This is a genomic window from Micromonospora sp. PLK6-60, assembly GCF_019890675.1.
Taxonomy (GTDB): Bacteria; Actinomycetota; Actinomycetes; order Mycobacteriales; family Micromonosporaceae; genus Micromonospora.
Genome location: NZ_JAIOAA010000006.1, coordinates 115,344 through 173,014, shown reverse-complemented (window position 1 = coordinate 173,014; position 57,671 = coordinate 115,344). Strand labels below are relative to the sequence as shown.

Annotated in this window: 50 protein-coding genes and 1 pseudogene (2 of these 51 cut by a window edge); 31 read left to right on the top strand and 20 right to left on the bottom strand. The window is 73.8% G+C overall.

The genetic code is table 11. The features are described 5' to 3' along the window. The 10 genes from K7640_RS14175 to K7640_RS14130 all read left to right on the top strand — a co-directional run. Positions 1–196, top strand: partial view of an alpha/beta fold hydrolase gene (locus tag K7640_RS14175; RefSeq protein WP_222955271.1) — the end only. The gene continues 593 nt to the left of window position 1, outside the view; only the last 196 of its 789 coding nucleotides appear in the window; its start codon lies off the left edge, out of view; the stop codon is at positions 194–196. Next, positions 189–758: a TetR/AcrR family transcriptional regulator gene (locus K7640_RS14170; protein ID WP_222955270.1), complete on the top strand. Its 570-nt coding sequence runs from the start codon at positions 189–191 to the stop codon at positions 756–758. Before K7640_RS14175 ends, K7640_RS14170 begins: the two co-directional genes overlap by 8 nt. Next, complete coding sequence (locus tag K7640_RS14165) at positions 755–1,090, top strand: YrdB family protein (protein WP_222955269.1); 336 nt, start codon at positions 755–757, stop codon at positions 1,088–1,090. The genes K7640_RS14170 and K7640_RS14165 overlap by 4 nt, the downstream gene beginning before the upstream one ends. 38 nt (positions 1,091–1,128) lie before the next feature. Then, a complete protein-coding gene (locus K7640_RS14160) occupies positions 1,129–2,517 on the top strand; it encodes an efflux RND transporter periplasmic adaptor subunit (RefSeq protein ID WP_222955268.1) in 1,389 nt (462 codons plus the stop codon). A gap of 16 nt (positions 2,518–2,533) precedes the next feature. Beyond that, positions 2,534–3,301, top strand: coding sequence for an ABC transporter ATP-binding protein (locus K7640_RS14155; RefSeq protein WP_308042554.1), 768 nt, complete (start codon positions 2,534–2,536; stop codon positions 3,299–3,301). After that, a complete protein-coding gene (locus K7640_RS14150; protein WP_222955267.1) occupies positions 3,298–4,482 on the top strand; it encodes an ABC transporter permease in 1,185 nt (394 codons plus the stop codon). The genes K7640_RS14155 and K7640_RS14150 overlap by 4 nt, the downstream gene beginning before the upstream one ends. Positions 4,483–4,697: 215 nt before the next feature. Further along, positions 4,698–4,907 carry a helix-turn-helix domain-containing protein gene (locus K7640_RS14145; RefSeq protein WP_089005106.1) on the top strand — a complete coding sequence of 70 codons (210 nt, stop codon included), beginning with the start codon at positions 4,698–4,700 and terminating at the stop codon, positions 4,905–4,907. Between the two features lie 223 nt (positions 4,908–5,130). After that, positions 5,131–5,232 carry a 30S ribosomal protein bS22 gene (locus K7640_RS14140; protein ID WP_007465623.1) on the top strand — a complete coding sequence of 34 codons (102 nt, stop codon included), beginning with the start codon at positions 5,131–5,133 and terminating at the stop codon, positions 5,230–5,232. 118 nt (positions 5,233–5,350) lie between these two features. Next, positions 5,351–6,424 carry an NAD-dependent epimerase/dehydratase family protein gene (locus K7640_RS14135; RefSeq protein WP_222955266.1) on the top strand — a complete coding sequence of 358 codons (1,074 nt, stop codon included), beginning with the start codon at positions 5,351–5,353 and terminating at the stop codon, positions 6,422–6,424. Positions 6,425–6,732: 308 nt separating this feature from the next. Next, on the top strand, positions 6,733–7,590 hold the full coding sequence (locus K7640_RS14130; protein ID WP_222955484.1) for a lysophospholipid acyltransferase family protein: 858 nt from the start codon (positions 6,733–6,735) through the stop codon (positions 7,588–7,590). 751 nt (positions 7,591–8,341) lie between these two features. Here K7640_RS14130 and K7640_RS14125 read toward each other — a convergent pair. The 3 genes from K7640_RS14125 to K7640_RS14115 all read right to left on the bottom strand — a co-directional run bounded on the left by K7640_RS14125 (position 8,342) and on the right by K7640_RS14115 (position 11,659). Then, the gene (locus K7640_RS14125) at positions 8,342–9,316 is read right to left on the bottom strand and encodes an HAD family hydrolase (protein ID WP_374198087.1); all 975 of its coding nucleotides are present in this window, start codon (positions 9,314–9,316) and stop codon (positions 8,342–8,344) included. 39 nt (positions 9,317–9,355) lie between these two features. Next, positions 9,356–10,240, bottom strand: a complete 885-nt coding sequence (locus tag K7640_RS14120; RefSeq protein ID WP_222955264.1) for a DUF5667 domain-containing protein — start codon at positions 10,238–10,240, stop codon at positions 9,356–9,358. Positions 10,241–10,675: 435 nt separating this feature from the next. Beyond that, a complete protein-coding gene (locus K7640_RS14115) occupies positions 10,676–11,659 on the bottom strand; it encodes an ECF subfamily RNA polymerase sigma factor, BldN family (protein WP_222955263.1) in 984 nt (327 codons plus the stop codon). A 421-nt stretch (positions 11,660–12,080) separates the two neighbouring features. On the opposite strand from K7640_RS14115, the gene K7640_RS14110 reads away from it, so the two are divergent. From K7640_RS14110 to K7640_RS14100, 3 genes are read left to right on the top strand one after another with little or no spacing between them, the layout of a single operon-like run. Beyond that, positions 12,081–13,721, top strand: a complete 1,641-nt coding sequence (locus K7640_RS14110; RefSeq protein ID WP_222955483.1) for an AMP-binding protein — start codon at positions 12,081–12,083, stop codon at positions 13,719–13,721. Further along, positions 13,711–13,965, top strand: a complete 255-nt coding sequence (locus K7640_RS14105; RefSeq protein ID WP_222955262.1) for a glutaredoxin family protein — start codon at positions 13,711–13,713, stop codon at positions 13,963–13,965. The genes K7640_RS14110 and K7640_RS14105 overlap by 11 nt, the downstream gene beginning before the upstream one ends. Positions 13,966–13,987: 22 nt before the next feature. Continuing rightward, entirely contained in the window at positions 13,988–14,638 is a 651-nt protein-coding gene (locus tag K7640_RS14100) for an HAD family hydrolase (RefSeq protein WP_222955261.1), read from the top strand. Positions 14,639–14,642: 4 nt separating this feature from the next. Here the strand turns inward: K7640_RS14100 and K7640_RS14095 are convergent, their stop codons facing one another. Then, positions 14,643–15,299: a response regulator transcription factor gene (locus tag K7640_RS14095; protein ID WP_222955482.1), complete on the bottom strand. Its 657-nt coding sequence runs from the start codon at positions 15,297–15,299 to the stop codon at positions 14,643–14,645. Between the two features lie 11 nt (positions 15,300–15,310). Continuing rightward, entirely contained in the window at positions 15,311–16,606 is a 1,296-nt protein-coding gene (locus tag K7640_RS14090) for a sensor domain-containing protein (protein ID WP_222955260.1), read from the bottom strand. 400 nt (positions 16,607–17,006) lie between these two features. On the opposite strand from K7640_RS14090, the gene K7640_RS14085 reads away from it, so the two are divergent. The 6 genes from K7640_RS14085 (at position 17,007) to K7640_RS14060 (ending at position 23,762) form a co-directional block, all read left to right on the top strand. Continuing rightward, positions 17,007–17,777 (top strand): redox-sensing transcriptional repressor Rex, encoded by a 771-nt coding sequence (locus K7640_RS14085; RefSeq protein WP_222955259.1) that lies wholly within the window; start codon positions 17,007–17,009, stop codon positions 17,775–17,777. After that, complete coding sequence (locus K7640_RS14080) at positions 17,774–19,168, top strand: glutamyl-tRNA reductase (RefSeq protein ID WP_308042553.1); 1,395 nt, start codon at positions 17,774–17,776, stop codon at positions 19,166–19,168. Before K7640_RS14085 ends, K7640_RS14080 begins: the two co-directional genes overlap by 4 nt. Further along, entirely contained in the window at positions 19,165–20,133 is a 969-nt protein-coding gene (hemC, locus tag K7640_RS14075; RefSeq protein WP_222955258.1) for a hydroxymethylbilane synthase, read from the top strand. The genes K7640_RS14080 and hemC overlap by 4 nt, the downstream gene beginning before the upstream one ends. Further along, positions 20,130–21,710 carry a uroporphyrinogen-III synthase gene (locus tag K7640_RS14070; protein WP_222955257.1) on the top strand — a complete coding sequence of 527 codons (1,581 nt, stop codon included), beginning with the start codon at positions 20,130–20,132 and terminating at the stop codon, positions 21,708–21,710. Before hemC ends, K7640_RS14070 begins: the two co-directional genes overlap by 4 nt. Before the next feature lie 19 nt (positions 21,711–21,729). Next, a complete protein-coding gene (hemB, locus tag K7640_RS14065) occupies positions 21,730–22,713 on the top strand; it encodes a porphobilinogen synthase (RefSeq protein ID WP_222955256.1) in 984 nt (327 codons plus the stop codon). A 545-nt stretch (positions 22,714–23,258) separates the two neighbouring features. Continuing rightward, positions 23,259–23,762 carry a helix-turn-helix domain-containing protein gene (locus tag K7640_RS14060; RefSeq protein WP_222955255.1) on the top strand — a complete coding sequence of 168 codons (504 nt, stop codon included), beginning with the start codon at positions 23,259–23,261 and terminating at the stop codon, positions 23,760–23,762. Here the strand turns inward: K7640_RS14060 and K7640_RS14055 are convergent. The 3 genes from K7640_RS14055 to K7640_RS14045 form a co-directional block, all read right to left on the bottom strand. After that, entirely contained in the window at positions 23,756–24,799 is a 1,044-nt protein-coding gene (locus K7640_RS14055) for a GNAT family N-acetyltransferase (protein WP_222955481.1), read from the bottom strand. The two genes, K7640_RS14060 and K7640_RS14055, sit on opposite strands and share 7 nt — an antisense overlap. A 73-nt stretch (positions 24,800–24,872) precedes the next feature. Next, the gene (locus tag K7640_RS14050; protein ID WP_255608980.1) at positions 24,873–26,294 is read right to left on the bottom strand and encodes a lytic murein transglycosylase; all 1,422 of its coding nucleotides are present in this window, start codon (positions 26,292–26,294) and stop codon (positions 24,873–24,875) included. 98 nt (positions 26,295–26,392) lie between these two features. After that, positions 26,393–28,162: an LVIVD repeat-containing protein gene (locus K7640_RS14045; RefSeq protein WP_374198086.1), complete on the bottom strand. Its 1,770-nt coding sequence runs from the start codon at positions 28,160–28,162 to the stop codon at positions 26,393–26,395. A 301-nt stretch (positions 28,163–28,463) separates the two neighbouring features. Between K7640_RS14045 and K7640_RS14040 the strand changes: the two genes are divergently transcribed. From K7640_RS14040 to K7640_RS14030, 3 genes are all read left to right on the top strand, one after another. Continuing rightward, positions 28,464–29,141, top strand: coding sequence for a DUF305 domain-containing protein (locus K7640_RS14040; protein ID WP_222955253.1), 678 nt, complete (start codon positions 28,464–28,466; stop codon positions 29,139–29,141). 53 nt (positions 29,142–29,194) lie between these two features. Continuing rightward, complete coding sequence (locus K7640_RS14035) at positions 29,195–29,413, top strand: zinc ribbon domain-containing protein (protein ID WP_222955252.1); 219 nt, start codon at positions 29,195–29,197, stop codon at positions 29,411–29,413. 177 nt (positions 29,414–29,590) lie between these two features. Then, the gene (locus tag K7640_RS14030; RefSeq protein WP_222955251.1) at positions 29,591–32,422 is read left to right on the top strand and encodes an adenylate/guanylate cyclase domain-containing protein; all 2,832 of its coding nucleotides are present in this window, start codon (positions 29,591–29,593) and stop codon (positions 32,420–32,422) included. 142 nt (positions 32,423–32,564) lie between these two features. Here K7640_RS14030 and K7640_RS14025 read toward each other — a convergent pair whose 3' ends face one another. After that, positions 32,565–33,101 carry a phospholipase gene (locus K7640_RS14025; protein WP_222955250.1) on the bottom strand — a complete coding sequence of 179 codons (537 nt, stop codon included), beginning with the start codon at positions 33,099–33,101 and terminating at the stop codon, positions 32,565–32,567. 234 nt (positions 33,102–33,335) lie between these two features. On the opposite strand from K7640_RS14025, the gene K7640_RS14020 reads away from it, so the two are divergent. Both K7640_RS14020 and K7640_RS14015 read left to right on the top strand, forming a co-directional pair. Beyond that, complete coding sequence (locus K7640_RS14020) at positions 33,336–33,983, top strand: PadR family transcriptional regulator (RefSeq protein WP_222955249.1); 648 nt, start codon at positions 33,336–33,338, stop codon at positions 33,981–33,983. Positions 33,984–34,151: 168 nt separating this feature from the next. Beyond that, positions 34,152–34,838, top strand: a complete 687-nt coding sequence (locus tag K7640_RS14015) for a class I SAM-dependent methyltransferase (RefSeq protein WP_222955248.1) — start codon at positions 34,152–34,154, stop codon at positions 34,836–34,838. A 48-nt stretch (positions 34,839–34,886) separates the two neighbouring features. Here K7640_RS14015 and K7640_RS14010 read toward each other — a convergent pair whose 3' ends face one another. Then, a complete protein-coding gene (locus K7640_RS14010; RefSeq protein ID WP_222955247.1) occupies positions 34,887–36,542 on the bottom strand; it encodes a glycoside hydrolase family 10 protein in 1,656 nt (551 codons plus the stop codon). Positions 36,543–36,861: 319 nt separating this feature from the next. Between K7640_RS14010 and K7640_RS14005 the strand changes: the two genes are divergently transcribed. Continuing rightward, positions 36,862–38,361 (top strand): amino acid permease, encoded by a 1,500-nt coding sequence (locus K7640_RS14005; RefSeq protein ID WP_222955246.1) that lies wholly within the window; start codon positions 36,862–36,864, stop codon positions 38,359–38,361. Between the two features lie 704 nt (positions 38,362–39,065). Here K7640_RS14005 and K7640_RS14000 read toward each other — a convergent pair. Genes K7640_RS14000 through K7640_RS13980 form a run of 5 tightly spaced genes read right to left on the bottom strand, consistent with a single transcriptional unit; the run spans position 39,066 to position 44,753 of the window. Then, positions 39,066–40,070 carry a glycoside hydrolase family 43 protein gene (locus K7640_RS14000; RefSeq protein ID WP_222955245.1) on the bottom strand — a complete coding sequence of 335 codons (1,005 nt, stop codon included), beginning with the start codon at positions 40,068–40,070 and terminating at the stop codon, positions 39,066–39,068. Continuing rightward, a complete protein-coding gene (locus tag K7640_RS13995; RefSeq protein ID WP_308042552.1) occupies positions 40,067–40,891 on the bottom strand; it encodes a carbohydrate ABC transporter permease in 825 nt (274 codons plus the stop codon). Before K7640_RS13995 ends, K7640_RS14000 begins: the two co-directional genes overlap by 4 nt. A 10-nt stretch (positions 40,892–40,901) precedes the next feature. Then, positions 40,902–41,864: a carbohydrate ABC transporter permease gene (locus tag K7640_RS30815; protein WP_222955244.1), complete on the bottom strand. Its 963-nt coding sequence runs from the start codon at positions 41,862–41,864 to the stop codon at positions 40,902–40,904. 6 nt (positions 41,865–41,870) lie between these two features. Continuing rightward, complete coding sequence (locus K7640_RS13985; RefSeq protein ID WP_222955243.1) at positions 41,871–43,202, bottom strand: ABC transporter substrate-binding protein; 1,332 nt, start codon at positions 43,200–43,202, stop codon at positions 41,871–41,873. Between the two features lie 39 nt (positions 43,203–43,241). After that, positions 43,242–44,753 (bottom strand): alpha-N-arabinofuranosidase, encoded by a 1,512-nt coding sequence (locus K7640_RS13980; RefSeq protein ID WP_222955242.1) that lies wholly within the window; start codon positions 44,751–44,753, stop codon positions 43,242–43,244. Positions 44,754–44,892: 139 nt separating this feature from the next. On the opposite strand from K7640_RS13980, the gene K7640_RS13975 reads away from it, so the two are divergent. After that, a complete protein-coding gene (locus K7640_RS13975) occupies positions 44,893–45,897 on the top strand; it encodes a LacI family DNA-binding transcriptional regulator (RefSeq protein ID WP_222955241.1) in 1,005 nt (334 codons plus the stop codon). Between the two features lie 148 nt (positions 45,898–46,045). Here K7640_RS13975 and K7640_RS13970 read toward each other — a convergent pair whose 3' ends face one another. The 3 genes and pseudogenes from K7640_RS13970 to K7640_RS13960 all read right to left on the bottom strand — a co-directional run bounded on the left by K7640_RS13970 (position 46,046) and on the right by K7640_RS13960 (position 49,070). Then, entirely contained in the window at positions 46,046–46,771 is a 726-nt protein-coding gene (locus K7640_RS13970) for a methyltransferase domain-containing protein (RefSeq protein ID WP_222955240.1), read from the bottom strand. A 377-nt stretch (positions 46,772–47,148) separates the two neighbouring features. Next, positions 47,149–47,394 (bottom strand): annotated as a pseudogene (locus tag K7640_RS13965) (hypothetical protein); the annotation flags it as partial. Positions 47,395–47,432: 38 nt separating this feature from the next. Continuing rightward, the gene (locus K7640_RS13960; RefSeq protein ID WP_222955238.1) at positions 47,433–49,070 is read right to left on the bottom strand and encodes an ABC-F family ATP-binding cassette domain-containing protein; all 1,638 of its coding nucleotides are present in this window, start codon (positions 49,068–49,070) and stop codon (positions 47,433–47,435) included. Positions 49,071–49,187: 117 nt separating this feature from the next. Here K7640_RS13960 and K7640_RS13955 point away from each other — a divergent pair, with 117 nt between their 5' ends. The 3 genes from K7640_RS13955 to K7640_RS13945 all read left to right on the top strand — a co-directional run bounded on the left by K7640_RS13955 (position 49,188) and on the right by K7640_RS13945 (position 50,787). Further along, entirely contained in the window at positions 49,188–49,958 is a 771-nt protein-coding gene (locus tag K7640_RS13955; protein WP_222955237.1) for an ROK family protein, read from the top strand. Between the two features lie 148 nt (positions 49,959–50,106). Then, positions 50,107–50,472 carry a M48 family metallopeptidase gene (locus K7640_RS13950; protein ID WP_222955236.1) on the top strand — a complete coding sequence of 122 codons (366 nt, stop codon included), beginning with the start codon at positions 50,107–50,109 and terminating at the stop codon, positions 50,470–50,472. 60 nt (positions 50,473–50,532) lie between these two features. Next, positions 50,533–50,787, top strand: coding sequence for a Smr/MutS family protein (locus K7640_RS13945; RefSeq protein ID WP_120680521.1), 255 nt, complete (start codon positions 50,533–50,535; stop codon positions 50,785–50,787). Between the two features lie 482 nt (positions 50,788–51,269). Here K7640_RS13945 and K7640_RS13940 read toward each other — a convergent pair whose 3' ends face one another. Both K7640_RS13940 and K7640_RS13935 read right to left on the bottom strand, forming a co-directional pair. After that, positions 51,270–51,872, bottom strand: a complete 603-nt coding sequence (locus K7640_RS13940; protein WP_222955235.1) for a dihydrofolate reductase family protein — start codon at positions 51,870–51,872, stop codon at positions 51,270–51,272. A gap of 85 nt (positions 51,873–51,957) precedes the next feature. Then, the gene (locus K7640_RS13935) at positions 51,958–54,336 is read right to left on the bottom strand and encodes a M28 family peptidase (RefSeq protein WP_222955234.1); all 2,379 of its coding nucleotides are present in this window, start codon (positions 54,334–54,336) and stop codon (positions 51,958–51,960) included. A 307-nt stretch (positions 54,337–54,643) separates the two neighbouring features. On the opposite strand from K7640_RS13935, the gene K7640_RS13930 reads away from it, so the two are divergent. Beyond that, positions 54,644–55,849: a PP2C family protein-serine/threonine phosphatase gene (locus K7640_RS13930; protein WP_222955233.1), complete on the top strand. Its 1,206-nt coding sequence runs from the start codon at positions 54,644–54,646 to the stop codon at positions 55,847–55,849. 115 nt (positions 55,850–55,964) lie between these two features. Continuing rightward, positions 55,965–57,671 carry the 5' portion of an ATP-binding protein gene (locus K7640_RS13925; RefSeq protein WP_222955232.1) on the top strand. It continues 99 nt past the right edge of the window, so the window shows 1,707 of its 1,806 coding nt (coding positions 1–1,707); it begins with the start codon at positions 55,965–55,967; its stop codon lies beyond the right edge, outside the window.

Genomic DNA, 57,671 nt, shown 5'->3' with positions numbered 1-57,671 from the left:
ACCGGTCCTGGTCCTGATGGGCGCGAAGGACCCGGACTTCCGCGACCCCGCCGCGCAGGCGCGGGCCGCCCGGCGGCAGTTCCCGGTCGCCGAGGCCCGGATGATCGCCGACTCCGGCCACTACCCGTACGCGGACCAGCCCGACGCCACCGCCGCCGACCTGATCGAGTTCCTGGCGGTGACCGCCCGTGCCTAGGGCCGGGCTGACCCCGGCGACCGTGGTCCGCGCGGCCGCCGTGCTCGCCGACGAGGTCGGTTACCACCGGCTCACCCTGGCCGCGCTCGCCGGCCGGCTCGGCGTCGCGCTGCCCAGCCTCTACAAGCACGTGCGGGGCGCGGACGCGCTCGACCAGCAGCTCGCCGCGCTCGCCGTCGGTGAGCTGGCCGAGGCGATGACCGCGGCGGCGGCCGGCCGCTCCGGCGCCGACGCGCTGCGCGCGGTGGCCGGGGCCTGGCGCGACTACGCCCACCGGCACCCCGGCCGGTACCCGGCGGCGCAGCGGGTGCCGGCGGCGGACGACCCGGAGCACGTGGCGGCGGGGGAGCGCGCCCTCGGCGCGGTCTACGCCATCCTGCGCGGCTACGGACTCACCGGCGACGACGCCGTCGACGCGGCCCGGATCTTCCGCAGCGCCGTGCACGGTTTCGTGACGCTGGAGGCGGCGGGCGGGTTCGGCCTGCCGCGCGGCATCGACCGCTCCTTCGACCAACTGGTGGCCACCCTGGACACCGCGTACCGGGACTGGAGATCCGCGTGAAGGGCATCCTGCTGGCACTCGCCTTCCTGCTCGAACTGGCGCTGCTCGCCGCCGCCGGCTGGTGGGGCTTCACCCTCGACGCCGGCTGGCCGGTCCGGCTGCTGGCCGGGCTCGGCGCGCCGCTGCTGATCGCCGTCGTCTGGGGCCTGTTCTGCTCGCCGCGAGCCACCGTGACGCTGCCCGCGCCGGCCAAGCTCGCCGCGCAGGCCGCCTGCTTCCTCACCGGGGCGGTGCTGCTGGCGCTGGCCGGTCGCCCGGTGCCTGCGGTCCTGCTGGTCGCCCTCTGGGCGGTCGACAAGACCCTGCTCCGGCTCGCCGGCGACCCGGTCTGACCGCGTCGATCGGCGTCGACGGGTCGTAGCATGGCCGGGTGGTCCGCACCCACCCGCCGCGGTCAGCCGCGCCCCGCCCTGCCCGCCTGTTCACCGCCCTCGCCGCCGTCGTCGCGCTGACCGGCGCCACCGCCGCCTCCTGCGATGCGGAGCAGTCCCCCGTCGCCCTCGCCGAGGTGGGCCGCGCCGCCGTCACCGAGGTGATCGACGCCTCCGCCACGGTGACCGCCCGGGCCGCCGCCACCCTCACCGCACCCGCCGACGGCACCCTGGCCAGCCTGCGCGTCCAACCCGGACAGCGGGTACGCAAGGGCCAGGTGCTGGCGGTGGTCAGCTCGCCGCAGGCCCAGGACCGGCTCCGCCAGGCCCGCCGCGCCCTCGAGGCCGCGCAGCGGGCGGGCGGGTCCGGCGGCGGCGGCCTGGTCAGCCGCCGCCGGGGCACCGACCAGGCCGCGACCGAGGCGTACGACGCGGCGCGGGCCGCCGCCGCGAAGATCGGTGACCCGCGGCTGCGCGACGCGCTGCTGGTGCAGGTGGACTCCGCGCAGCGGCAGTACGAGTCGGCCGCCCGGGCCGCCGACGAGGCGGTCCGTTCGGTGCAGCGCGGGGTGCGGAACCTGAACTCGGCCGTCGGCGCGCTCGCCACCGCCCAGCGGCTCCAGGCCCAGCAGGCGTACGACCTGGCGAAGGCGACCGTCGACGCGTTGACCCTGCGCGCCCCGATCGCCGGGGTGGTGCAGCCCGGTGGCACCCGGGCGGCGGCGCCGGCCGACCTGGCGGGGCTGCTCGGCGCGGCCGGCGGGGGCAGCGCGGCGGCCGGCATCGACCCGTCGGCCTTCGCCCCGACCGACCGGGGCGGCCCGCCGGCCGGGGTGGACGACGCGGTGCCGCAGGGCGGCCGGGTCACCGCCGGCACGCCGGTGCTGACCGTCGTGGACACCGGGCAGCTCGGCCTGCTCGCCGAGGTGGACGAGACGGACGTGCTGCTGGTCCGGCCGGGCCTGACCGCGACGGTGGAGCTGGACGCGGTCACCGGGGCGACGTACCAGGCCCGGGTCCGCTCGGTGGACGTGCTGCCCAGCACCTCGGCCCGGGGCGGGGTGACCTACCGGGTGCGGCTGTCCCTGGAGCGGGGGCACCAGGGCGAGGGGGAACCCGCGCCCACCCCGCGCCCCGGCATGAACGCCCTGGTCCACCTGCGGGTACGCGAGGCCGCCGACGCGGTGGCCGTACCCGCCTCGGCGGTCTTCTCCGCCGACGGTGGGGACGCGGTCTGGTTGCTGCGCGACGGCCGGGCGGACCGGGTGCCGGTCACCGTCGGGGTGCAGGGGCCGGATCTGGTGCAGATCGTCAGCGGGGTGCGGGCCGGCGACCGGATCGTGGTGCGCGGCGCCGACCGGGTCCGGGTCGGGCAGGAGCTGAAGTGAGCGGGGTGGCGGGCCGGTGACCGGCGGGCTGCCGGCCGGGGTGCCGGCGATCGAGGCGGTCGACGTGTCCCGGACGTACCAGCTGGACGGGGTGTCCGTGCCGGCCCTGCGCGGGGTGACGCTCACCGTCGACCCCGGGGACTACCTGGCGGTGATCGGGCCGTCCGGGTCGGGCAAGTCCACCCTGATGCACCTGCTCGGCGGGCTGGACCGGCCGACCGGCGGGCGGCTGGTGATCGGCGGCCGGGACGTCGGCTCGCTGACGCCGCCGGAGCTGGCGACCCTGCGCAACCGCACCATCGGCTTCGTCTTCCAGGCGTTCCACCTGCTGTCCCGGACCTCGGCGGTGGACAATGTGGCGCTGCCCCTGGTCTACCGGGGGATGGGCGCCCGGCAGCGGCGCGAGCGCGCGGCCGCGATGCTCGGCCGGGTCGGGCTCGGGCACCGGCTGGACCACCGGCCCAACCAGCTCTCCGGCGGCGAACAGCAGCGGGTGGCGATCGCCCGGGCGCTGGTCACCGATCCCACGGTGCTGCTCGCCGACGAGCCGACCGGCAACCTGGACACCGTGAACGGGCAGGCCGTGCTGGCGCTGCTGGAGGAGTTGAACACCGAGTCCGGGGTGGCCCTGGTGCTGGTCACCCACGACAACGAGGTGGCCGGCCGGGCGCGCCGCCGGATCGCCATGCGCGACGGTGTGGTGGTCTCGGACAGCGCGGCGCCGCCCGGCCCGGCCGAGGCCGCGGCGGCCGGCGGCGCCGAACCGGTGGGCGGGGTCCGGTGAGGTTCGCCGAGGCGTGGCGGGTGGCGTTGGACGCGCTGCGGGCCAACCGGATGCGCAGCGCGCTCACCATGCTCGGGGTGATCATCGGGGTCGCCTCGGTGGTGGTGCTGGTGGCCATCGGCACCGGCGCGAAGCGCGAGGTGGAGCGGCAGGTCGAGGGGCTCGGCTCCAACCTGCTGGTGGTGGTGCCCGGCAAGATCGACATTGGCGCGGCCCCCGCCGTCTCCCGGCTGTCGCTGGCCGACGTGGACGCGGTGACCCGGGTGGTCGGCGACCCGGCGCGGGTCGCGGTCACGGTGGCCTCCGGCGAGACGGTACGCGCCGGCCGCCGCGCCGACTTCACCACCGTGCAGGGGGTGCTGGAGACGACGCCGTCGGTGTTCACCCGGCAGCTCGGCCGGGGCAGCTACCTGACCGCCTCCGACGTGGACACCAGCCGCCGGGTGGCCGTCCTCGGCGCGTCGGTGGCCGGCGCCCTGTTCCCGGACCGGGACCCGATCGGCCAGCAGGTCAGCATCGCCGGGGTGCGGTTCCGGGTGATCGGGGTCTTCGCGCCGCTCGGGCAGAGCCTCGGCGTGGACCGGGACGACGAGGTGCACATCCCGGTCACCGCCGCGCACCGGCTCTACGGCACCCAGCGGATCGACGGGATCGCGGTCAAGGCACCGGACCGGGAACGGATCGACGCGCTCGGCGACCGGATCGTGGCGGAGCTGACCCGGCGGCACCCGGACACCGAGTTCAGCGCCGTCACCCAGCAGCAGATCCTCGGCGTGCTGGGGGACATCCTCGGCGTACTGACCGGGGTGCTCGCCGCCATCGCCGGCATCTCGCTGCTGGTGGGCGGGGTGGGCGTCTCCAACATCATGCTGGTCTCGGTGCGGGAGCGGACCCGGGAGATCGGCCTGCGCAAGGCGGTCGGCGCCCGGCCCCGGGACATCGGCCTGCAGTTCCTGCTGGAGGCGGTGCTGCTCACCTCGCTCGGTGGGCTGCTCGGGATGGCGCTCGGGGTGGGGGCGGCGCTGGCCGCGGACGCGCTCTCGCCGGTGCCCGCCGCGATCACCTGGTGGTCGCTGGCGCTGGCCTTCGGGGTCTCGGCGGCGGTGGGCATCGTCTTCGGCGTGGTGCCCGCGCAGCGGGCCGGCCGGCTCGACCCGGTGGTGGCGCTGCGGGCCGAGTGAGGGGGCCGGCCGCGAACCGGACGGCCGGCACCGAGAGGGCGGAAAACCGCAGCTCACGGTCGGGTGAACCGGCGTTTCCGCATGATCATTCGCAGGAAGGGATCGCGCCGGTCACAGCCGTCCCGCTACCGTACTGGTAACACGCGCGTTGCCCGTCGGAGCGGGAGTTCCGCGGCCGGTGGCACGCGCCGGGCATGGGATGGGTCGGTGAAGCCATGGCCGGGTCGCAGTCCGACGGTCGGCTGTCGGATGTCAGGTTCCTCACCGTCGCCGAGGTGGCGACGGTGATGCGGGTCTCCAAGATGACGGTCTATCGCCTGGTGCACAGCGGTGAGCTCACCGCGGTCCGGGTCGGTCGGTCGTTCCGGGTCCCCGAGCACGCGGTGCACGAATACCTGCGGGGCGCCTTTCAGGAGACCGCCTGAGGGGCCACCGGGTGCACCGCCGAGTGCGACGTAACGGGCATCGACGGGGTCGCGTTGGTCCTGCTGACGCACTCCGGCTACCCTGGACCCCGACCGTGACCGCGCAGTGGTGCGCCCCGACGCCCAGCTGACTGGTCCGGTCCGTTGTCCGAAGCGATCGTGCGCGCCACCCGAGGTGGCGACGGCACGGCCCGCCCCGAACGTTGCATCGAAAGGCTGTCGTATGGGCTCGGTGGTCAAGAAGCGCCGCAAGCGCATGGCTAAGAAGAAGCACCGCAAGCTGCTGCGCAAGACCCGCGTCCAGCGTCGCCGTCTCGGCAAGTGACCGGGGCCGGGCCCGGCCCGGCTGCCCCGGCACCTGCCAACTGTCGACCCTCGGAGGCTCAGGTGATCAGGCCGTGGACGATCCGGCTCGATCCCGCCTGCCGAGGTGGGAGCGCGACATGACCCCCGGTGACACCTCAGGTGCGCCGGGGGTCGTCGTCGTCACCGGGGTCGGCCGCTACCTGGGCGCGCACGTCGCGGCCCGGCTGGCCACCGACCCGCGCATCCAGCGGGTGATCGGCGTCGATCCCACCTCGCCCGGCCCCGAGGTCACCGACCTGCTCGACCGGGTCGAGCGGGTCCGGCTCGACCTGGGCTCGCTCGGCGGCCTCCTCGCCGACCTCGAGGTCGACGCGGTGGTGCACCTGGCGCTGGTCAGCGCCCCCGACCCGCAGCACGGCGGCCGGTCGGCGATGAAGGACCAGAACGTCATCGGCACCATGCAGCTGCTCGCCGCCTGCCAGCGGGCGCCCCGGCTGCGCAAGCTGGTCGTCCGCTCCTCCACCGCCGCCTACGGGGCGTCGTTCCGCGACCCGGCCGTCTTCACCGAGGAGACCGAGCCGCGCGAGGTGCCGCGCGGCGGTTTCGGCCGCGACATCCTCGACATCGAGGGGTACGTCCGCGGGTTCCGCCGGCGCCGGCCCGACGTCACCGCCACCGTGCTGCGGTTCGCCCCGTTCATCGGTTCGACCGCCGACACCACCCTCACCCGCTACTTCGCCCAGCCGCTGGTGCCCACCGTCTTCGGCCGCGACCCCCGGTTGCAGTTCGTGCACTTCGACGACGCCCTGGAGGTGCTGCACCGGTCGATCGTCGAGGAGCACCCGGGGACGTACAACGTCGCCGGTCCGGGGGTGCTCTCCCTCTCCCAGGCGATCCGCCGGGCCGGTCGGGTCGCGGTGCCGGTGCTGGAGCCGGGCCTGTCCGGGGCCGCCGCGCTGGCCCGCAACCTCGGCTTCGGCCGGTACGGCCTGGACCAGGTCGACCTCTTCGTGCACGGCCGGGTCGTCGACACCACCCGGCTGGAGCGCGAGTACGGTTTCACGCCCCGCTCGACCGCGGCGGCCTTCGAGGACTTCATCCGCGCCCACCACGGTGGCTCGCTGCTCACCCGGGGCCAGTTGGCCGCCGCCGAGCAGCTCGTCCTGGAGGGGATCCGGCAGGTGCGCGCGACCATGGAGGAGCGGCAGTGACCGACGAGCGGCGCGAGCCCGGCCGGTACGACGTACCGCTGGACGTGGCCGGACCGGACGTGGAGCCGGCCCTGCGCAACGGGCACCGGCGGACCGCCCGCCGGGCCGCCGTCGGTGACCCCCGCGACGAGCCGGACACCGCCGCGACCGACGAGCCGGTGCCCACCCCGGAACGCCGCCCGGCCGCACCGGCTCCCGCGACGGAGGGTGCCGGCCGCGCGGCCACTGCCCCCCGGAAGAAGGCCGCGCCGAAGAAGGCCGCACCCGGCCGCGCCGCGACCGGCAGTGCCCCGCCGGGCGGCCCGGCGGTGGCGGACCGGCCGGGGGACCCCTGGGACCGCCGGGTCGCCGGCGGGCTGGCCTTCCTGCGCCGGCGGCTCTCCGGTGACTACGAGGTGGACGAGTTCGGGTTCGACCCGGATCTGACCGGGGCGGTCTTCCACCCGCTGCTGCGGCTGCTCTACCGGGATTGGTTCCGCACCGAGGTGTTCGGCCTGGAGCACGTGCCGGACTCCGGCGCCGGCCTGGTGGTGGGCAACCACTCCGGGACGGTGGCGTTGGACGCGCTGATCCTCTCCGCCGCCCTGCACGACCAGCACCCGGCCCGCCGCTACCTGCGGCTGCTCGGCGCCGACCTGGTCTTCCGGATGCCGGTGGTCTCCGAGATCGCCCGCAAGACCGGCGGCACGGTGGCCTGCAACCCGGACGCCGAGCGGCTGCTCGGCACGGGCGAGCTGGTCGGCGTCTTCCCGGAGGGGTTCAAGGGCGTCGGCAAGCTCTACGCCGACCGCTACAAGCTCCAGCGGTTCGGGCGGGGCGGCTTCGTCTCGGCGGCGCTGCGCACCGGTACGCCGATCGTGCCGGTGGCCATCGTCGGCGGTGAGGAGATCTATCCGATGCTCGCCGACATCAAGCCGCTGGCCCGGCTGCTCAAGCTGCCATATTTTCCGGTGACGCCGACCTTCCCCTGGCTCGGGCCGCTGGGCATGGTGCCGCTGCCGAGCAAGTGGCTGATCCAGTTCTGCCCGCCGATCCCGACCGCCCACCTCACCGACTCGGCCGACGACCCGCTGGTGGTGTTCAACATCGCCGACCAGGTCCGGGAGACCATCCAGCACACCCTCTACGAGCTGCTGGAACGCCGCCCCGACCCGTTCGGGCCCTGAGCGCCGCCGGCCACGGCACCTCGACCCGTTCAACCCGGGGCACCAGGCGGAGGACCGGCCGCGCCAACCGTGACTGCGCGGTGCGGACCGCTCGCACGGGCCGCGATCGCCCGAGTGCGCGGCGGCGTCGCCCGTCGCGCCGATCAGCACCGGCCGGCCGGTGCTTCGCCGCCGGTCCGCAGCCCAGCCGTCCCGGCCTGCCCCTGACCGGGAGTTCTCGGCCGCCGCTCCGGGCGGTGGCGTGGGTCGCCCCCCGGCGGCGTCGCGCGCGGGCCCGGATGGGGGCCGCGGGCATCGCCGGGGAGTGCTTCTCGGCGCCTACCAACTTGATGTCGTAGGCGAATCACGATGAACTTCGATCTCGCCGGCCGGAGTCGTTGCGGCGGCGTCACCAGCGCTGATTCCGCACGCTCGTGGCGGTGTCCGGCCGGGTCTCGGTGCGCTGATTCGTTTACGACATCAAGTTGGTAGGGCGCGAACAAGGGGTCCCGCCGGCCGGCGGTGGCGAGGGGGTACTGCCGCGCGAGGGGGTACTGCCGCGCGAGGTGGCCGGCGTGTGGTGGAACGGCCGTGTGGGGGAACGGCCGTGGGGGAAGGGCCGGGTGGGGGAAGGGCCGGGTGGGGGAAGGGCCGGGTGGGGGAACGGCCGGGTGGGGGAACGGCCGCGTGGGGGAACGGCCGGCTGGGGGAACGGCCGCGTGGGCCACTGGCCACGCCGGTCAGCGCCGTTCCCGGCCAGGTGCGGTCCGGGTCAGCCGGTGGCGCGGCGGCGGCGCTGCATCGCCAGGCCCGCGGTGACCGCGCCGGCCAGCAACCCCGCCGCGGCGGTCGACGGTACGGCGATCTTGAACGCCCGCCGCCCGGTCCGGAAGTCCCGCACCTCCCAGCCCCGTTCCCGGGCCTGCCGGAGCAGGGCGCTGTCCGGGTTGATGGCCACCGCCCGGCCCACCGCGGAGAGCATCGGCAGGTCGTTGGCGGAGTCGCTGTAGGCGACGCACCGGCCCAGCGCCAGCCCCTCGACCACGGCGAGCTGGGTGACCGCCTCCGCCTTGGCCGGCCCGTGCATCAGGTCGCCGACCAGCCGGCCGGTGTACGCCCCGTCCACCACCTCGGCCACCGTGCCGATCGCACCGGTCAACCCGAGCCGGTCCGCGATCACCCGGCCGATCTCCACCGGGGCCGCGCTGACCAGCCAGACCCGCTCGCCGGCATCCAGGTGCCGTTGCGCCAGCCGGCGCGTACCGGCCCAGATCCGGGGCGCCATCAGCTCGTCGAAGATCTCCTCGGCGAGCCGTTCCACGTCGTCCACCCGCCAGCCCTCGATGAAGGCCAGCGCCGCCTCCTTGGCCTGCGACATGTCGCCGGCGTGCTCCGTGGCCAGCAGCCGGAACCGGGCCTGCTGCCAGGCGAACCGGGCCAGGTCACCGGTGGTGAAGTACTTGCGGGCGGCCAGCCCGCGGGCGAACCAGTAGATCGACGCGCCCTGCATCATCGTGTTGTCGACGTCGAAGAAGGCCGCCGCCGTCCGGTCGACCTCGCGCGGTGGCGCCTGCTCCGTCTCGGCCCAGCCGCTGGTGTGACCGTGGCGGTCGGTGGCGACGGTGACCTTCCTGGTGCGGGACACACTGCCCTCCCTCCGCTCGTCGGCCCAGGCGAGCGTATCCGGGCCGGACGGCGGTCGACCGGGTCGAACGGGTAGCTGTGGCGTGCCTGGCTGCCCGTTCACCGGACCGGGTGGCGGCCGGGCAGCCGTGCCCGGCCGGCCTCAGCGGTCGGCGGGACAGACGTCGGGCACCGGCCCGAGCGCGTCGCTGCCGGACGGGGGCAGGTCGCAGGCGATCGCGGCGCGCAGCCCGTCGGACCGCTTGCGGATCGCGTCGAGCAGGGCGATCGACCGGTGCGTCCGGTCCCGCTCGGCCCGGGTGACGGTGCCCAGCAGGCCGGCCAGCTCCCGCCGCTGCCCGGTCAGGAACGCGTTGACCGCGTCCAGCCCGGCCGACTCGGCGCGCTGCGCGGCGGTCGTGGTGAGCAGCCGTACGCCCTGGCGGGTGTCGGCGTCCATGTCGTCCAGCACGGCGGTGAAGGCGGGCCGGTCGCCGCGCATCGTGGCGGCCTCGCCGAGGCGGGTCCGGGCGAAGTCCAGGAAGAGCTGTCCCCGGCTGATGTCGGAGCTGGCCAGCGCGAGCTGGGCCCGTTCGGTCGAGCGCTTCATGCCGTATAGCGCGTCGCCGGGAACCGCGTTCTCGCTGGCCGCGGAGATGCCGGAGAGGGCGATCGCGCCGGCGGCGACACCGACCAGGACGGCGCCCCGGGCGCGGGCCCGCCGCGCGGTCACCGCCGGCAGGAAGGAACCCTTGGTCGAGGCGCCGGCCGTGGCGCGACCGCTGGCGGTCCCGGCGTTCTCCACTGTGGCCGCCCCGATGCCCTCGCGTTCGGCGGTGGCGACCAGCATCGCCCGCAGGCCGGTCCGGAAGCCGGCGTCGACCTCGACCTCCGGGCGTCCGGACCGCAGTCGCTTGCTGACCGTGACGAGCGGGGCGAGCTGGTCGTCCGCGCGGGAGCGGACATGATGCCGCCGGCCGCCGTCGGCCTCGTCGAGAAGCTGGGAGAAGCGCTCGGCGCGCCGACGGGAGAAGAGGTCGCTGTCCACCGCAGGCACCTCCTCTCGCTGGTCACGGCCGATCGGCCATGCTGATCACCAGCGACCGGTGCGGCGGTATGCCAGCGGCGCAGGGCCGCGTCGACCGCGTTTCCGAACCGGGTGGGCCGGGGGACGCCGGGCAACCACCGGTCGCACCCGGAGAAACGGTCCGCGCCGGGCACAAGTTACGGGGCGCGGAGCGCCGAAATCACCGTCGGTGATGGCCGTCACTGCGCTGCCGAGCCCCTGAGCAGGTCTTTCCCCGGCCGGACCGGCATCGGCGTCGATTTCCGGACTCCGCTCGTCAGGTCGTGTCCGGCGCGGGGCGCGACGGCGGCCGGGGGCCGGGACGGCGGTGACCCGGCCCGCGCGGGCCGGGGCGACCGGTCCGGGGTCGGCGGATGGCCGGCCGGCGTGGACCGGGCCGGTGTCCGCGGGGACTGCTCAGGGCTGGAAACCGTCCGGGAGCAGCCGGGCCAGTGCGCGCACCGCCCGATACTGGAGGGCCTTGATCGCGCCCTCGTTCTTGCCCATCGCCCGGGCCGTCTCGGCCACCGAGAAGCCCTGCAGGAACCGCAGCACGATGCACTCCTGCTGCTCCGGGTTGAGCTGGGTCACCGCGGTGAGCAGGGCGACGTTGGTGATGTGCTCGACCACCGCCGCCTCCGGGCTGCCCTCGGGCCCGCGATCCTCCCGGTCGGCGTCCAACACGTCACCGGTGGTCACCTCCAGCCGGTAGCGACCGGACTTGAAGTGGTCGGCGACCAGGTTGCGGGCGATCGTCACCAGCCAGGCGCCGAGATCCCGGCCCTGCCAGGTGAAGCTGCCGATCCGCTTGAGCGCCCGCAGGAAGGTGTCCGAGGTGAGGTCCTCGGCGAGCTGGCGGTTGCCGACCCGGAAGTAGACGAAGCGGAAGACGGTGTCCACGTACCGGTCGTAGATCAGGCCGAACGCCTCGGACTCGCCGGCCTGGGCCCGCTCCACCAGCGTCCAGACCTCGGTGGCCGGATCCGACGGGTCGGGCCGGCTCGGGTAGCCGGTGGCGGGGGTCGCGTCCCGGACGGCGGGCAGGACCGCGGTCTCCGCGGCGGAGCCGTCCGGCCGGACGGCGGGCAGGACCGCCGTCTCCGAGGTGGACGGGTCCGTCGCCGCGGGGGTCTCGGCGGAACGCCGGCCCTGCGCCGGCATCACGGGCCGGGCCGGGGCGGCCACCCGGCCGGCGGGCATGGTGTTGCCGCCCGGGGACGCCGGTCTGGGTGGTGCCTCGTTGTGCTGTGACGACCGGTTGCGCGCCCGGCGGGATTCGTCCCCCCGGACCGCGAGGCCCCAGGCGTCCTCGCCGGTGCCGGTCAGCCGTTCGTTGATCCCCGTGCGGGGTGTCGGGCCGGCCAGGCCAGCCGGTCGTTCCGCGTAACCGAAGGTCGTCACCGCGCCTCCCCTGTCCGGTGGGCTGTCGGTCGCACCGCGCGCCACGGCGCGGCCGTGACGGGACCGGATCCGCCACCTCGGGGCAGGGCCGGTCCGGGACGTGCCGGCGGGCGGCAGATCCCCTTGAGGTGCTGGTCCAATGCGCTCACGGGCACGGGGGCCTCCTCGGGCTGAGGGGTGTCGACTCACGGCAAATGGGGTGAGCCGACCCGAGTGATGATAGGGCCAACGTCACCCGCGGGTGGCAAGTCCGTTACACAGAGCGGAAGTATTTCTCCGGACGACGCACCAGTGGCGGACCGGTTGTCCGTCGTGTGCGGTTGACTTTCACGATCGGGCCGGGGCGGGGATGAAAGTCCTGGTCGGACCGCGACGACGGCTCACCTCCGGGCCGCCGGACGGCCCCGGGGCGTACGCGGGCATGGTCCGCCCGCGGCGCGCTGTGCCAGACTCAGCGACCGTGCAGGACGCAGCAGACGACCGCGCGCCGAACCTCGCCGACCGGCTCCGCCGGGCCGCCGCCGACCGCGGTGCGCGGCCCGCCCTGAGCTGGCGCGGGCAGACCCTGACCTGGTCCGAACTGGACGCCGCGGTGACCGCCGTCGCCGGCGCGCTGGCCGGCGCGGCGACCGGAGCCGGGGACCGGCCGGACCGGATCGCCGTCGCGCTGCCCAACACGCCCGACTTCGTGCTGGCCTGCCTCGGCGCGCTGCGCGCCGGGCTGGTGGCCGTGCCGCTGAACCCGGGACTCACCGCGCCGGAGCTGCGGCACGTGCTCGCCGACTCCGGGGCCACGACGCTGATCTGCACGGCGCAGGTCCGGGACCGGGTCGCCGGGATCGCCGCGGCGCTGCCGGCGCTCACCGCCGTGCACACCACGCCGCCGACCGCCGCCGCCCCGGACCGGTTCCCCGTCCGGGGCGGGGAGGACCTGGCGGTGCTGCTGTACACCTCCGGCACCGAGGGGCAGCCCAAGGGCGCGATGCTGTCGCACCGGGCGTTGACCGCCAACCACGAGCAGCTCGACCTGATCGAACCGGCGGTGGTCGGGCCGGACGACACCGTGCTGCTGGCCCTGCCGCTGTTCCACGCGTACGGGCTGAACTCGGGGCTCGGCGCGGTGCTGCACCACGGGGCGACCGGGGTGCTGGTCGACGAGCTCGGGCCCGACGGGGGGCTGGACGTGCTCGCCCGGCACCCGGTCACCGTGCTGGTCGGCGTACCGTCGATGTTCCTGGCCTGGGCCGGCGCGGACGCCGCGCGGGTGACCGCGGCGCTGGCCACGGTCCGGGTCGCGGTCTGCGGCGCGGCGCCGCTGGAGCCGGCGGTCGCGGCCCGCTTCACCGAGGCCACCGGCCACCCGGTGCACGTCGGGTACGGGCTGACCGAGACCGCCCCGGTGCTCACCTCGACGCTGGTCGGCGGCGAGCCGAAGCCCGGCTCGGTGGGCCGGCCGCTGCCCGGCGTCGAGCTGCGCCTGGTCGGCCCGGACGGGACGGTGCTCTGGCCGGACGGCGGGCCGGAGCCGGACGACGACCCCGACGAGCCGGACCTGGCGGTGGAGGTGCCGGGAACCGACCCCGGGGAGATCGTGGTGCGCGGGGCGAACCTCTTCTCCGGCTACTGGCCGGACGGCCGGGGCGGCCCGGACGCCGACGGCTGGTGGCCGACCCGGGACGTCGGCTACGCCGACGAGGACGGGGACCTGTTCCTGGTCGACCGGCTCGGCGAGCTGATCCTGGTCAACGGCTTCAACGTCTATCCGCGCGAGGTGGAGCTGGTGCTCGGCGCGCATCCGGCGGTGGCCGAGTCGGCGGTCCTCGGCGTGCCGCACCCGCGGACCGGGGAGACTGTCCGGGCGTACGTGGTGCCGGTGCCCGGCCGGTCGGTGACCGGGGCGGAGCTGCTTGCGCACTGCGCCCGTAACCTGGCCCGGTTCAAGTGCCCGACCGACGTCGAGTTCGTCGACTCGCTGCCGTACTCGGCGATCGGCAAGGTCCGTAAGTCCCAGCTGCGGTCGGCTCCGGCCGGCCCCCACCCGGAGGTGCCCGATGTCCACTGACGCCCGGCTCGCCCTGATCACCCGACCCGGCTGCCACCTGTGCGACGAGGCCCGCGCGGCGCTGGACCGGGTGGTGGCGGTCACCGGTGACCGGTGGATCGAGAAGGACGTCACCGGGGACGTCGAGCTGGAGCGGGAGTACGGCGACCGGCTGCCGGTGGTGCTGCTGGACGGCAAGGAGCACGGCTACTGGCGGGTGGAGGAGGACCGTCTGCTGCGCGACCTGACCACCCCGCAGCTCTGACCGTCCCCGCTATGGTGCGCTGATGACCTCGACGCGGCACCACCTGGTGTGGGACTGGAACGGCACCCTGCTCAACGACCTCGACCTGGTGGTGCGGGCCACCAACGCGGCCTTCGCCAGCGCCGGCGGCCCGTCGGTGACCGCCGCCGAGCACCGGGTCCGGTTCCGCCGGCCGATCGCCGACTACTACGCGGAGATGCTGGGGCGGGCGGTCGACGCCGAGGCGTTCGGCGCGCTGGACCGGATCTTCCACGACGCGTACCGGGCCGGGCTGGCCAGCTGCGCGCTGGCCGACGACGCGACGACGGCGATCGCCGCCTGGCCGGGCAGCCAGTCCCTGCTCTCCATGTGGTTCCACGACGAGCTGGTGCCGACCGTGCACACCTACGGGCTGACCGGGCACTTCAGCCGGGTGGACGGGCTGCGCGCGCAGGTCGGCGGCGGCCCGAAGGCCGAGTGGCTGGAGAAGCACCTCGCCGAGCTGGGCCTGACCGGAGCCGAGGTGGTGCTGATCGGCGACTCGATCGACGACGCGGACGCCGCGGTCTCGGTGGGCGCCCGCTGCGTCCTCTACGCCGGCGGCTTCTCCGACCCGGCCCACCTGCGCACCACCTCGCACCCGGTGGCGGACACCCTCACCGAGGCGGTGACCCTCGCCCGCACCCTCTCCTGACCGGTCAGGGCCGCAGGTAGGCGAGGACGGCCAGGACGCGGCGGTGGTCGTCGGCGTCGGGAGGCAGGTCGAGCTTGGTGAAGATGTTGCGGATGTGCTTCTCCACCGCGCCGTCGCTGACCACCAGGGCGCGGGCGATGGCGGGGTTGGAGCGGCCCTCGGCCATCAGGCCCAGCACCTCGCGTTCGCGCGGGGTGAGGGCGGCCAGCGGGTCGTCGCGGCGGCGCCGCACCAGGAGTTGGGCGACCACCTCCGGGTCGAGCACCGTACCGCCGTCGGCCACCCGGGCCAGCGCGTCCAGGAACTCGTCGATCGCGGCGACCCGGTCCTTCAGCAGATAGCCGATCCCGCCGCCGCCGGCCCCGCCGGTGGTGGCCAGCAGGTCGTCGGCGTACGACACCTCGACGTACTGGGAGAGCACCAGGACCGGCGTACGCGGCACCAGCCGGCGGGCGGTGACCGCCGCGCGCAGCCCCTCGTCGGTGTGCGTCGGTGGCATCCGGACGTCCACCAGCGACACGTCGGGCCGGTGCGCGACCACCGCCGCCACCAGCGCGTCCCCGTCGCCGACGGCGGCCACCACCTGGTGCCCGGACTCGGTCAGCAGCCGGACCAGCCCCTCCCGGAGCAGTACGGCGTCGTCCGCGAGCACCACCCGCAGGGCCCGCCGGCTCACCGGGGCAGCTCGACGTACAGCTCGGTGGGGCCGCCGGCCGGGCTCAGCACGTCCAGCGTCCCGCCGGTGGCCCGGATCCGGTCGGCCACCCCGGCCAGCCCGTGCCCCTTGGCCAGGTGCGCGCCGCCCACCCCGTCGTCGACGACCGCGATCTCCAGCCGACCCACCCGGCGGGCGACCGTCACCTGGCACCGGGTCGCCCCGCTGTGCTTGGCCACGTTGGTGAGCGCCTCGGCGACCACGAAGTACGCGGTGTTCTCCAGCGCCGGGTCGAGGCGCCCGGCGGGGGTGCCGAGTTCGGGCTCGACGGCCAGCTCCACCGGGACCAGCGAGCGGCCGGCGAGCGCGGCCAGCGCGCTGGGCAGCCCCCGGTCGACCAGGATCGGCGGGGCGATGCCCCGGGACAGGGTGCGCAGCTCGCCCAGGGTCTCCCGGGTCTGGGCGACCGCCTCGTCCAGGGTCCGGCCGGCCGCCTCCGGATCCCCGGCGAGCTGCTGCCGGGCCCGGCTCAGGTCCATCGCGAGCCGGACCAGCCGCTGCTGCGGGCCGTCGTGGATGTCGCGTTCCAGCCGGCGCAGGGCGCTCGCCTCGGCGGACGCGGCGGCCCGCTTCTGGTCCTCCAGGGTGTTGATCCGGTTGCGCATCTCGGCCACGCCGGTCAGCAGGGACCGGGCGAACGCGGCCTGCAGCAGCGCGCAGCCGCGCGCCATCAGGGGCAGGGTGAACAGGAAGAACACCCCGATGGCGACGTTCAGGAAGATCCGCGCGGCCACCCCGTCGCCCATCCCGATCAGCTGGCTGAGGTCCTGGTCGCCCGGCCCGCGCGGGATGGCCCAGTCGTACGCCCAGTAGAGCGAGCCGGTGATCGCGACCGCCCACCAGACCAGCAGCGGGACGAAGGTGAGCAGCGCCACCGGCAGCTTGAACAGCGCGTGGGTGACGTCGAGCCAGGACTGCGCGTCGCGCATCGGGGTGAGCACCCGGCCCCAGAACCCGGCGCCGGGGCGCGGGCCGCGGTAGACCGGGCGGATCCGGGGTCGGCGGAGCACGCCGGGCAGCCGGAACCGCTCCAGGTCGGCCAGGGCGCGGATGGCGTAGAGGGTGCCGGCGAGGACCGGCAGGCCCAGCGTGGTCACCAGGAGGCCGGCGCTGAGTGAGATTCCCGCCACGGCGACCACGAAGCCGATCACCGCGAGCGGGAGGCCGAGCAGCACGTACGCGGTGTCGCGCAGCAGCCGGCGGGCCAGGCCGCCCAGCGGCGACGGGACGGTGTCCAGGGATACGGCGGTCATGCACCCAGGCTAGGAAAACCGCCCGCCGCGGCCCATCCTGCGAGCCGGTGTCTCCGGGGTGGGGTTTTCCCTACCCCGCCGCGGCCCGGAAGGTGAGATGCGCCCCGTCGGCGTGGTGACGCAGCGCGACGACACGCGCGCGATTGGTCAGAGAAGTCGTAATTGAGCAATAATCGGCGGGCGGCGTCGGCGGGGGCGGCCGGATCGATCTTGTGGAATGGAGGAGCTGGTGGAGGGGCGTCGCGAGTCAGCAAGATCGCGATTTGTGCGCGTCTTCACAAGCGCCTACGCTGTAGTTCCGACGCGCCCCGCTAGCACGACCGGTGAACCCGGCCGCGCGCGGGGGTCCCAGAACGGCCGGGCTGCGGAGCCGGCCGAGGATCGCACCGCACGGAGTCTCATGAGTCAGCATCGTCACCCTGGCGCGCCCGGCCGCGCCGGTGCCGTACCGGCGCTTCCGGACCTGCCGGAGGCGACCGTCGCGCGGCTCCCGGAATACCTCCGTGCCCTGCACAATCTCGCCGAGGCCGGGCACGAGACGGTCTCCAGCGAGGGGCTGGCCGGTGCCGCCGGGGTCAACTCCGCCAAGCTCCGCAAGGACCTCTCCCAGCTCGGCTCGTACGGCACCCGGGGGGTGGGCTACGACCTCGGGCTGCTGATCGAGCAGATCGAGTACGTGCTCGGGCTCACCCAGTGCCGGTCGGTCGCGCTGGTCGGCGTGGGTAACCTCGGTCACGCCCTGGCCGGCTACGACGGCTTCGCCAGCCGCGGCTTCCGCATCGCCGCCCTCTTCGACGCGGACCGCTCCCGGGTCGGCGAGGAGATCAACGGCCTGGTCGTCCAGCACGTCGACGAGCTGGCCCGGGTCGCCGCCGAGGAGTCGATCTCGATCGGCGTGATCGCCACCCCGGCGCCGGCCGCCCAGGCCGTCGCCGACCAGCTGGTCACCGCCGGCGTCACGAGCATCCTCAACTTCGCGCCGTGCGTACTCTCGGTGCCGGACGGTGTCGACGTGCGCAAGGTCGACCTCGCCATCGAGTTGCAGATCCTGTCCTTCCACGAGCACCGCAAGGCGTCGCTGACCGCGCTGCCCGCCACCGGCGGGACCGGCCTGACCGCCCTGCCCGGCGGGCTCGCGGCAACCGACACCCAGGAGGCGATCGGCACGTGAAACTGCTCGTCGTCGGCGCGTCCTACCGCACCGCCCCGGTCGCCACCCTGGAGCGGCTGGCCGTGGCCCCCGCCGAACTCACCCGCACCCTGGACCGCCTGGTCGCCCAGCCGTACGTCGCCGAGGCCGTGCTCGTCTCCACCTGCAACCGGGTGGAGGTGTACGCGGCGGTCTCCGGCTTCCACGGCGGCCTCGGTGACATCTGCGCGGTCCTCGCCGAGCAGGCCGGCGCGCCGCCGGCCACCCTGGCCAACCACCTTTACGTGCACTACGACTCCGCCGCGGTCGACCACGTCTTCCGGGTCGCCGCCGGCCTCGACTCGATGGTGGTCGGCGAGGCGCAGATCCTCGGCCAGCTCCGCGACGCGTACCACTGGGCCGCCGGGGCGGACTCGGCCGGCCGGCTGGTGCACGAGCTGATGCAGCAGGCGCTGCGGGTGGGGAAGCGGGCCCACGCCGAGACCAACATCGACCGGGCCGGCCAGAGCGTGGTCAGCGCCGCGCTGGAGCTGGCCGCCGGCCACCTCGACGGCGACCTCACCGGGCGTCCGGCCATGGTGGTCGGCGCCGGGGCGATGGGCTCGCTCGGCGTGGCGACGCTGTCCCGGCTGGGCGCCGGGCCGCTCACCGTCACCAACCGGGGGGCCGAGCGGGCGGTGCGGCTGGCCGAGTCGTACGGCGCGCAGGCGGTCCCGATGGCCGAACTCGTCGCCGCGCTCGCCACAGTGGACATCGTAGTGGCCGCCACGGCGGCCACCGAACCGGTCCTCACCCTGGACGTGGTGACCCGGGCGCTGCGCGGCCGGGACGCCGGGCGCGGGCCGCTGGTGCTGCTCGACCTCGCCGTGCCCCGCGACGTCGAGGTGGGCGTCGCCGAGCTGCCCGGGGTCGAGGTCATCGACATCGACCGGATGGCCGCCGTGCTCGCCGACGGACCGGCCGCCGCCGACGCCGCCGAGGTCACCCGGATCGTCGCCGCCGAGGTGGAGGCGTTCCTGTCCTGGCTGCGCGGCGCGGACGTGGCGCCCACCGTGGCGGCCCTGCGCGGGCGGGCCGACGACGTGGTCACCGCCGAGCTGCGCCGGCTCGCCCAGCGCCGCCCCGACCTCACCGACGACCAGCGTGCCGAGGTCGCCCGGACGGTGCACCGGGTGGTGCAGCGGCTGCTGCACCAGCCCACCGTGCGGGTCCGCCAGCTCGCCGCCGAGCCGGGCGGCGACCAGTACGCGGCGCTGCTGCGCGAGCTGTTCGACCTCCAGGTGCCGCAGACCTCGCCGGTCGACACCGTGCCCGACGTGGTGGAGCCCGAGCGCGCCGGCCGGCCGTCCTTCGGGGTGGCCGAGGTCGCCGCCGCGACCGCCGACGTCCCGAACACCGGAGGTGAGCGATGAGCGCCCCCCTGCGCCTCGGTACCCGGGGCAGCACCCTGGCGATGGCCCAGTCCGGGCACGTCGCCGAGGCGCTGACCGCGGCCACCGGCCGGCCGGTCGAGCTGGTCGAGGTGATCACCGCCGGCGACCGCTCGTCGGCCCCGGTGCACCGGCTCGGCGTCGGCGTGTTCGTGTCGGCGCTGCGGGACGCGCTGACCGCCGGCACCATCGACTTCGCGGTGCACTCCTACAAGGACCTGCCCACCGCGGACGCCCCGGGCCTGCACATCGCGGCGGTGCCGCCGCGGCAGGACCCGCGGGACGCGCTGGTCGCCCAGGGCGGCCGTACGCTGGCCGAGCTGCCGCCCGGCGCCCGGATCGGCACCGGCGCGCTGCGCCGCATCGCCCAGCTGCACGCCCTCGGCCTGCAGTTGGAGGTCACGCCGATCCGGGGCAACATCGACACCCGGCTGGGCCGGGTGCTCGGCCCGGACGCCGACCTCGACGCCGTCGTGCTGGCCCGGGCCGGGCTGGCCCGGATCGGCCGGGCCGACGTGATCACCGAAACGCTCGACCCGATGCTGATGCTGCCCGCGCCCGCCCAGGGCGCGCTCGCGGTGGAGTGCCGGGTCGACGACCACGACCTGGTCGAGCTGCTCGCCGCGCTCGACCACGCACCGTCCCGAGCCGCGGTCGTCGCGGAACGGGCCCTGCTGGCCACCCTGGAGGCCGGGTGCAGCGCACCCGTGGCCGCCTACGGCGAACTCGCCGAGGGTGAGACCGGTGAAGAGATCTACCTGCGCGGGGCGGTGATCAGCCCGGACGGTTCCCGTGACCTCCGGCTGTCCCGCACCGGAACGCCCGCCGACGCGGCGGAGATCGGCAAGGCACTCGCCGCCGAACTCCTCGAACTCGGCGCCGACTCGATCCTCGGCCAAGAAGGACACGCCGGCCCGGGGACCCAGCAACTTGGGAGCACAGAATGACCCGCACCCGTAAGCCCGTAGGCCGGATCGCTTTCGTCGGGGCCGGCCCCGGCGACCCGGGCCTGCTGACCCGCCGGGCGCTCGACGCCCTGGTCGAGGCCGACCACGTGGTGTACGACCGGGGAGTCCCCGAGTCGCTGCTGACCCACGTCCGCGGCCAGGCCAGGTCCGACGCCGAGTTCAGCCCCGCCGAGGGCGTGCCGGGGGACGTGGCGAAGGTGCTGATCTCCGCGGCCCGCTCCGGGCAGAACGCGGTGCACCTGGTGGCCGGCGACCCGTTCGGCCACGACTCGGTGGTCAAGGAGGTGCAGGCGGTGGCGCGCACCGCCGCGCACTTCGAGGTGGTGCCGGGGGTGGGCCAGGCCGCGGGTGTGGCCACCTACGCGGGCGTCCCGCTGCCGGGCGTACGCACCGTCGCCGACGCCGAGGACGTCAGCACGCTGGACTTCGACGCGCTCGCCGCCGCCGTCACCCGGGGCTCGCTGGCGCTGGCCGTGGACGCCGGTGACCTGGCCGCCGTCCGGGACGGCCTGCTGGCCGCCGGGGTGGACGGCACCACCGGCGTCGGCGTGACCGGCGACGGCACCGGCGAGACGCAGTACACCACCACGTCGACCGTGGACTCCTTCGTCGCGGCGGCGCTCGGCTTCACCGGCCGGGTGGTGCTCACCATCGGTGAGGGCGTGGGCCAGCGGGACAAGCTGAGCTGGTGGGAGAACCGCCCGCTGTACGGCTGGAAGGTGCTCGTCCCCCGGACCAAGGAGCAGGCCGGCGCGATGAGCGCGCGGCTGCGCGCGTACGGGGCCATCCCGTGCGAGGTGCCGACCATCGCGGTGGAGCCGCCGCGCACCCCGGCGCAGATGGAGCGGGCGGTCAAGGGCCTGGTCGACGGCCGGTACGCCTGGGTGATCTTCACTTCGGTGAACGCGGTCCGGGCGGTCTGGGAGAAGTTCGCCGAGCACGGCCTGGACGCCCGCCACTTCGGCGGCGTCAAGATCGCCTGCATCGGCGAGGCGACCGCCGACGCGGTCCGCGCCTTCGGCATCCAGCCGGAGCTGATCCCCTCCGGGGAGCAGTCCTCGGAGGGCCTGCTGGCCGAGTTCTCGCCGCACGACGAGGTGCTCGACCCGGTGGGCCGGGTGCTGCTGCCGCGCGCCGACATCGCCACCGAGACGCTGGCCGCCGGGCTCACCGAGCGCGGCTGGGAGGTCGACGACGTGACCGCGTACCGGACCGTCCGGGCCGCTCCGCCGCCGGCCGAGATCCGGGACGCGATCAAGTCGGGTGGGTTCGACGCGGTGCTCTTCACGTCGTCCTCGACGGTGCGCAACCTGGTCGGTATCGCCGGGAAGCCGCACGCGCGTACCGTTGTCGCTGTCATCGGGCCCAAGACGGCGGAGACGGCGACGGAGTTCGGCCTGCGGGTCGACGTGCAGCCGCAGCACGCCTCGGTGCCCGACCTGGTGGAGGCGCTCGCCGCCTACGCCGTCGAGCTGCGCGAAAAGCTGGCCGCCATGCCGGCCAAGCAGCGCCGCGGCTCGAAGGTGCAGGGGCCGACCGCGCTCCGCTTCCGCTGATCCGTCCAGGGAGGCCCGCATGCCGTACCCCGAGATCCGGCCCCGCCGGCTGCGCCGCAACGCGGCCGTGCGCCGGCTCGTCTCCGAGACCCGCGTCGACCCGGCCGAGCTGGTCGTGCCGATGTTCGTCAAGGAGGGGCTGGCGGAGCCCCGGCAGATCGCGTCGCTGCCGGGGGTGCTCCAGCACTCCCGGGACTCGCTGCGCAAGGCCGCGGCGGAGGCGGTCCAGGCCGGCGTGGGCGGGATCATGCTCTTCGGGGTGCCGGCCTCCCGGGACGAGTCCGGCTCGGGTGGCCTGGACCCGCACGGCATCCTCAACGTCGCCATCCGGGACGTCGTCGCCGAGGTCGGCGACGCCACCGTGGTGATGAGCGACCTCTGCCTGGACGAGTTCACCTCGCACGGGCACTGCGGCCTGCTCACCCCGGACGGCGCCGTGGACAACGACGCCACCCTGGAGGCGTACGCCCGGATGGCGGTCGCCCAGGCCGACGCCGGCGTCCACATGGTCGGCCCGTCCGGGATGATGGACGGCCAGGTGGGCGTGGTCCGCCGGGCCCTGGACGCCGCCGGCCACACCGACGTCTCGGTCCTGGCGTACGCCGTGAAGTACGCTTCCGCGTTCTTCGGCCCCTTCCGCGACGCGGTGGAGTCGGCGCTGGAGGGGGACCGGCGCGCCTACCAGCAGGACCCGGCGAACCTGCGGGAGTCGTTGCGCGAGGTGAAGCTCGACGTGGCCGAGGGCGCCGACCTGGTGATGGTCAAGCCCGCCCTGCCCTACCTCGACGTGGTGTCGGCGGTCCGGGCCGAGGTGGACGTCCCGGTCGCCGCCTACCAGGTCTCCGGCGAGTACGCGATGGTCGAGGCGGCCGCCGCGAACGGCTGGATCGACCGCGAGCGGGTGATGCTGGAGACGCTCACCTCGATCCGCCGGGCCGGCGCGCAGATCATCCTCACCTACTGGGCGGTCGAGGCGGCCCGGCTGCTCCGCGAGCGCTACTAGACCGGCCCCGCCACCGCTCGGTCCGCCGCCGCGACGGCGCCGGCGTCCCCCTGTCCTGCGGTCTGCCGCGCGGTATGCCGTTCGCCTGTCGTGCGGTCCGTCGCGCGGTATGCCGTTCGCCTGTCGTGCGGTCCGTCGCGCGGTATGCCGTTCGCGGGCGTTGCGTCCGCCGCGCGGTACGCCGTCCGACTGTCCTGCGTTCCGTCGCGCCCGGAGCCCGGGTGACCCCACTCGCCGCCTTTGCTCTGCTGCCGCCGAGGCAACACCCGAGGCGGTTTTCTGTTGCCTCCGCGGCAGCAGAGCAAAGGCGGCGGAGGAGGGGTGGTCGAGGTGGGCTCGTCGGGCCGGGTCGACGGCGGGGGCGGGTCGGGCCAAGTCCGGCCGGACCGACGTTCAGGCAGGTCGGGGTGGGGCAGGCCGAGGGCTCGGCGGGCGGCGGCAGGTAGGGGGCGGGTGGCGGAGGGCGCCACCGTTCGCCACTGGTTGTCCACAGGTTTTTCCACAGGGGTTGTCGTCGGGGCGGCGCGGCGGGCAGGGTCCGGGACATGGCTTCCGCACTCGATCCTCCGGACCCCGGGCCGACCGTCGGTCCCTTCCCGATCGCCGGCCTGGTGCGCCGGGCACGGCGCATCGCCGGGCTCGGCCAGCGGCAGATGGCTCGCTTCGCCCACGTGGCGCCGTCGACCGTGGGCCGGGTCGAGACCGGCGAGATGACCCCCAGCCTCCGCGTGCTCGAACAGCTCCTCGGCGCGGCGGGGCTACGCCTCGCCGTGGTCGACCCGGACGGGCACGTGATCCAGCCGATGGGCGACCGGGAGGACATCCGGGACGGCGCGGGCCGGCGCTACCCGTCCCACCTGAACACGATCCTCGACCCGAGGCCGGGGGAGTGGTGGGCCGACATCTACGGCCTGGCCCGGCCGCCGGAGACGTTCCATCGTTGCCCCGTGGAGCGGGCGGCGCGGCGGCGGCGTAGCCAGTGGGAGGTGCGGGTGGCGAAGTACCGCTTCGCGCCGCCGCCGCCGGACCCCCGCGGCTGGGACTACTGAGCGGACCAGTTGTCCCGGCCGGCCGCGCCGGCGTCCAGCCGGTGCACCAGCTCGGCCACGTCCACGCTGTATTCGCACCACTCCCGGTCCGGCCGGTAACCCAGCTCGGCGTTGACCTTGAGCATCGCCTCGTTGGCCTGCGCGTTCCAGGTCTGCACCTCGGCCAGCTCCGGCTCGGCGGAGCGCAGCTCCAGCAGCATCCGTGCCTTGATGGCCCGGTCGATGCCGTAGCCGCGGTGATCCTGCACGACGATGGTGTCGTACTGGTCGGCCCGGGTCGGATGCTGCGCGGGCACCACCACCTCGGTCAGCCCGGCCACCTCGCCGGAGTGCTCGTGCAGCGCCAGCACGATGTACGGCTTCATGCCCCGCCGGTGCAGCGTGTCGAGGCTGTCCCGCAACCGTTGCGGGTCGTAGGAGCTGGGGCGCAGCTCGCCGTCGTCGACGTCGCGCACCTCGGCCTTGGCCCGCGCGTACGCCCCGAGCAGGTCCTCCGGCGGCCCGCCCGGGTGGAACTCGACGTGGTAGCCGGCCGCGACGCCGGTGGCCATCTCGGCCAGCGCCGGCCAGTCCACCGCGGTCAGGTCGAGCACGCTGCGGGTCTCGACGTATTCCCGGGTGAAGCCGAGCGACTCGTAGAAGGCGACCGCCGGGGTGCCCCCGACCACCTCCACCCCGATCGACTGGAAGCCCTCGTCCCACACCCGGCGGGCGGCCAGCCGGACCAGCGTCCGGCCCAGCCCGGTGCGCCGGGCCGACGGGCGCACCAGCACCTCCAGCACGCCGATGCCGCCTAGCAGCAGCACCTGGACGTGGCCCAGGACAGCGCCGGGCCGGCCGTCCGCATCCGGCTCGGCCTGGGCCAGCCAGGAGATCCGGCGTTCGCCCGGCATCACCTCGGAGAGGTATTCCCGCAGCGAACTCTCCCGCCACGGCGGGTCCTCCGGTAGATCGGCCGCGAGGACCGCGTTCAGCGTGTCCAGCAGCGACGCGATCTCGTCGGACGACGCCGTCCGTGGATCCCACTCGCGCACCATCACCCGTCTAGCTTGCCGTCAACCGTTGCCCGGGGGAAGTGTCCGCTTCTCCAAATGTGTGCGAACGGTCACGTCACGTGCGGCTGGCCCGGCCGTACTCGTTGGCCTTGTCGAAGACGTCCTGCGCGTACCGGCGCACGTCGTTGTACGACAGGATCGCGCCCCACCAGTCACCGGCGATGGTCATGTTCCGGCCGCCCTGGCAGAGGTAGTTGCCGGCGGCCAGGGCCGCGTCGTTGATGTTGTGCGGGTCGCGCTGGCCGTCGTTGTCCGCGTCGGCCCCGACCTGCTCCCAGGTGGTCGGGATGAACTGCATCGGGCCGATCGCCCGGTCGTAGGTGGTGTCCCGGTCCAGCGCGCCCCGGTCGGTGTCCCGGATCAGCGACCGGCCGCCCTGGCCGTCCAGCGGGTCACCGATGATCTCCGGCTCGGCCCGGCCGGTGGACTTCAGCGTCGCCCCGTTGGCCTGCCCGTGCCGGGATTCCACGTAGCCGATCGCGGCCAGCGTGGTCCAGCTCAACTGGCAGCTGCGGTGGGTCTGGGCCAGGACCAGCTCGGCGTAGCCGTACGCCTGCATGGCCACCGGGGAGATGTCGGTCCGGGCGCCGACCTGCTGCGCCCAGATGGCCAGGGCGTCCGCCGGCCTGCCGGTCGCCGGCTGGCCGACCACCGTCCCGGTGGGCTGCGGCGTGCCGGATGGCACGGTGGCCCCGGGCAGCCCCGCCGGCCCGGACGCGCCCGGAGGCACGGCGGTCGCTGGTGGCGCGGCGACCGGCGGTGGCGCGGCGGTCGCCGGTGGCAGGGCGTTGCCCGTCGGTATGCCGACCGGGGTGGTCACGGTGGCGTCCGCGGCTACCTGCCGCCCGGCGGTCGCCGGCACCAGCAGCGCGCCGGCCGCCGCGGTGACCCCGACCAGGAGCAGCAGGAAGAGCCCGGCGAGCGTGGCCCGCCCGCTCGGCCGGCCGGACCAGGCGCGGGTGGCCCGGCCCGCCCCCAGCGCCAGCCGCCGGGCTGGCACCGGCACCGCGTGCGCGAACGGAATCCGCCGCCGCCGTCCCCCGGCCGCCGCCGCTGCCGGCGCGACACCGACCGCTTTCGGCGCCGTCGGCGAGCCGGGCGCTTCCGGTGCCGTCGGGGAACCGGCCGCTTCCGGCACTGTCGCGACCCCGGCTGCTTCCGGTGCCGTCGGAGGACTGGCCGCTTCCGGTGCCGTCGGCGAGCCGGCCGCTTCCGGTGCCGTCGCGACACTGGCCGTTTCCGGCGCCGTCGGGGAACCGGCCGGTTCCGTCCGGGCGACGGCTGAACCTGATCCGGCGTCCGGCGGACCGGACCCGGCGTCGGCCGCGACCGGCGGCGTGCTGGGCTTCAGCGGGGAGCGTCGAGGGCGCGGGACCGCCGGGCGGGCGACCCCGAGATCATCGGGCGGTGTAGCCGGTCGCAGGGGCCGAACTGTCGATCTGTCTTCGCCGTCCGCCACTCGTCGAGTATCACCCATGTCCGCCCGGGGTGGCAGATCCGGTCCTGCCGGCCGTACCACAGCGGGCTCCGGCCCGGCGGGATCCGCCGGGCCGGAGCTCTGGTGCTGGTGAGCGGTCAGCTCGTCTTCACCGAACCGGTGACCACGCTGTCCCGCACGGTGCCGCCGATGGCGTCCACCGAGCCGTTCACCCGGCTCTCCACGATCGACGCCACGGAAGCGCCGTTCGCGCTGACCGAGCCGTTGAGGGTGGAGTTGAAGGCGATCAGGCCGGCGCCCGGCGCGACCTTGGTCGCCCCGTTGACCGTCACCCCGTCCAGGCAGGTGACGCCGGACTTGATGTCGAGCCCACCGTTCTGCCGGTTGGTCAGGACGGTGGTGCAGGCCGGGTAGCTGGGCTGGGTCTGCACGTTCAGCTCGTCGAACGCGATCGCGCGGGCGTTGTTCGTCCGCGGGTCGTCCAGCTTGAGGACGTCGAGGCCCTTCTGGATGTCGTTCGAGTAGATGTAGCCGTTGTGGTAGTACGTCGACCAGGAACCACCGAGGATGTTGCGGGTCTCCGAGAGCGGGCCCCGCTCCCAGTAGGCGATCTCGACCGGGTTGGCCGAGTCGGTGAAGTCGAACACCGAGATGCCGCCCTGGTACCACGCCTGGATCATGATGTCGCGGCCCATCGCCGGGATCAGCGAGCCATTGTGGGCGACGCAGTTCTCCCGGGTGGTGTTCAGCCGCGGGATCTTGAAGTAGCTCTTGAAGACCAGCTTGCGGTCGTCGCCGGACCCGACGATGTCGTAGATCGCGTCCGCGCCCTGGTTGGTCCGGTAGTTGGCGGTGCAGATCGCGCTGCTGCCGCCGCCGAGCTCGTCGGTGAAGATGACCTTGGTGCCGGCGTTGTTGAACGTGGCCGAGTGCCAGAACGCGAAGTTCGTGTCCCGGACCTGGCTGATGATGCGCGGCGCCTCCGGGTTGGAGATGTCCATCAGCACGCCGTCGCCCATGCAGGCACCGGCGGCCAGGTCAAGTGCCGGGTAGACGGTGATGTCGTGGCATCCGCTGGTGGAGTTGGCGCCGGTGGTTCCCGGGAAGAGGACCGGGGTGGCCACCACGGACGCGGCGGTCGGGTCGTCCAGCGGCACCTTGATGATCGAGATCTTGTCGTGCGGCGTCTTGCAGTACGCGGCGCTGGCCGACGGGCTGTACGACTGCACGTAGACGTAGACGCTCTTGCCGTCCTTGCTCGGCACCAGCGTCTGGGTGTGCGAACCACAGTCGGTGCGGACCGACTTGATGTACTTCGGGTTCGCCTTGTCGCTGATGTCGAAGATCCGGACGCCCTCCCAGTGGGCCGCGTTGGCGACGGAGCCGACCGCGCTGGTGCACGTGTCGTTGGTCCGCACCTGGTCGACCGCGAGGAACAGCAGGTTGCCCATGACCGACGGGTCGCCCTGCGAGCCGGAGCAGACCACCTGGCTGACGACCTGGGGCGAGTCGGGCTTGCTGACGTCGAAGACGCTGAAGCCCTCGTAGTTGCCGGCGAAGACGTAGTTGCCCTGGAACGCCAGGTCCGAGTTGTACGCCCCCTCGCTCGCGAACCCGCCGAACTTGGGGTAGTTGGCGATCTGCCGCAGGTTGGGGCTGTGGGAAATCTCGTCGACGCCCGGAATGACGTTCGCGGCCGTCACGGTGTCGGCGGCCTGCTCGCTGATGCAGTACTCAGCGAAGTTGTCTCCGGCCTCCCGGAACGACTCGCAGACGTCCGTGCTGTCGGTGGATCCGGTGTCGCCGATCGCCGGTGACGCGGCCACGATGCCGCTCAGAAGAAGGGCGCCTGTTGCGGCCACGGTGATGGCCAGCCTCCGGCTCCCTTGTGGGGTTCGCTCGAACATTTGGGAAACCCTTCGTCAGGGGGTTGAGCAGGGTATCCGGGACGATAACTGCCCTTCGAGGTCGAGATTGTGACCTGGATCACAGTAACCTGCCGGTAATGATCACGGTTAGGCAAACCTTCTGGCGGCGCGGCGGCGCGAATAACCGCAGGTGGGGACCAATAGCGTCTTTTCCCTGTCTCGATCTTCCCGAGCCGAGGGGGTGCCACGTTACGATCCCGGCCATCCTCGGGCGGACGGCAGGAGTCGAGTTGTGCTAGATGAACGGGTTCGCGCTCTTCTCGGACGATCGCGGGCAATTGTGCTGATCGAGTTGGTCGTGCTCGCGGTGGTGGCGGCCGGGGTCGCGGCGGTCGTCTGGTGGCCGGACGGCCAGCCGAGCCCGGCGGCGAAGCCCGAACCGACGGAAACGCTCGCCCTGCCCCGCCCACCGGAGGTGACCGCGCCGGTGCTGCTGCCCGGGGCCCCGGGTGAGCCGGCGAAGACCCTCGCGGCCAACGAGCTGACACCCGCGCCACGGCGGCCGCACAACAACGCCGACACCCGGTTCGTGACGATGATGATCCCCCACCACGAGCAGGCGCTCGTGATGGCCAAGCTGGTGGCGGACCGGGGTCAGAACCCGCAACTCAAGATCATGGCCGACCGGATCGTGGCGGCCCAGGAGCCGGAGATCAAGACGATGGAGACCTGGCTGGCGGACCGTGGCCTGGACCGGAACTCCGGCGGTCGGCACCAGCACGAGATGCGTGGCATGCAGTCACCGGAGGCACTGGACCGGCTCGCCGCCGCCCGAGGGGCCGAGTTCGACCGGATGTTCGTCAGCATGATGATCGAACATCACCAGGGCGCCATCGACATGGCGGGCGAGGCGCTGGCGCTCGGGGTCGACGTCATCATCAACGAGATGGCCGGCGGCGTCATCGCGGAGCAGACCGCGGAGATCAACCGGATGCGCGAGGTGCTGGGCGCGAAGTAGCCCGCAGCACCGTCGAACAGAGACTCCCCGCCGGCGGGTCGTACCCTGGAGCCATGCCCCGGTACGAGTTCCGCTGCCGCGCCTGCGGCGACACCTTCGAGGTCAACCGGCCGATGTCGGAGGCCGGCGCGCCGGCGTCCTGCCCGCAGGGTCACGGTGACACCGTCAAGCTGCTGTCCACGGTGGCCGTCACCGGCCGGGGCGGTGGTGTCCCCGGCGGCGGCCCCGCCCCGACCGGCGGCGGGTGCTGCGGCGGCGGCTGCGGCTGCTGAGCCTCCGGGCCCCGGCGAACGACCGCTGCCCGTACCCCGCGCGCGGCCCCGACCACGCCTTCGCCGAGGATGGCGAGGGGACCATGGGGCGGATTCCGCCCGACCGTTCTCACGATGCGTAACCGCGCGCACATAGGGCAGCATGTACCCGACGTCACGGGGCGGGAGGTTCCACGCATGTCGCCAGGGATCCACCTCCCGAGCGGGTGGGTGACCTTCGTGTTCACCGACATCGAGGGCTCCACCCGGCTGGCCCAGATGCTCGGCGCGGGTTACCGTCCGGTGCTGGCCGAGCACCGCCGGTTGCTGCGCCGCACGCTGGTCGCCACCGACGGGGCCGAGCTGCTCACCGAGGGCGACTCGTTCTTCCTCGCCTTCCCGGACGCGGGTGCGGCACTGGCCGCCTGCCTGAACGGCCAGCGGGCGTTGGCCGACCACGAGTGGCCCACCCCGGATGCCGCCCCGCGGGTCCGGATGGGGCTGCACACCGGGTGGGCCGAGCCGCGCGACGGGGAGTACGCCAGCCCGGAGGTGCACCGCGCGGCCCGGGTCGCCGCCGCCGCGCACGGCGGGCAGGTGCTCTGCTCGGCGGCGACCGCCCGGCACGCGGACCCGCTGCCGGTCGGGGCGTCCCTGCTGGACCTGGGCCTGCACCGGCTGCGCGGCTTCGACGACCGGGAACGGCTGTTCCAGCTGGTGGCGCCGGGCCTGGAGCGGCAGTTCCCCCGGCCGCGCACCGCCGACGCGGTGGCGCACAACCTGCCCACCCAGGTCACCACGTTCGTCGGCCGGCAGACCGAGCGGGCCGAGCTGCGCGCGCTGGTCGACGCGCACCGGCTGGTCACCGTGCTGGGCGCGGGCGGCACCGGCAAGACCCGGCTGGCCGTGGAGCTGGCCTGCGGGGCGGTCGAGGCGTACCCGGACGGGGTGTGGTTCGTCGACATCGCCACCGTGACCGACCCGGGGCTGGTGGCGTTCGCGGTGGCCGCCGTGCTCGGGCTGCGGCCGGAGCCCGGCCGCCCGATGGTGGACACCCTGGTCGAGTACGCGGCCGCCCGCCGGATGCTGATCCTGCTGGACACCTGCGACGCGCAGCCCGCCGCCTCGGCCGAGGTGATCTCCCGGCTGCTGGCCGGCGGCCGGGGGGTCCGGGTGCTCGCCACCACCCGGGAGCCGTTCGGGCTGCCCGGCGAGGTGGTGTGGCGGATTCCGCCGCTGTCGGTCGAGGTCGGGCCGGGTGGCGCGGAGAGCGACGCGGTGGCGCTGCTGCTGGACCGGACGGCGGCAGCCCGGGGCGGTCGCCAGCCGGACCCGGCGGAGTCCGCCGACCTGCGGCGGGTGGTCCGCCGGCTGGACGGCCTGCCGCTCGCCATAGAACTGGCCGCCGCCCGGCTGCGGGTGCTCTCCGTGGGCCAGCTCGCCGCCCGCCTCGACGACGTGCTCGGCGTGCTGGACGCCGGCCGGGACGTGCCCGAGCCGCCGCCCGCCGAGACCGGCTGGACCGGCAACCAGCAGGACACGGTGGACCTGGCCGCCGCCGCGGCCGGGGCCACCCCGCCGACCCCGGCCCACCGGGCGGTGCAACGCTCCGCCAGCGAACGCCACCTCACCATGCAGGCGACCGTCACCTGGTCGTACCGCACGCTGGGCCCGCGCGCGTCGCGGCTGCTGCGCTGGCTGGCGGTGTTCGCCGGCCCGGTGGACCTGACCACCGTGGAGTGGCTGCTCGGTGAGGACCCGCTCGACCCGCTGTCGGTGCTGGTGGACAAGTCGATGGTGCTGGCCGAACCCCGGGCGTCGGGCAGCACCTACCGGATGCTCGACCCGATCCGGGCGTACGCCGGTCGCCGGCTGGCCGAGGCCGGTGAGGAGCAGGCCGCCCGCAACCGGCACGTCGCCTGGTGCGCGCACGCCCTGGAACGGGCCCACCTGGGCCCGGACGGCCGGCCGGTGACCCTCTCGCTGTACGCCCTGGACCCGCTCGCCGACGAGCTGCGCGCGGCGCTGCGGTGGTGCGCCACCGGGGGCAGCGCCCGGGCCGGGCTGCGGCTGGCCGGCGGGCTGGACCACTGGTGGCGCGAGCGGGGGCTGGCCCGGGAGGGGCGGCTCTGGCTCTTCCGGCTCTACGGGCGGATCGCGGAGCACGGCGAGACGATCCCGGAGGCGGAGCTGGCGGCGGCGTACCACATGCACTCGCTGCACGCGGGGGCCGACGGCGAGTTCGCCGAGGAGCTGCGCTTCTCCCAGCGCGCCGAGGCGGCCGCCCGGCAGGCCGGCGACGCCGGGCTGCTGGCCCGGGTGCTGGCCGGCCGGGCGGCGCCCCTGATCGACCTGGGGCAGTTCGCCGAGGCGGAGCGGGTCTGCCGGGAGGTCATCGACTGGGCGTACGAGCAGGAGGTGGCCGGGGACGCGCTCTTCGCCGTGTTCAACCTGGCCGAGCTGCTGTGGCGGCGGGGCGCCCTCGACGAGGCGGCGGAGCTGCTCGGGGCGGCCCGACCGGTGGAGGCGACCCGGCCGGTGGAACGGGGCCGCCGCTCGGTGGACATGCTGCTCGGCATGGTGGCGCTGGCCCGCGGTGACCTGATCGCCGCGCACGAGCACCTGGTGGTGGCGCTGCGCTCCCGGATGAGCCACGGCTACCACGGCCGGGCCTGCGACACGGTCAACGCGATCGCGGTGCGCTGCGCGGCGGGCGGCCAGCCGCTGCTCGCCGCCCGGCTCTTCGGCGCGGGCCAGACCGTGCGGGCGACCATGCGGGCCACCCCCGGGCTGTACGGCGCGTACTGGCGGGAACGGCAGGCCGAGCTGCGCCGGACGCTGGGCGACACCGACTACGACCGGGCGTACGCCGAGGGCGGCGAACTGGGCCTGGAGGAGGCGGCCGTGCTGGCCCTCGGGGTGGAGCACCCCGACCTTGCGGTGGGCTCGGGCCGCTTCGGCGCCGGCGGCGGTCCCGCCCCGCGCCAGCCCGGCCCCGACCCGGGCCGGCGTCCCGCCGAGCACGCCTGACCCGGGCTGGCGTCCCGCCGGGCACGCCTGACCTCGGCCCGGCGGGCCCCGCGCCGCGGCGTTCCGCCCGCCCGGCCGGCCGCATCGAGCCGCAGCGGTCCGCCCCGGCCGACGGGCCGGTCGGGGCGGACCTCAGGCCCGGTCAGGAGCGGGCGCGGCGTTCGGCGTCGGCCTTCATCCGGGCGGCACGGTCGATGTCGGCCTGCTGGACGGCGGCGACGGAGCCGAAGATGCTGACCGCCTCGTAGTAGGTCCAGGCCAGGCTGTAGCAGGCCGGCCGGACGACGACGTTGTACGTGGCGCAGACCCGCTTCAGGTCCGCGTAGAAGGCGCTGTCCAGCCGGGACTTGTTGGCGGAGAACCGGCCCATCGCCTTGTAGTTGCGGTAGCCGAAGTCGTGCCGGTAGCAGGAGAGGCTGAAGCTGAAGCCGAGCGGGTTGTCCGGGCTGGACGAGCAGTAGTCGGTCGACCAGTCGAAGGCGTACTCCGACCAGGCGCCCTTGTTGAGACGGCCGGCGTTCCAGGCGTTGTAGCTGGTGGCGCTGGTCTGGGTCCAGCTGGACAGGACGGTGAGCTTCTGCTCGGTGCTCACCGCGGCGGCGGCGGGGGAGCCGGCGCCGAGCAGGGCGAGCAGCGCGATCACGCCGGCGGCGAGGGTGGTGGTGAGGCGTCTGGACACGGGTACCTCCGCGGGGGTCTGCGGTGCGGCGATGCCCCCGGCGGGTGACCGGTGGCGTAGATAATCGTCGATCAAGCGGCGGACGTCGAGCCGTGCCGGACGCGAACCAGCGGTGACATGCGTGGAAACAGACGAATGTGGGTCGATGGGGCTCACCGGTCGCCGGCTGGGGTGGGCGGGTTGCTCGGCGGCGTATGCTCGTCTGCGAGTAATCGGGTGCGAGGAGGTCGGCCGGTGGCCAGGCGACGACGGGTGGGCAACCTGCTGGCCCTCGCCGTGCTCTCCGCCCTGGTCGAGCGGCCGATGCATCCGTACGAGATGGCCGGCGTGCTGCGGGCGCGCGGCAAGGACCAGGACATGCCGATCAAGTGGGGTTCGCTCTACACGGTGGTGGCCAACCTCGAGCGGCACGGGCTGCTGGCGGCGGTGCAGAGCGACCGGCAGGGGCGGCGTCCGGAGCGGACCGTCTACCGGATCACCGAGGCCGGCCGCGACGAGCTGGTCGACTGGACCCGCGAGCTGATCGCGGTCCCGGAGCGGGAACACCCCCGGTTCGAGGCCGGCCTGTCCGTGCTCGGCGTCCTCGGCCCCGACGAGGCGACCGAGCTGCTGCGCCAGCGCCTCGACCGGCTGGAGACCCAGCTCGCCGACGCCCGTGCCGCGCTGGCCCGGCACGGGCGGGAGATCCCCCGGCTCTTCCTCGTCGAGGCCGAGTACGACCTGGCCGTACGCCAGGCCGAGGCGACCTGGGTCCGCGGCCTGCTCGACGAACTGACCACCGGCTCGCTGCCGGGCCTGACCGAGTGGCGGGCCTGGCACGAGACCGGCGCGGTGCCGCCCGACTGGGCGGAGCTGGCCGAGAGGGGGACCGAGCAGCAGTGAAGACGGGCCCCGACGGGGGTGCGGGAACACCGCCGTCGGGGCCCGGACCGGCGAACCGAGACCGCGGGATCGAGAGCCCGGCCGCACGGTGTGGCAACCGCAACGATAACCGGGCCTCCGACCCCGGGCCGGTTCGCGCCCAGAACCGATCCGAGACCGGAGGACAAGATGAGTACGAAGAACCTGCGCGCGCCCAGGCGGCGGCTGGTGCCCGAGATGGAGGGGGCGACCGCCCGCTGGTACGCCCGCAACCGGGGCTCGGCCAGCCAACTGGCCGAGTACCGCCGGCAGGCCGCCCGGCTGGCCGACGGACTGCCCGCCGGGGCGGCGGTGCTGGAGGTCGCGCCCGGGCCGGGTTACCTGGCGATCGAGCTGGCCCGGCTCGGGGCGTACCGGGTGACCGGGCTGGACGTCAGCCACACGTTCGTGGCGCTGGCCGGGGAGGCGGCCCGCCGGGCCGGGGTCGACGTGGACTTCCGGCAGGGCGACGTGCACGAGCTGCCGTTCCCGGCGGGCTCGTTCGACCTGGTGGTCTGCCAGGCCGCCTTCAAGAACTTCGTCCGCCCGGTGCGGGCGTTGGACGAGCTGCACCGGGTGTTGCGCCCGGGCGGCCGGGCGGTCATCCACGACCTGCGCTCCGACGCGTCGGTGGCGGAGATCGGGCCAGCGGTGGCCGGGATGGGGCTGCGCGGGCTGGACGCCTTCTGGACCCGGTCGGCGCTGCGCTGGCTGCGCGGCCGAGCGGTCACCGCCGACACGTTCCGGCAGCTCGCCGCCGAGAGCGCCTTCGGTGGTGCCGAGGTCGAGCGGGACGGGCCGATCGGGTTGGAGGTGCGGTTGTCCCGGGCCGCCTGAACGCCGGGCCGCCCGGGGCTCCTGGTGAGCCCCGGGCGCCCTGCGCGCTCAGCGGAGGGAGCGAGGTGCGCTCACCGGGCCCTCGTTCCAGGACCGGTCGAGCGCGCTCACGTAGTAGGTGTAGCGCCCGTCGGCCGCCGCCGTGTCGTCCAGCCAGGACTGGATCGGGCCGTCCGTGCCGCGCACGGTGCCGACCAGATGGGCCGCGTCGGCGAAGTCGCACCGCTCGGCGCGGTCGGTGCCGTCGAACCGGTAGATGGCGTACGAGGTGGCGGTGCCGAGCGGACCCCGGCCGTTCGCCGGCTGGAGCCAGTTCAGCCGTACGCCGTCGGCCTGCCGCTGGGCCTTGGTGATGACCGGGGACAGCAGCGGCCGCGACGGCAGCTGGGGCATGGTCGGCACCAGCGCCGGGCGGGAGTAGTGCTCGGCGGCGTAGACGTCGGTGGCGCCGAGCCGGTTCTGGCGTACCTGCACCGCGGAGAAGTGCACGTTGCCGAGCACCTCCGGGTACGCCCGGTTGAGCGTCAGGTGGTCGGACAGCTCGTTCGGGTTCATCCAGTACGAGCCGTACGCCGGGTCACCGCTCTTGTAGTCGGCCTGACCGATGTAGAGCTGGACCCGGGTGCCCCGGACCTGCTCCGCCCACCACGGCACCAGCCGGGCGTAGTCGGCGGCCGGGTACTGCCCGATGTACCAGTAGAGCTGCGGCACCACGTAGTCGATCCACTCCTCCTTGATCCACTTACGGGTGTCGGCGGAGATGATGTCGTACGACTGCGAGCCGGTGGTGTCCGAGCCGGCCGGGTCGACCGACTTGTTGCGCCAGATGCCGAACGGGCTGACCCCGAACTTCACCCACGGCTTGACCGCCTTGATCTTCTCGCCCATCTCCTTGACCAGCAGGTTGATGTTGTCCCGCCGCCAGTCGGCCCGGTCGGTGAAGCCCCGGTGGTACGCGGCGAAGGTGGCGTCGTCGGGCACCTGGTACGTGCCGCTCGGGTACGGGTAGAAGTAGTCGTCGAAGTGCAGGCCGTCGACGTCGTACTTCTCGACCGCCTCCAGCATCGCGGTCTGGACGAACTCGCGGACCTCGGGGATGCCGGGGTTGTAGTAGAGCCGGCTGCCGGCCACCCCGGCCGGCGGGTACGCGAAGACCCAGTCCGGGTGCTGGCGGACCGGGTGGTCCGGGGCCAGCATCGAGATGTCCGCGCCGGCGCCGCCCGGGGCCGGCATGGACACCCGGTACGGGTTCATCCAGGCGTGGAACTCCAGGTTGCGCTTGTGCGACTCGGCGACCAGGAAGGCCAGCGGGTCCCAGCCCGGGTCCTTGCCGCGCACTCCGGTCAGGTATTCCGACCACGGCTCGTGCGTGGAGGGCCAGAAGGCGTCGGCGGTCGGGCGGACCTGGACCACGACGGCGTTGTGGTTGAGCCGCTGCGCCAGGTCGAGCCAGCCCAGATACTCGGCCTTCTGCTTGGCGACCTGGTCCGGCGCGGTCCAGGAGGCCTTGCTGGGCCAGTCGATGTTGGTCACCGAGGCGATCCACATGGCCCGGAACTGGCGCTTCGGGGTGGCCGGATCGGTGACGCAGGTGGCGGTGGGGTCGGGCGTGGCGTCGGGCGCGGCGCTGGCGGGGGCGACGGCGGCCAGCGCGCCGAGCAGCGCCGCGGCCAGCCCGGCGGTGGCGAGCCGAGTTGCCTTCATGCGGTGTGTCCCTTCGTCGGGGGCTCCCGGTCTTCTCGCGGCGGAAGCGGCAACATTCGCCGAATGCTATCTACCGCTGGTAGAAAATTTTCACACCGACGGCATGAACGCAAGAGGCTGGGGCGGATTGCGGCGCAGGTCGGACCCGCTTCGACGTCGATCGATCATGGGAGCCGTCCCACATCGCGGAAGGTGATCGACTCCACACGTGCGGTGCTGGCCGAGTTGGGGGGAGAAGTGGGGGTTGACGCGGGTCCGTCCTGGGTAGCATCGCCCACCGCTGGCCGCCACCAGGGTGGGCACGGGAGGGGTGATCGCGGTGTCAGTACTGCGGACCAAACCGATCAAGGACGTGATGGCCCAGAGCCAGGCCGACGGTGAGGACGGCGGCCCCGGGCTCAAACGCCGCCTCGGCGCGCTCGACCTCACCGGTTTCGGCATCGGCATCGTGATCGGCACCGGCATCTTCACGCTGACCGGCATCGAGGCGAAGAACTCCGCCGGGCCGGGCGTGGTGATCTCGTTCGCCATCGCCGGGGTGGTCGCCCTGCTCGCCGCGCTCTGCTACGCCGAGCTGGCCTCCAGCGTCCCGGCCGCCGGCAGCGCCTACACCTATGCGTACGCCACGATGGGCGAGATCGTAGCCTGGATCATCGGCTGGGACCTGCTGCTGGAGTTCGCGCTCGGCGCCGCGGTGGTCGCCCGGGGCTGGTCCGGCTACCTGGGCGAGCTGCTCGGCCTGCCGACCACCTGGTTCGGTGAGGAGGGCAGCATCGTCAACATCGGCGCGATCGCGATCGTGCTGATCCTCGGCGTGGTCGGCATCGTCGGCATCCGGGAGTCCTCCCGGGTCACCAACCTGCTGGTGCTGGTCAAGGTGGCCATCTGCGTCTTCATCGTGGTCGCCGGCCTGTTCTTCGTGAAGGCCGCCAACCTCAGCCCGTTCATCCCGCCGGCGGAGCCGGCGTCCGGTGGGGAGGGCGGCCTCCAGCAGCCGGTCACCCAGGCCATCTTCGGCCTGGACCCCTCCGTGTTCGGCCTGGCCGGGGTGCTCAGCGCCGCGGCGGTGGTCTTCTTCGCCTACACCGGCTTCGAGGCGGTGGCCAACCTCGGCGAGGAGACCCGCAAGCCCAAGCGGGACCTGCCGCTGGGCCTGCTCGGCACGCTGGGCATCTCCACCGTGCTGTACATCGCCGTCTCGCTGGTCGTGGTCGGCATGGTCAAGTACACCGACATCGACGAGGGCGCCCCGATCGCCTCGGCGTTCAACTCCGTGGGCGCCGGCTGGGCCGCCGTGCTGGTCTCCATCGCCGCCGTCGCCGGCCTGACCAGCGTGATCCTGGTCGACCTGGTGGCCATGGGCCGGATCGGCTTCGCCATCGCCCGGGACGGGCTGATCCCGCCGTCGATCGCGAAGATCCACCCGCGCTGGGGCACCCCGTACCGGATCTCGGCCATCATGACCGTCGGCGTCGCGCTGCTGGCCGGTTTCCTGCCGCTGTCCGCGCTGGCCGACCTGGTCAGCATCGGCGCGCTCTGCGCGTTCGTGCTGGTGTCGTTGGCGGTGCCGATCCTGCGCCGCCGCCGGCCGGACCTGGAGCGGTCGTTCAAGGTGCCGTTCTCCCCGGTGCTGCCGATCGTCTCGGCGCTGGCCTGCCTCTACCTGATGCTCAACCTGTCCGTGGAGACCTGGATCCGGTTCCTGATCTGGATGCTGCTCGGCGCGGTCATCTACTTCGGCTACGGCTACCGGAAGAACCGGCTCGCCCGCATCGAGGACGGCGACCCGCCGGTGCCCGCGCAGCGCACCGCCGACTGACACCCCGACCCCTCGCGGCGCCGGGCGGCACTGCCGCCCGGCGCCGCGCCCTGCGGCGTCCCGCGGCTTCGGCCTGGCGGGTGGCGTCCTGCGGCTTCGGCTTGGCGGGTGGCTCCTGCGGCCTCGGCCTGGCAGGCGGCGTCCTGCGGGCTTCGGCCTGGCGGGCGGCGTCCTGCGGCCTCGGCCTGAGCTGCGGGCCTGGCGCGAGCTGACGCGGGGCCGAAGCGGACCGGTCAACCGTCGCCCGACACACGCGGTGATCGCAGGTCCGCCACCCAGCACCCCTTCCGCCGCCTTTGCTCTGCTTACCCCCACGCAACAGTCACCAATAGTGAGGGCTGCGGTCGGTGTGCATGCCGAACCGGAAGCGGAATGCGCAGCTCAGCCGGGTGTTGCGTACGGGGCAGCAGAGCAAAGGCGGGCGGCGCGACCTCCGGCGGCGGCCGGCGGGTACACCCTGCGTGATGGGCAGGGGTGATCACGCTCCGTATCGATCGGTGGCTGGGTGAGGGCCGGTGTCGCGGAGCTGCGGGCACCGGCCGGCGGTCGGCAGCGACCCGACCGCCCGCCGAGCCCCGCACCCGACCGGCGCCGAGCCCCGCACCCGGCCGCCCGCCGAGCCCCCCGGCCGCCGCCGAGCCCCGCACGCGGCGGATCGGCGGCGGATCGGCGGCGGCCGGCCGGCGGTATCTCGGCCGGTGGTGTCAGGGGCGGGGTTGGGGCGTGCCGGTGGGGCCCTTGACGGACGGCTTGTCGTCGGCCCAGACGACCTCGTCCAGCCACACCTGGCGGCCCGGGTCCGTGGCGCCCTCCTGGCCGGGCGTCCAGGCGTGGTAGACCAGCCAGGTCCGGTCGCCGGCCGTCACCATCGAGGCGTGGCCGGGGCCGGAGGCGACCTCGTTCGTCTTCAGGATCGGGTTCTCCGGCGCCTTGCGGCACGGGCCGGTGGGGCCGTCGCAGATCGCATAACCCTCGGCGTACGTCTCCTTGTCGTAGGCGTTGGCGGCGAAGAAGAGGTAGAGCTTTCCGTCCCGCCGGTGGAAGAACGGACCCTCGATCAGGGTGCCCTCCCACGCCTCGGTCTGCTTCAGCAGCTTCGTCGGCTCGCCCAGCAGCCGCAGGCCGTCCGGGGAGAGCCGCTGCGACCACAACCAGGTGTCCACCCCGATGGCGTTGCCGTCGTTCTTCCACAGCAGCCACAGGCTGCCGTCGGTGTCCCGGAACGGGCTGGCGTCGATCGCCCCACCCAGCTCCGCCTGGCAGATGAACGGCTCGGCCGAGTCGTCCCGGTACGGACCCTGCGGGCCGGCGGCCACCGCCCGGCCCACGCACTGCCGCCCGGACTCCCGGCCGGCGACCGTGTAGTAGAGCACGAACCGGTCCGGTGCCAGCTCGATCGACTCCGGCGCCCAGGTCTTGCCGGCGTCCGCCCAGTCGGGCAGCTCAGGCAGGGCCTCCTCCGGCTCGGACCAGTCGACCAGGTCGGCGGAGCGCCGGACCGGCACGTTCCGGCCGCCGCTGTTGGTGTGAAACATCCACCACCCGCCGCCGGAGCGCAGCACGAACGGGTCCGGCGCGTCGGCGCGTACCACCGGGTTGGTGAACATCCGGGCGTCCTCCTGCGTACTCGATGGGTCTGGTCCGGCACCGCAACCGGCGACCAGCAGCGCGCCGGCGACGGCCGCCGCCGCGCGTCGACGGACGGTCATCCCTTCAGGCCGCTGCGCGAGACACCCTGGATGATGTGCCGTTGGGCCGCCACGAAGAGGATCAGCACCGGCACGCTGGCCAGCACCGCCCCCGCCATGATCACCGGATAGTCGGTGACGTAGGCGCCCTGGAGCAGGCCCAGCCCCGGCGGCAGGGTCAGCCGCTCCGGGCTGAACAGCACGTAGATCGGCCAGAGGAAGTCGTTCCAGTTGGTCAGGAACGACAGCACCGCGAGGGTGGCCAGCGCCGGTTTGGAGAGCGGCAGCAGTACCCGGGTGAAGATCTGCCAGTGGTTCGCGCCGTCCAGCACCGCGGCCTCCTCCAACTCGGCCGGGATGGAGAGGAAGAACTGCCGCAGGAAGAACACCCCGAACGCGCTGGCCGCGCCGGGCACGATCACCACGATCAGGGTGTCCAGCCAGCCGAGCCGGTCGGCGATCACGAAGTTCGGGATGATCAGCGAGGTCGGCGGGATGAACAGCGTGCCCACGATCAGCGCGAAGCCGATCCCCCGGCCGCGGAAGCGCAACCGGGCCAGCGCGTACGCGGCCATCGCGGCGGTCACCAGCACCAGCAGCGCGTGCAGCGTGGCGGCCAGCATGCTGTTGACGAACCAGCGCAGCACCGGGTTGGCGGTGTTGCCGAGGATCTGCTCGTACCCGTAGGTGGAGAACGGATTCGGCAGGAAGCCCGGCGGGATCTGCTGCGCGTCGTTGTAGGTCTTCACCGAGGTGATGACCATCCAGACCAGCGGGGTCAGGAAGATCAGGGTCAGGATCACCAGGACCGCGTAGCGCGCGGATCGGTGCAGAGTCGTCACGGGCCCCTCCTCAGTCTTCCCGGTACCGGAAGAACCGGAAGTTCACCAGGCTGATCACGGTGAGCGCCAGCGCGAAGACGATGCTCATCGCGGCCGCCCGACCGGCGTCGTTGTCCCGCAGGCCCTCGTCGACGATCCGCCAGACCACCGTCCTGGTCTCCTCACCCGGTGCGCCCTGGGTGATGAGGAAGGACTGCCCGAAGACGTTCGCCGAGGCGAGGATCGTGGTGGTCAGCACGAAGAGCATGACCGGGCGCAGGCCCGGCAGGGTGACGTTGCGGAACCGGTCCCAGGCGTTGGCCCCGTCGACCCGCGCAGCCTCGTACAGCTCCGGCGAGATGTCCTGCAGGCCGGCCAGGTAGATCACCGCGTTGAAGCCGGAGGTCCACCAGACGGTCACCCCGACCAGCGACACCCAGGCCCACGGCACGTCGGTCACCCAGGGGGTGTCCGCGGGCAGCCCCACCGCGCCGAGCAGCCGGTTGACCAGGCCCAGATTGGCGTCGAGCAGGAACCGCCAGAGCAGGCCGATGACCGCCACCCCGAGCACGTACGGGGCGAAGTACACCGCCCGGAAGAACGTACGGCCCGGGAACGACCGGTTCAGCAGCAGCGCCAGCCCCAGCGGGATGACCACCAGCAGCGGCACCGAGAAGACGGTGAAGATGGCGGTGGCCCGCACGCTCGACCACCAGTCGCCGTAGATCGCCGACTCGCTGTCGAACAGATCCTGGTAGTTGTCCAGCCCGACGAAGGGCCGGTTGGGCAGTTGCAGGTCCCACTGGTGCACGCTCAGCCACAGGCCGAAGAGGATCGGCAGCAGGCCGAAGGTGAGGAAGAGCAGGAGGTACGGCGCGAGGAAGAGGTACGGGGTCGCGCGGTTGCCCGGCTGCGTCACGCCCCGGCGGCTCTTCCCGCCCGCCGGGGGCGACGCGTCCTCGCGCGCCGCCCCGACCTCGATCACGTCCGCCACGGGGAATCAGTTCCCGTACTTCTTGCGGTTGTCCTCGAGCTGCTTGTTGGCCTTGGCGACGCCGTCGTCGAGGGCCTGCTTCGGCGACTTCTTGTTCAGCGCCGCCTCGTTGAAGGCGTTGTAGAAGGTCAGGATGACCTCGCCGAGCCCGGGCGCGGCCGGCGGGAACGCCGCGTAGTCCAGCTCCGGGGCCAGCGTGGCGACGTTCGGGATGGCCTTGAAGTCGGCGCTCTCCCGGACCTCCTTGCGGGCCGGGATCTGGCCGCCCTTGGCCCAGTCCAGCGAGTGCTCGCTGAGCCAGTTGATGAAGACCTTCGCCCCGGAGATCTTGTTGTTGTCGGCGCCCCGCTGCTTGACGATGGTGAAGTTGTGCGAGTTGGCCCAGGCGGCCTTCTGCGTGCCGAGCTGGGGCAGCTCGGCGACGCCGATCTGCGCGTTCGGGTCCTTGGCGATGTCGTTGATCTGCCAGATGCCGTTGAAGTTGAACGCGTTCTTGCCGGCCTTGAGCGCCAGGTAGTCGGCGTCCTGGCCGACGTTGGCCGGGGAGTAGCCCTGCTTGATCATGTCGACCAGGAAGGTGCACGCCTCGACCGCCGGGTCCGAGTTGAAGGTGGCCTTCTGCACCTCGCCGTCGAAGAGCGTGCCGCCCCACTGGTGCAGCAGCGAATAGAAGGTCATGCCGCCGGTGAACTGGAAGGGGCTGACCCAGAAGCCCGGCACGCCGGCCTTCTTCAGCTCGGCCAGCGCGGCGGTGAAGTCGTCCTTGGTGGTCGGCGGCTTCTCCGGGTCGAGGCCGGCCTTCTGCATGACCGCCTTGTTGTAGTAGAAGCCCAGCGGGTGCATGTCCAGCGGGATGCCGTACCGCTTGTCGTTGTAGAGCCCGCCCTTCCAGACGGTCGGGGCGAAGTCGCCCTCGTTGAGCTCCAGCGTCTTGGCGACGTCGTCCAGCTCGTTGATCACGCCACGGGCGGCGAAGGTGGCCAGCTGGTCCATGTGCATCACGGCGATGTCCGGCCCGTTGCCGCTGGAGACCGCGCCCGGCAGCTTGCTGTAGTAGTCCTCCCACTGGTACGTGGTGACCGCCACGGCGATGTTCTGGTGCTCGGTGTTGAACTGCTGCACCAGCTTCTTGAAGATGTCGCCGTCGCCGCCGGTGAAGCCGTTCCACAGCTTCAGGTCCACCTTCGGCCCGGTGTACTCCTTGCCACCGTTGCCCGCGGCGCCGCCCGAGGTGGTGGCGCTGCCACCGCCGCACCCGGCGAGGGTCAACGAGGCGGCCGCGCCGAGACCGACGCCGAGGCCGAGCAGGCGCCGCCGGCTCAATTCGTTCTGGATCATGGGGTCTCTCCTTGGGGGACGGGGCAGGATTTTCCCTGGTCAGGGCCGGGTGGTAAAGCGCAGCACGTTCCAGGAGACCGCGGGCAGGCGCACGGAGCACCGGCCGGCGTCGGAGGCGGGGGTGGGTAGGGTCCGCGGCGTCACCCGGTCGGGCTCCGCCTCGGTGTTGATCGCTTCGGGGTCGTCGCCGGCGGCGAGGGTGAGGTGTTCCAGGCCGCGCAGGCCCGGCAGCCCGCGCAGATCGAGGTCGAGCGGCAGGGCTTCGGCCCCCCGGTTGACCGCGAAGACGGTCAGCTCGCCGGCCTCCTCGTCGTGCACGGCGACGGTGTCCAGCACCGGGACGGCGCCGTACCGCTTGGTCTCGTAGTCGGGGCAGACCGGCTCGGTGCGCAGCACCGTGCCGCGGGCGTACCGGGCGGTCAGGGCGAACGGGTGGAAGATGCTCTGCCGCCAGGCCGGCCCGCCGGTGCGGGTCCGGATCGGGGCGATCACGTTGGCCAGTTGCGCCTGGCAGGCCACGCCCACCCGGTCGGCGTGCCGGAGCAGGGTGATCAGCAGGTCGCCGACCACCACCGCGTCGACCGCGGTGAAGTTGTCCTCGATCAGCGCCGGGGCCTCGACCCAGCCGCGCCGGTCCAGGTCCTGCTGGAGGCGGGACTGGTACCAGACGTTCCACTCGTCGAAGGAGATCTTCAGCTTGCGGGTCTGCCGCTGTCTGGCGGCCACGTGGTCGGCGGTGGCGACCACCTCGGTGATGAAGTGGTCCATGTCGACGGCCGAGGCCAGGACGCTGGCCCGGTCGCCGTCGGACGGGTCGTAGTAGGTGTGCGCGGAGATGTAGTCGACGTGTTCGTAGGTGTGCTCCAGCACCGTCGCCTCCCAGGAGGCGAAGGTGGGCATCTGCCGGTTGGAGCTGCCGCAGGCGACCAGGCTGATCGACGGGTCGACCAGCTTCATCGCCCGGGCCGTCTCGGCGGCGAGCCGGCCGTACTCGTCGGCGGTCTTGTGCCCCACCTGCCACGGGCCGTCCAGCTCGTTGCCGAGGCACCAGAGCCGCACCCCGTACGGCTGCTCGGCGCCGTGCTTGCGGCGCAGGTCGGACAGCTGGGTGCCGCCCGGGTGGTTGGCGTATTCCAGCAGGTCGCACGCCTCCTGGACGCCGCGGGTGCCGAGGTTGACCGCCATCATCGGCTCGACGTCGGCCTCGGCCGCCCAGGTCATGAACTCGTTCAGCCCGAACGCGTTGGTCTCGATCGTCTTCCAGGCCAGGTCGAGCCGGCGCGGGCGGTCACCGACCGGGCCCACCCCGTCCTCCCACCGGTAGCCGGAGACGAAGTTGCCGCCGGGGTAACGGACCACGGAGACGCCCAGCTCGCGGGTCAGGTCGAGCACGTCACGGCGCAGGCCGAGCGGGTCGGCCGCCGGGTGGCCGGGCTCGTAGACACCGCCGTAGACGCAGCGCCCCATGTGCTCGACGAAGGAGCCGAAGAGCCGGCGGTCGGCGGCGCCGATCGCGAAGGCCGGGTCGATGGTCAGCTGAGCGACGTGCAAGGGGTGCCACCTTTCCTCACCTGTGCCGGGTGACTGCGATCACCCGTACGCCAGGTTTCTACAACGTTGTAAGCAACGTTGTAAAGGCCCTGTTACACGATAGAGTCCTGGGCTGGAAGCCGCAGAGGGGACGAGCGCCGTGCGACACAGACTCAAGGACGTGGCCGAGCGGGCCGGGGTCTCGGTCAAGACGGTCTCCAACGTGGTGAACGGCTACCTGCACGTCCGGCCGGACACCCGGGCCCGGGTCGAGGAGGCCATCGCCGAGCTCAACTACCGGCCCAACCTCTCCGCCCGCAACCTGCGCAAGGGTCGCACCGGGATCATCGCGCTGGCCGTCCCGGAACTGGACATCCCGTACTTCGCCGAGCTGGCCCGGCACGTGGTCACCGCCGCCGCCGAGCACGGCTGGACGGTCCTGATCGACCAGACCGGCGGCGGCCCGGAGCAGGAGCGGAAGGTGGCCGGCGGGATCGGCGACCACCTGATCGACGGCCTGATCCTCAGCCCGCTGGCGCTGACCGCCGACGACCTCGCCGGCCTGGCCGGCATCCCGATGGTGCTGCTCGGCGAGCGGATCGACCACGGCCCCGCCGACCACGTGGCGATCGACAACGTGGCCGCCGCCCACGCCGTCACTACCCACCTGCTCGGGCTGGACCGGCGCCGGGTCGCCGCGATCGGCGCCCAGCGCACCCCGGAGGGGGCCAGCGCCCGGCTGCGCCTGGCCGGCTACGCCGCCGCGCTGGCCGAGGCCGGCATCGAGTACGACGAACGGCTGGTGGCGCCCGCGCCGGCCTGGCACCGCGCGGACGGCGCGGCCGCCATCCGCCACCTGCTGACCTCCGGCGTACGCCCCGACGCCGTCTTCTGCTTCAACGACACCCTCGCCCTGGGCGCCCTGCGCGCGCTGCACGAGGCCGGCCTGCGGGTGCCCGAGGACGTGGCGGTGGCCGGCTTCGACGACATCGAGGACGGCCGCTTCTCCGTGCCCACCCTCACCACCATCGCCCCCGACAAGGAACGCATCGCCCACCTGGCCGTAGACCTCCTGGCCAACCGCCTAACGGGAAACCCGGACGCCCCACCCCAGGAACTGACCGCCCCCCACCACCTAATCCCCCGCGAATCCACCACCCCCTAACCCCACCCCACCCCCCTTGGCCTCCCCCGCCCCCGCCCGGGGGACCGCGCGTCGATCATGAAGTTTGCGTCGTACTGCCGGGCGTGTCATGACGCAAACTTCATGATCAACGGTTCGAGGGGGGGGTGGGGGTGGGTGGGGGGGTGGGTTAGTCGAAGAAGCGGGAGAGGTGGGTGGGGGTGGGGGGTGGGTCCTGGGGGGTTAGGGGGGTGAGGTCGGCGAAGATGCTGGCGCCGTCGCAGGCGGCGTGCAGGGGATGCCAGCGGGGGGTGCCGGGTGGGCGCTGGACGCAGATGCCCTTGATCGTCTGCACGTCCAGGAAGCGGACGTGGGTCGGGTCGGCCACCGCGTTGACGTGCCGCCACCAGGGGCTCATCACGTGCAGCACCCCGCCCGGCCGGAGCACCCGGTGACACTCGTCCACCAGCGGCAGGAAGTCGAGCAGGTGCTCCAGGATGTGCACCGCGAAGAGCACGTCCACCGAGTCGTCGGCCAGCGGCAGCGAGCCGGACAGGTCGGCGACCGCGTCCACGCCGGGCGCCGGGAAGATATCCAGCCCCAGGTTGCCCGGCCACTGCTTCTGCCCGCCGCAGCCCAGGTCCACCACCACCGGGTCCCGGCCGGCGACCCGGACCCGGCACCAGACCCCGTACACCCCGGCGAGCCGGCCCACCAGCTCGCGGACCCGGCGCAGCTCGGCCGGGTCGGCGGCCTCGCCGGTCAGGTGCGCGACCCCACGGTCGAACCGCACCTCGACCCCGGTCCCGCGCAGCCGCTCGTCATGCCGGAGCTGCTCGGCCCAGGCGTCGGTGAGAAAGCCGTCCACCGCCCGCAGCCGTTCGACCGAGGGCGGGTGCGGTGCCATCGCGACCATCCGGGCCACCTCCCGCCGCCCGTTACCCGCATCCTCGCCCGATATGCCACCCGCCCACCCGCTGCGGGCACCGCAACTTGCGGCGATTCGCGCCTTCGCCCGCTGCGGGCACCGCGACGTGCGGCAATTCGCGCCTTCGCCCGCTGCGGGCACCGCGACGTGCGGCGATTCGCGCCTTCGCCGGCTGCCGACGCCGCGACTTGCGGCAATTCGCGCCTTTGCCCGCTGCCGCTGCCGCGACTTGCGGCGATTCGCGCCTTCGCTGGCTGCCGACACCGCGACGTGCGGCGATCCGCGGCCGTTCAGCCCGCGATCGTCCGCCGGGTGGTGCGGCTGCCGGGGCGCATCCGCTGCCGGGGCTGCGGGGCGGGCGGCTTGGGCCGCTTGAGGTGGTACCGGTGCAGCTCGCTGCTGCCGGCCAGCGACGGGTCCTCGCTCATCGCCACCAGCTCCCAGCCCTGGTCACCGGCCCGGTTCAGGTGGGCCAGCGCGGTGTCGCCGTACGCCGTGACGTCCACCATCGAGCCGTCCGGGCCGTACCAGATGAAGACGATCTCCCAGCCGATGTCGGTCGACGCGGCCTGGCGGCGGCGGACCAGCAGCGCGTACTCCCACTTGAGCATGGAGTCATTGTCACCCCGGGTGGCCCCGCCGGCACGGATCAGCCTTCGGTGATCCGCCCGCCGTCCACCCGCAGCCGCCGGTCCACGTGCACCGCCTCCAGCATCCGCCGGTCGTGGGTGACCAGCAGCAGGGTGCCCCGGTAGCCGGCCAGCGCCGACTCCAGCTGCTCGATGGCCGGCAGGTCCAGGTGGTTGGTCGGCTCGTCCAGCACCAGCAGGTTGACCCCGCGCCCCTGGAGCAGGGCCAGCGCCGCCCGGGTCCGCTCGCCGGGGGAGAGGGTCCCCGCCGGGCGCAGCACGTGCCCCGCGCGCAGGCCGAACTTGGCCAGCAGCGTCCGCGCGTCCGCCGGCGACAGCTCGGGTACGGCCCGCCGGAACGCGTCGAGCAGCGGCTCGTCGCCGAGGAACAGCCCCCGGGCCTGGTCGACCTCGCCGACCACCACGCCGGGGCCCAGCGTGGCCTGGCCGGCGTCGAGCGGGAGCCGGCCCAGCAGCGCGCCGAGCAGGGTGCTCTTGCCGGAGCCGTTCGCGCCGGTGATCGCCACCCGGTCGGCCCAGTCGATCTGGAGGGTCACCGGGCCGAGGGTGAACCCGCCCCGGCGTACGACGGCGTCGCGGAGCGCGGCCACCACGGCCCCGGCGCGGGGCGCGGCGGCGATCTCCATCCGCAGCTCCCACTCCTTGCGCGGCTCCTCGACCACCTCCAGCCGCTCGATCAGCCGTTCCGTCTGCCGGGCCTTCGCCGCCTGCTTCTCGGTCGCCTCGGCCCGGAACTTGCGGCCGATCTTGTCGTTGTCGGTGGCCTTGCGCCGGGCGTTCTTCACGCCCTTCTCCATCCAGGCGCGCTGGGTGCGCACCCGGGCCTCCAGGTCGGCGCGGGTCTCGGCGTACTCCTCGAACTCGGCCCGGGCGTGCCGCCGGGCCACCTCCCGCTCGGCCAGGTAGGCCGCGTAGCCGCCGCCGTAGTGCCGGATCTGCTGCTGCGGCAGGTCCAGCTCCAGCACCCGGTTGACCGTGCGGGTGAGGAACTCCCGGTCGTGGCTGACCAGCACGGTGCCGGCGCGCAGCCCGGTGACGAACCGTTCCAGCCGCTCCAACCCGGCCAGGTCCAGGTCGTTCGTCGGCTCGTCCAGCAGGAAGACGTCGTACCGGCTGAGCAGCAGCGAGGCCAGGCCGGCGCGGGCCGCCTGCCCGCCGGACAGCGCGGTCATCGGGTGTGCCAGGTCCACGGTCAGCCCCAGCTCGGCGGCCACCTGCTCGGCGCGTTCGGCCAGGTCCGCGCCGCCCAGGCCGAGCCAGCGCTCCAACGCCTCGGCGTACGCGTCGTCGGCGCCCGGTATCCCGGCGGTGAGCGCCTCGGTGGCGGCGTCCAGAGCGGCCTGCGCTGCGGCGACGCCGGTGCGCCGGGCCAGGAAGTCCGCCACCGTCTCGCCGGGCCGGCGCTCGTGCTCCTGGGGCAGGTAGCCGACGGTCGCGGTGGGCGGGCTGAGCGAGACGCCGCCCTGTTCCACCGGCTGGAGCCCGGCCAGGGTACGCAGCAGCGTCGACTTGCCCGCGCCGTTCATCCCGACCAGCCCCACCACGTCACCCGGGGCGACCACCAGCTCCAGGTCGGCGAAGAGCAGCCGGTCACCGTGCCCGGCGGAGAGGTCCTTGACGATCATCGTGGCGCTCATGAGGAGCCCGAGCCTACCGGTGGGCCCCGCCGTCGCCGACGGGTTTCCCCGGCTGCTGGACGGACCGATCGCCGCACCCGGCGGCACCGCCGCCGATCACGAGGCAGACTCACACCCGTGGTGACCACTCTGGCGATCGACTGCGGCGGTGGCGGGATCAAGGCGTCGGTGCTGGACGGCGCCGGCACCATGCGCGCCCGCCCGCTGCGGGTGCCCACGCCGTACCCGCTGCCGCCGGCGCTGTTCGTGAAGACGCTGGTGGAGCTGGGTGGGCGGCTGCCGGCGGCGGACCGGGTGACGGTCGGCATGCCGGGCATGATCCGGCACGGCGTGGTGGTCGCGACGCCGCACTACGTGACCCGGTCGGGCCCGCGCAGCAAGATCGACCCCGGGCTGCTCGCCGAGTGGTCCGGGTACGACGCCCGCAGCGCGCTCGCCGAGGCGTTCGGGGCGCCGGCGCTGGTGCTCAACGACGCCGAGGTGCACGGCGCCGGGGTGGTCGCCGGGACCGGCTGCGAGCTGGTGCTGACCCTGGGCACCGGGCTGGGCAGCGCACTCTTCGACGGCGGGATGATCGCTCCGCACCTGGAGCTGTCGCACGCACCCGTGCGCTGGAACACCACCTACGACACGTACGTCGGGGAGCCGGAACGCCGGCGCCTGGGCGACGCGTTCTGGTCCCGGCGGATCCGGCAGGTGGTGGAGGGGCTGCGCCCGGTGGTCCACTGGGACCGGCTCTACCTGGGCGGCGGCAACTCCCGGCTGATCCGGCCCGAGCAACTGGCCCGGATGGGCGACGATGTCGTGGTCGTACCCAATACGGCCGGGATCGTCGGTGGCGTCCGGGCCTGGGACCTGGTCGGCGACCGCTACGACCCGACCCGCTGACCCGCCCGCTGACCCGCCCACGCCGGCGCAGGCGGACACCCCCACTTGCGGCGGTACGCGCACTCAGCGTCTCGGGGAACACTCGCGGTACTGCTGATGTTGTGCCAGCGTCGGGGGAGTGGCGGCGGGAGACGAGGGGGTGAGGGCGATGGATCTGCTGGCGGAGTACCGGCGGGCGACCATGTTCTTCGAGGCGGGTGACCCGACCGGAGCGGCCCGGCTGCTGGAGCCGATCGTCGAGGCCGAGCCCGGCAACTCCTCGGTCCGCCAGCTGCTGGCCCGGGCGTACTTCCAGTCGGCCCAGCTCACCCGGGCCGAGGAGCAGCTGCGCGAGCTGGTCGACCGGGACCCGAGCGACCACTACGCGCACCACGTGCTGGGCCGGACGTTGGAGCGGATGAACCGGCACACCGACGCGCTGCGGCACCTGCGCATCGCGGCGGCCATGTACTCGACGAACGACGACTACGCGACCGCGCTGCGGCGGGTCGAGGGCAAGGTCGGCGGTCGCTGACGTACGACGAGGGAAGGGCAGCCCGGGTGGGCTGCCCTTCGTCGTACCTAGGATGGACGGGTGAAGCTCAAGCTCGACCTCCACGACATCTACAACAAGGGCCACGACATCGACCGCGCGCTGCGCGGGATCATGGACGAGGCGGTGGCGAAGAAGGCCACCCTCGTGGAGATCATCCCGGGTAAGGGGTCGGGCCAGCTCAAGAAGAAGGTGCTGCGCTTCCTCGACCAGAAGGACGTCAAGCAGCTCTACCACCGGGTCGAGAAGGACTCGAAGAACTTCGGCCGACTGTTCGTGCACTTCCGCTGGAAGTAACGGCCGCCGGCCTGCGCTGGTCGAGTGGTCTGCGCGCGGGGGGCGGAAGCGGACGCTGCGGTGCGGTGCGGTGCCGGGCGCGCGGTGGTCCTTCTGGGACGCTACCAACTTGATGTCGTAAACGAATCAGGCCGGCGCGGGCCGCATTGACGGCCCGCGCCCCGCGGCGGGTTTTCGCTGGTCAGCGAGTTGGTGTCGGAGGCCGGCCGGCGGTCTTGTCGATCTCGCTGATTCGTTTACGACATCAAGTTGGTAGGCGGCGAAACGCTACGGTGTGGGCCGCTCGGCCACCTGGGCCCCGACAGCAAGCTCATGCCGTTCCAGGCGTCGATCAACCGACGGATGGGTATGGCTCGACGGCTATCAGCTCGACAAGCGCGGTGACGCCGTGGCCCGACGATCGATCTTCGTCAGGACGGCCGGGCTGCGCGTCGCCCCGGCCCACGCAGTGATCCGGGGGCCGGGGCAACAGCGCGGCACGATCAGGCAGACCGGCGCACCCGGTACGCCAGGTGGGTGACCTCGTTCCCCTCGACCACCCGGAACGGCCCCGCCAACTGCACCGGCCCGATCCCCAGCCCGGCGAAGAACGGAATCCCGTCCCCGAGCAGCACCGGCACCAGGTCCACGTGCACCTCGTCCAGCAGCCCCGCCTCCAGCACCTGCCGCGCGATCGTCCCGCCGTTGACCCCGACCTCCTTGCCGCCGGCCAGCTCATGGGCCCGCGCGATCGCCCGTTCGATGCCGTCGGTGACGAACACGAACGACTCACTCTCGGGCTCCCAGCCGTCGGGCACCGAGTGGGTCACCACGACCACCGGCTTGTCCAGCGGATGCCGGCCGCCCCAGCCCTTGGTCAGGTCGAACAGGGTGCGGCCGACGACCAGCGCCCCGGTCCGCTCGGTCAGCGCGTGCAGGTGTGCGGCGCTGGCCGCCGACGTCCGGAACGTCATCTCCGGGTGGGCGGTCGGCGTCTCCACGTCACCGTTGCCGTACCACTGGAAGAGGTGCTCGAACCCGCCGTGCGACGGGTCCGCGATGTAGCCGTCCAGGGACATGGTCGCGCCGGTGGTCACCTTGCTCATCGTGTTCTCCTCGGGTCGCATGACTAGCCTTCACCCGGGAGTAGAAGCCGGCCGGCCTCCCCTCGACATCCGCGCCGGAAAACTTCTAGAACTCGTACGTGCGGGCCACCGCCAGCATTTCCGAGCTGTGCGAGCCGACCACGCCGACGTCGGCCGGCCGGGGCCGGAAGCCGGGCAGCGCGTCCAGCCCGTCGCTGGCGTCCATCGCCCGCAGGTGCACCGGTTCAGCGGCCGACGCCAGGGTCAGCGTGACCTCGACGCCCTCCGGCGGCGGGGCGTGGAAGACGATCCCGAAGCCCCACCGGCCCTCGCGCGCCTTGATCGGCACGTCGCGCCCGGCCACCGTCGCCGCCTTCACGGTGGCGGTGGTGGTGTCGACGTGCAGCGTGAGCAGCCGTACCGACCGCTGCGGCGTCACCCGCACCCGCAGCATCCGCTGGTCGCCGTCGCGGGTGTCGGAGAGCGTCTCCAGCGTCGGCGCGGGCAGGTTCGCCGCCTGCGCCGGCCCGGCCCGCAGTTCGCCGTCGCCCAGGCCGGGGAAGTCGTCGGCGACGGAGGCCGGCCCGTCGACGTACCCGTCGGTCCAGGGCTGCGGGTCGTCCTCGTGGCTGAGCCAGCGCGCCTGGCCGGTGCCGGCGTCGAGGGCGTACATCAGGTGGGTGGGCACCGGGTGCGCGGCGTCGAACCGGTCGACGGCCAGGCCGACCGCGGCGAGCACCACGGCGGCGAGCCCGGCGGCGGCGGCCGGCAGCGCGCCGGCCCGGCGGGCCCGCAGCGCGACCAGGCCGCGCTGCCCGCCGGCCTCGGGGTGCAGCAGGTCGAGCACCGGCAGCGCGGCGAGCCCGAGCAGCACCGCGAAGAGCGCGGCCACCCCGCCCATCGCCATGCCGAGCGCGGGGAAGAGCAGCACCACCGTGGGCAGCAGGATCACCACGCCCACCGCGCCGGCCAGGGTCACCGCCACCACCGGCCACGGGCCGTCCGGCCGGGTGGCGAGCGCGGCCAGGCCGGCCAGCGCGCCGGCCAGGGCCGGCAGGGTCGCCAGGTACGCCCCACCGGGCACCAGCACCGCGAGCAGCACGCCGAACAGGGCCAGCCAGAGCAGCCCGCCGAAGGCGAGCGCGGCCGGCCCGGCCCACCGGCGGGTCAGCGCGTACCAGGCGAGCAGGATCGCGGCGGCGAGCGCCACCACGGCCAGCCGGTACCAGACCGGCCGGTACGGGTCGAGCAGCTCGGCGTAGCCGGGCCGGATCGTGGTGATCGCCGCCCAGAGCAGTTGCGCGGCCAGCGGGGCGAGCAGGATCGGCACCAGCGCGAGCCCGGCGCCGGCGGCGAGCCGGCCGCCGGTGGCCCGGCCCCGGCGGCGCAGCAGCCAGCCCAGCGCGCCGACCGCGACCAGCGCGAGCAGCGCCAGCGGCAGGGTCAGCCAGCCGGGGTAGCGGATCAGCCCGCCGGGCACCGGAAAGTACGTGGCGTCGTGGCCGGCGCGCAGCGCCGTCAGGTCGACGCGGCCGAACTCCCGGGCCAGCCCGAGCGCGTTGTCGCCGTGCATCTGGAGGCTGCCCCGGTTCATCACCGCCGGGGTGTCCAGCGGGGTGTGGTAGATCGCGCCGCCGTCGATGTAGGCGGAGTTGAGGCCGACGAAGCGGTGGTCGAGGAAGGCGGTGAAGTCGGTGTCGTTGGGCAACGCCCGATAAATCTCCACAGCGAAGGAGGTGCCCACCGGGTGCGGCGCGGCCCGGCCGAAGACGTCGACCAGCGCCGCGTTGTTCCGGGACGTCTCGAACATGATCACCGGGCCGGTGCTGCCCCGCGCCTCCAGGTTGAGCACCACGCCGCCGTCGGTGGCCAGCGGGTGGCTGGACGCGAACGCCGAAGCGCCGCAGAGGCACGCCTCCTCGGCGTCGGTGAGCACGAAGACGATGTCGTTGCGGGGTTTCGGCCCGGCGGCCAGCGCCCGGGCCACCTCCAGGATGGTGGCGGTGCCGGCGGCGTCGTCGTTGCCGCCGGGCCCGGACTGCACCGAGTCGTAGTGCGCGACCAGGAACACCCGGCCGGTCGAGTCGGTGCCGGGCAGCCGGGCCACCACGTTGCGCACCCGGGCCAGGGTGGCGCCGCCGGCCGCGCCGCTGAGCTGCCCGGCCTCCGCCGCCACCGTGTCCTGCACGTCGGTCTCCAGGCCCAGGCCGCGCAGCACCCCCTCGACGTGCGCCCGGACCTGGTCGTTGGCGGGGCTGCCGGCGACGTGCGGCCGGGCCCCGATCACCCGCACATCTTCGTACGCCCGCCCGGCGCTGAAGTCCGACGGCGGCGCGTCGGCCGGTCGGGGCGCCGGGGTGCTCAGGTCGACCAGTACGGTCGCGCCGACGGCGAGCAGCGCGGCGAGCGCGGCGACGGCGGCGAGTGCCCGCCGGCGCGGGCGGCTCAGCGCCCGGTCGGCGGCGCGGGTGGGGGGTGCGCCCACGGCTGCTCCTTGAGGGGGTGGTGCGGGGTGGGCATCATCCTGCCTCCCGCCCGGCGGGACGGGCACTGGGCGTCCGCTTTCGGCGCGGAACCGTAACGACGCGGCCGGAGAGTTCGCTCACCTGTTGTCGGCCGGCCGAGGCGACTCACACAACGCCGGTGCCGGACACCGTCGTGTTGTGTGCGACCGTTGTCTAATACAGGATCAGCAGGGCACTCGGAAGGAGCCCGACATCACCAGCGAACTCCCGCGTCTCGCGGCGGTGACCCGGCCGCCCCGGGGGACCGGCCTGTCCGGTTCCCCCGTCGTGCCCCGGGCGCTTTCGCACAGCGGCGTCGGGCGCCACACCAGCGTTCCGCCGGGTGACCGGCTCCGGGTCCTGCTGGTCGAGGACGACGAAGGCGACGCCTTCCTCGTCGGTGAACTGCTCGCCGAGACCAACTCGATGATCGACCTGCTGGTGGCCACCAGCCTGAGCGAGGCCCGCCAGCGGGTGATGGGCGTCGACTGCGTCCTGCTCGACCTCGGGCTGCCCGACGCGCAGGGCCTCGACGGGCTCCGCCAGGTGCTGGAGATGGCCAGCGGCGCCGCGGTCTGCGTGCTGACCGGCCGCTCCGACGAGCACCTCGGCATCGTCGCGGTGGCCGAGGGCGCCCAGGACTATCTGGTCAAGGGTCAGGTCGACGGCGTGCTGCTGACCCGGGCGCTGCGCTACGCGGTCGAGCGCAAGCGGGCCGACGAGAACGCCCGGCGGCTGCGCGAGGTGGAGCTGCGCCAGGCCGAGTCGGCCCGCCTGGAGCGCGGCCTGCTGCCCCAGCCGCTGATGAGCACCGACCAGGTGGCGGTGCACACCTTCTACCGCCCGGGCCGGCACGCCGCCCTGATCGGCGGCGACTTCTTCGACGTGGTGCAGACCCGGCCCGACCGGGTGGACCTGATCGTCGGGGACGTCTGCGGGCACGGGGTGGACGAGGCGGCGCTCGGCGTCGAACTGCGGGTCGCCTGGCGGGCGCTGATCCTCGCCGGCGTGCCGGACGACGAGGTGCTGCCGGCGCTGGAGCAGGTGCTGATGAGCGAGCGCCGGCTCCGGGAGATCTTCGCCACCGTGGCCACCACCCGGCTGGACCTGGACGCCAACCGGGCCACCGTCCGGTTGGCGGGCCACCCCCCACCGCTGTTGCTCTCCGGCGGTAAGGTCGCGCCGGTGCCGGCGCCGAGCGGTCTGCTGCTCGGCGTACGGCCCCGTCGGCCTGTCGCTTTCGACCTGGAGTTCGCCACCGATGACTGGTCCCTGCTGATGTACACCGACGGCCTGATCGAGGGGCGGGTGGGCGACGGCGACGAGCGGCTGGACGTGCCGGGGCTGGCCGGCCTGCTGGCCGAGCCGGGCAACCAGAGCGTCCCGCTGTCCGACCTGCCCGCCTGGCTGGTCGGCCGGGCCGAGCAGATCAACGGCGGCCCGCTCGCCGACGACGTGGCCATGCTGCTGGTGAACCGGGGCGGCGGCCGGTGAGCGCGAGGAGCGAGCCGGTCCTGCGAGCCCCGCAGTCGCGAACGGAGACTGCCCTGGTGAGCGCGAGGAGCGAGCCGGTCCTGCGAGCCCCGCAGTCGCGAACGGAGACCACCCGGTGAAGACGTATCAGCAGGGGTGGACCCTGCGGCGGCGGGTGCTCGCGCTGTTGACCGTGGTGGGCGTGCTGCTGATCGGGCTGGCGGTGGCCGAGGCGGCCGTGGCGGCCCGCAACCGGCAGCACACCGACGCGGTGCTGACCAAGACCGGCCCGCTGCGGGTGCAGGGGCAGGAACTGCTCAACGCGCTGCTGGACCAGGAGACCGGCGTCCGGGGGTACGCGGTCAGCGGCGACCGGGCCGACCTGGCCCCGTACGAGAAGGGGGTCCAGCAGGAGCGGAAGACGGTGGCCCAGATCCGGTCGCTGGGCGCCGACTACCCGGAGGTGCTCAGCGGGCTGACCGCCGTCGAGCAGCAGGCGGATGCCTGGCGCGGGTCGGTAGCCGAGCCGGTGATCAGCACCACCGAGCGCAGCGGCACCGCCGCCGGGCAGGCGCTGATCAACGACCCGGCCCGGCAGCAGTTCGACCAGGTACGGGCCCGGGTGGGCACCCTCCAGGACGAGATCCTGCGGGAACGCCAGCGCAGCGCCCGGGACATCGAGCGGACCAGCAACCTGCTGGTCATCCTGCTGATCATCGCGGCCGTGGTGGTGGTGCTGGCCGGCGCGGCGCTGGTGCTGGCGCTGGAGCGGATGGTGGTCCGGCCGCTGACCGGGCTGGCCCTTCAGGTGCGGGAGGTCGCCGAGGGCGACTACCAGCACCACATCGACGGTTCGGGCCCGCCGGAGTTCCGCCGGCTCGCGGTCGACGTGGACGCGATGCGGCAGAAGATCGCCCGCGACCTGGCCGAGGTGCGCGAGGCCCGGGAGCGGATCGAGTGGGTCAACAGCCAGTTGCAGAAGCAGGCCGAGGAGCTGACCCGCTCCAACCGTGACCTGGAGCAGTTCGCGTACGTGGCCTCGCACGACCTCCAGGAGCCGCTGCGCAAGGTGGCCAGCTTCTGTCAGCTGTTGCAGCGCCGCTACGCGGGGAAGCTGGACGAGCGGGCCGACCAGTACATCGCCTTCGCCGTCGACGGCGCGCAGCGGATGCAGCGGCTCATCAACGACCTGCTGGCCTTCTCCCGGATCGGCCGGCTCACCACCGGGTTCACCGAGGTGGACCTGAACAAGGTGATGGCCGACGTGGCCGGCCAGACCGAGGCCGCCCGGCAGTACGCCGACGCGGAGCTGACCTGGGGCGAGCTGCCGGTGATCCGCGGCGAGGAGCCGTTGCTGACCAACCTGCTGGCCAATCTGGTCAGCAACTCGGTGAAGTTCCGCCGCCCGGACACCGTCCCGAAGGTGCACGTCTCGGCCCGCCTGGTCGGCGACGAGTGGGAGATCACCTGCCAGGACAACGGCATCGGGATCGAGGCGGAGTTCGCTGACAAGATCTTCGTGATCTTCCAGCGGCTGCACTCCAAGGACGCGTACCCGGGCACCGGGATCGGCCTGGCGATCGTGAAGAAGATCGTCGAGTACCACGGCGGCCGGGTCTGGGTGGACACCGACGTCGCGGAGGGCACGGCGATCCGGTTCACCATCCCGGCCCGGCCCGAGGACGTCGAGGCGGCCACCGTCGGCCAGGACGAGGCCGGCGAGGCGGCGAACGGCGAGGCACCGGCGGCCGACGCGGCGGTCGGCGAGGGGTCGGCGGTCGGCGAGGCGTCGGCCGATAGCGGGGCCGCCGAGGACGGCGCGGCCGCCGCGGACGTGCCGGAG

Bases quoted from the DNA above. Each gene is read 5' to 3' on its own strand.
- K7640_RS14060 (WP_222955255.1), top strand. From the start codon at position 23,259: ATGGCTTCCGCACTCGATCCTCCGGACCCCGGGCCGACCGTCGGTCCC.
- K7640_RS14070 (WP_222955257.1), top strand. From the start codon at position 20,130: ATGACCCGCACCCGTAAGCCCGTAGGCCGGATCGCTTTCGTCGGGGCC.
- K7640_RS13985 (WP_222955243.1), bottom strand. From the start codon at position 43,202: ATGATCCAGAACGAATTGAGCCGGCGGCGCCTGCTCGGCCTCGGCGTC.
- K7640_RS13970 (WP_222955240.1), bottom strand. From the start codon at position 46,771: ATGGTCGCGATGGCACCGCACCCGCCCTCGGTCGAACGGCTGCGGGCG.
- K7640_RS14050 (WP_255608980.1), bottom strand. From the start codon at position 26,294: ATGGGTGATACTCGACGAGTGGCGGACGGCGAAGACAGATCGACAGTT.
- K7640_RS14110 (WP_222955483.1), top strand. From the start codon at position 12,081: ATGGTCCGCCCGCGGCGCGCTGTGCCAGACTCAGCGACCGTGCAGGAC.
- K7640_RS14035 (WP_222955252.1), top strand. From the start codon at position 29,195: ATGCCCCGGTACGAGTTCCGCTGCCGCGCCTGCGGCGACACCTTCGAG.
- K7640_RS13950 (WP_222955236.1), top strand. From the start codon at position 50,107: ATGGATCTGCTGGCGGAGTACCGGCGGGCGACCATGTTCTTCGAGGCG.
- K7640_RS14010 (WP_222955247.1), bottom strand. From the start codon at position 36,542: ATGAAGGCAACTCGGCTCGCCACCGCCGGGCTGGCCGCGGCGCTGCTC.
- K7640_RS14105 (WP_222955262.1), top strand. From the start codon at position 13,711: ATGTCCACTGACGCCCGGCTCGCCCTGATCACCCGACCCGGCTGCCAC.
- K7640_RS14145 (WP_089005106.1), top strand. From the start codon at position 4,698: ATGGCCGGGTCGCAGTCCGACGGTCGGCTGTCGGATGTCAGGTTCCTC.
- K7640_RS14100 (WP_222955261.1), top strand. From the start codon at position 13,988: ATGACCTCGACGCGGCACCACCTGGTGTGGGACTGGAACGGCACCCTG.
- K7640_RS13960 (WP_222955238.1), bottom strand. From the start codon at position 49,070: ATGAGCGCCACGATGATCGTCAAGGACCTCTCCGCCGGGCACGGTGAC.
- K7640_RS14055 (WP_222955481.1), bottom strand. From the start codon at position 24,799: ATGGTGCGCGAGTGGGATCCACGGACGGCGTCGTCCGACGAGATCGCG.
- hemC (WP_222955258.1), top strand. From the start codon at position 19,165: ATGAGCGCCCCCCTGCGCCTCGGTACCCGGGGCAGCACCCTGGCGATG.
- K7640_RS14085 (WP_222955259.1), top strand. From the start codon at position 17,007: ATGAGTCAGCATCGTCACCCTGGCGCGCCCGGCCGCGCCGGTGCCGTA.
- K7640_RS14140 (WP_007465623.1), top strand. From the start codon at position 5,131: ATGGGCTCGGTGGTCAAGAAGCGCCGCAAGCGCATGGCTAAGAAGAAG.
- K7640_RS14030 (WP_222955251.1), top strand. From the start codon at position 29,591: ATGTCGCCAGGGATCCACCTCCCGAGCGGGTGGGTGACCTTCGTGTTC.
- K7640_RS13940 (WP_222955235.1), bottom strand. From the start codon at position 51,872: ATGAGCAAGGTGACCACCGGCGCGACCATGTCCCTGGACGGCTACATC.
- K7640_RS14015 (WP_222955248.1), top strand. From the start codon at position 34,152: ATGAGTACGAAGAACCTGCGCGCGCCCAGGCGGCGGCTGGTGCCCGAG.
- K7640_RS14045 (WP_374198086.1), bottom strand. From the start codon at position 28,162: ATGTTCGAGCGAACCCCACAAGGGAGCCGGAGGCTGGCCATCACCGTG.
- hemB (WP_222955256.1), top strand. From the start codon at position 21,730: ATGCCGTACCCCGAGATCCGGCCCCGCCGGCTGCGCCGCAACGCGGCC.
- K7640_RS14090 (WP_222955260.1), bottom strand. From the start codon at position 16,606: ATGACCGCCGTATCCCTGGACACCGTCCCGTCGCCGCTGGGCGGCCTG.
- K7640_RS14000 (WP_222955245.1), bottom strand. From the start codon at position 40,070: ATGACCGTCCGTCGACGCGCGGCGGCGGCCGTCGCCGGCGCGCTGCTG.
- K7640_RS14135 (WP_222955266.1), top strand. From the start codon at position 5,351: ATGACCCCCGGTGACACCTCAGGTGCGCCGGGGGTCGTCGTCGTCACC.